This window comes from Planococcus sp. MSAK28401 (assembly GCF_018283455.1).
Taxonomy (GTDB): domain Bacteria; phylum Bacillota; class Bacilli; order Bacillales_A; family Planococcaceae; genus Planococcus; species Planococcus alpniumensis.
On the sequence record NZ_JAAMTH010000001.1, the window covers coordinates 95,001 to 152,363 of the forward strand.

Consider the following 57,363-nt stretch of genomic DNA (forward strand, 5'->3'; position numbering starts at 1 on the left):
TAGAAGCAGCCATCATTTAAAGAGTGCGTAATAGCTCACTGGTCGAGTGACACTGCGCCGAAAATGTACCGGGGCTAAACGGATTACCGAAGCTGTGGATGGACATCGTAGATGTCCGTGGTAGGAGAGCGTTCTAAGGGCGTTGAAGTCAGACCGGAAGGACTGGTGGAGCGCTTAGAAGTGAGAATGCCGGTATGAGTAACGAAAGACGGGTGAGAATCCCGTCCACCGAATGCCTAAGGTTTCCTGAGGAAGGCTCGTCCGCTCAGGGTTAGTCGGGACCTAAGTCGAGGCCGATAGGCGTAGACGATGGACAACAGGTTGATATTCCTGTACCACCTCCCCGCCGTTTGAGTAATGGGGGGACGCAGAAGGATAGGGTGAGCGTGCCGTTGGTTGTGCACGTCCAAGTTGTGAGATGAGAAACGAGGCAAATCCCGTTTCTATGTACATCAAGCAGTGATGGCAAGAGGTTTAACCTCAGAGTCCCTGATTTCACACTGCCAAGAAAAGCCTCTAGCGAGGCGGGAGGTGCCCGTACCGCAAACCGACACAGGTAGGCGAGAAGAGAATTCTAAGGTGAGCGAGTGAACTCTCGTTAAGGAACTCGGCAAAATGACCCCGTAACTTCGGGAGAAGGGGTGCTCTGGTAGGGTGTTACAGCCCGAGAGAGCCGCAGTGAATAGGCCCAGGCGACTGTTTAGCAAAAACACAGGTCTCTGCAAAACCGTAAGGTGACGTATAGGGGCTGACGCCTGCCCGGTGCTGGAAGGTTAAGGGGAGTGCTTAGCGCAAGCGAAGGTGCGAACCGAAGCCCCAGTAAACGGCGGCCGTAACTATAACGGTCCTAAGGTAGCGAAATTCCTTGTCGGGTAAGTTCCGACCCGCACGAAAGGCGTAACGATCTGGGCACTGTCTCAACGAGAGACTCGGTGAAATTATAGTACCTGTGAAGATGCAGGTTACCCGCGACAGGACGGAAAGACCCCGTGGAGCTTTACTGTAGCCTGATATTGAATTTTGGTGCAACTTGTACAGGATAGGTAGGAGCCAGAGAACCCGGAGCGCCAGCTTCGGGGGAGGCGTCGGTGGGATACTACCCTGGTTGTATTGAACTTCTAACCCACAAGCCTTAGCGGCTTGGGAGACAGTGTCAGGCGGGCAGTTTGACTGGGGCGGTCGCCTCCTAAAGAGTAACGGAGGCGCTCAAAGGTTCCCTCAGAATGGTTGGAAATCATTCGCAGAGTGTAAAGGCACAAGGGAGCTTGACTGCGAGACGGACAGGTCGAGCAGGGTCGAAAGACGGACTTAGTGATCCGGTGGTTCCGCATGGAAGGGCCATCGCTCAACGGATAAAAGCTACCCCGGGGATAACAGGCTTATCTCCCCCAAGAGTCCACATCGACGGGGAGGTTTGGCACCTCGATGTCGGCTCATCGCATCCTGGGGCTGTAGTCGGTCCCAAGGGTTGGGCTGTTCGCCCATTAAAGCGGTACGCGAGCTGGGTTCAGAACGTCGTGAGACAGTTCGGTCCCTATCCGTCGCGGGCGCAGGAAATTTGAGAGGAGCTGTCCTTAGTACGAGAGGACCGGGATGGACACACCGCTGGTGTACCAGTTGTTCTGCCAAGAGCATCGCTGGGTAGCTATGTGTGGCCGGGATAAGTGCTGAAAGCATCTAAGCACGAAGCCCCCCTCAAGATGAGATTTCCCATTGCGCAAGCAAGTAAGATCCCTCAAAGACGATGAGGTAGATAGGTTCGGGGTGGAAGCGTGGCGACACGTGCAGCTGACGAATACTAATCGATCGAGGACTTAACCAACAAACTGAAACGCAAGTTTCCCACAATGTCGATTTATCCAGTTTTGAGCGAACAAGCTCAACATAGTCCAGTGATGATGGCAAAGAGGCCACACCCGTTCCCATCCCGAACACGGAAGTTAAGCTCTTTTGCGCTGATGGTAGTTGGGGGTTTCCCCCTGTGAGAGTAGGACGTCGCTGGGCAAGTAGAAAGGCCGTTACCGGTTCATTCCGGTAGCGGATTTTTTGTATTTTAAATTAAAAAAAGGATTGAAAATATATTATAAAGGGAAAAAAGAAATGAGGTGAAGACTTATGAAAGCAGGTTATTATACAGTAAAAATGATTGAGAAAAGAACTGCATTATTGGTTTCATTAAAAGATTCTGCTGAACAGTATACTTATCCAGTTGCAGATTTTACTCATGATGTAAATAAAGGGGATATAGTAGAAGTTTGGCAACAGGGTACACGTTGGAGAACAAAGTATGTTGAAGAAAAAACCCGTTCGGTATCAAGTCATACAAAAGATTTTATGAAACGGATGATGGATCAAGAATGAAGAGTCTCGGGATATTCAACCCGAGACTTTTTCTATCTCAGACTAAGTATTTGATATCCATAAAATGCTTATGTATAATTAAGTCAAATATAGTCAAAGTCAATCATTAGCGCATTTAAACGCTCAAGAGGTGAAAGCGATGCGGAATATTTCAGATATAATTGAAGGTTATTTAAAAGAGATTATCGAAATAAGCGGTAAGGACCTTATTGAAATTAAACGAAGTGAGGTTGCTGAGAAGTTTCAATGTGTTCCCTCTCAAATTAATTATGTGATAAATACTAGATTTACATTAGATCGTGGATATTTAGTTGAAAGTAAGCGTGGTGGGGGCGGATATATTCGTATTAAGAAAATACGCCTTCATAAGAAATCGGATTTGATTGCCCAAATTATCAATAGGCTTGAAACTGGTGCTTCACAAACTATGGCCGAAGATATTGTGTGGAGGCTTTTAAGTGAAGATGTTATATCGAAGCGTGAAGCTAAATTGATTTTGAGTGCCATTGATCGTTCTACTCTCGGGCTGCCTCTACCTATACGAGATGAAGTACGAGCGCGGATTTTAGTGGCGATGCTGTTTACTATTCAATATGAGTCGAACGGGCAAGGAGTGATCAAGTGATTTGTGAACAATGTGGAGAACGGCCAGCTACAGTCATTGTGAAGCAGAACCAGCAAGGCCATTTAACAGAAAAACACCTCTGTCACGTTTGTGCGGCGGAAAATCATAATATCAGTTTTTCTTTTGATCAAGATCCTATGGCAATCCATAACTTATTAGCCAATTGGTTTCCAAAACAGCAAGCCGCTGTAAGTCCTGTACGAAAAGAAGTTCCGATTTGCCCATCTTGTGGATTTACCTTCCAAAAATTCTTGAATCTCGGTAAGTTTGGCTGTGCTGAATGTTATAATACCTTTTCGCCTCAGCTAAATGAGATTTTAAAAAGAGTACAAAATGGGAATACAGAACACACAGGAAAGATTCCTGCTTCTTATGGAACAACGTTGAAAATCAAAAAGGAAATTGAAGAATTGAGAAAGCAAATGCAGGCTGCCATACAAGATGAGAATTTTGAAGAAGCTGCAAGGCTGCGAGATCAAGTTAAGGTCTTGAATGAAAAGCTTGAAGGAGGTGGGGGTGTTGGCAATTGATCGTTTCCTTCAACCCCGTGCAAGCAGTTGGATGGCTAATAACGGAGAACACGTTGATATAGCCATGAGTACAAGGATTCGGCTTGCACGAAATTTAGACGAATTTAAATTTCCCTACGCTTTTTCTGAAGATGAAGCGTTGAAAGTTGATAAAGCTGTTTCTTCGGTCTTGCTGGATAAGGGAAAGGAAGTTGGGTACGGTTTTACTCATATCAATATTGAAGAATTAAACGATCTACAACGTGAAGTGTTAGTAGAAAAACATTTAATTAGCCCTTATTTAGCAAATAGCCAGCATTCCAGTGCTGTATTATTATCGGATGAAGAAGAGCTTAGCGTTATGGTCAATGAAGAAGATCACATGCGGATCCAAAGTTTGCAGTCAGGCTTTCATCTGCAGGAAGCATATGACATAGCGAATAAAATGGATTCGCTTTTAGAAGAACACCTTTCTTATGCTTTCCATGAGAGATTTGGTTATTTGACCAGTTGCCCTACAAACACGGGTACAGGCATGCGCGCTTCTGTCATGCTTCATTTGCCAGCTTTAACGATGTCCCATCAAATCAACCGGATCATCCCGGCTATATCCCGTCTGGGGATGGTTGTGAGAGGGATTTATGGAGAAGGAAGTGAAGCGCTTGGTAATGTATACCAGATTTCTAACCAAGTAACACTGGGGAAATCAGAGTATGAGATTTTGCAGGATTTGCAAAACATGACCGAGCAGATTATTGAACAGGAACGAAGAGCAAGGGAAGCGCTAAATGCGAATTCTCCGCTGCTCCTTGAAGATAGGGTGTACCGGTCATTAGGTGTCCTGACTCACGCCCGTCTGTTGAATACAGAAGAAGCAGCTACTTGTTTATCAGATGTCAGACTTGGCATCGATCTTCATCTAATAACGGGTGTAGACATGTCGATACTGAATGAATTGATGGTCTTTATGCAGCCTGCGTTTTTGCAGCAGTATGCAGGACGTCCATTAGAAGCGAAGGAACGGGACCTGGCCCGGGCGGAATTGTTCCGGGAGAGGTTAGCTGATAACGGGATAAATACAAAAGGAGAGGATTTTGCATGATGTTCAACCGATTTACACAACGCGCACAAAAAGTTCTTCAATTAGCTCAAGAAGAGGCAATCCGCATGAAGCACGAATCGATCGGAACTGAGCATATTTTGCTTGGTTTGATCCGAGAAGGCGGCGGAATCGCTGCGAAAGCACTTGAAGCAATTGAAGTGAATACACAATTGATCGAAGACGGTGTCAAAGAACTAGTCGGGGTCGGCGAAAAAGATGTCGGGCCGATTGTTCATTATACGCCGCGGGCTAAAAAAGTGATCGAGCTATCGGTCGACGAATCCCGCAAGCTTGGGCACTCTTATATCGGAACAGAGCATTTACTGCTTGCTTTAATCCGTGAAGGCGAAGGGGTCGCGGCACGAGTTCTTGGGAATGCCGGTGTCAGCTTGAACAAAGCGCGCCAGCAAGTATTGCAACTACTTGGCAGCAACGAACAAGCATCGACTGGCACGAGCCCGAATGCTTCTGCCAATACACCGACTTTGGATGGCTTGGCACGTGACTTGACGCAAGTTGCGCGTGAAGGTAGCTTGGATCCTGTGATTGGACGCAGTGACGAAATCACGCGTGTGATTGAAGTATTGAGCCGCAGAACGAAAAACAACCCGGTATTGATCGGGGAGCCTGGTGTCGGTAAAACGGCGATTGCAGAAGGGCTTGCCCAGCAAATCGTTAATAATGAAATTCCGGAAACGCTTCGCGACAAACGCGTCATGGTGCTTGATATGGGTACGGTAGTTGCCGGAACGAAATACCGTGGTGAGTTTGAAGACCGCTTGAAAAAAGTGATGGATGAAATACGCCAAGCAGGCAATGTCATTCTCTTCATTGATGAGCTTCATACATTGATCGGGGCTGGCGGTGCTGAAGGCGCGATTGATGCTTCGAATATCTTGAAACCATCGCTTGCACGCGGCGAATTGCAGTGCATCGGTGCCACAACATTGGACGAGTACCGCAAGTACATCGAAAAAGATGCAGCGCTTGAACGTCGTTTCCAACCGATTCAAGTCGATGAGCCAACGGTTGAGGAATCAATCGAAATCATTAAAGGCTTGCGCGACCGCTACGAAGCGCATCACCGCGTGAAAATTACCGATGAAGCGATTGTTGCGGCAGCGAAAATGTCCGACCGTTATATTTCCGACCGCTTCTTACCGGATAAAGCGATCGATTTGATCGATGAGGCCGGTTCAAAAGTGCGTTTGCGTTCGTATACGACTCCACCGGATTTGAAAGAGCTTGAAGCCCGTCTTGAAGCGGCGCGTTCTGAAAAGAATGAAGCGGTGCAGAGCCAGGAATTCGAAAAAGCGGCTTCTCTTCGCGATGCCGAGCAGAAGTTGAAAGATGAGCTCGACCAGACGAAGAAAGAATGGAAAGAAAAGCAAGGCAAAGAAGAGTCTGAAGTGACAGTCGAAGATATTGCAAAAGTCGTCTCTATGTGGACAGGTGTGCCGGTATCGAGATTGGCGCAGACAGAATCCGATAAATTGCTTAATTTGGAACAAATCCTTCATAGTCGTGTAATCGGCCAGGACGAAGCGGTGACTTCGATTTCGAAAGCGATCCGCCGTGCGCGTGCCGGGTTGAAAGATCCGAAACGTCCGATTGGCTCGTTCATTTTCCTAGGGCCTACGGGCGTCGGGAAAACCGAGCTTGCGAAAGCCTTGGCTGAATCGATGTTCGGGGATGAAGATGCGATGATCCGCATCGATATGTCTGAGTACATGGAACGCCATACGACTTCACGCCTTGTTGGGTCACCTCCAGGCTATGTCGGCTATGAAGAAGGCGGCCAGTTGACGGAAAAAGTTCGCAGAAAGCCATATTCAGTCGTCTTGCTTGATGAAATCGAGAAAGCCCACCCTGAAGTTTTCAATATCCTCTTGCAAGTACTTGAAGACGGGCATTTGACGGATTCCAAAGGGCGTCGCGTCGATTTCCGTAATACGGTAATCATCATGACGTCGAACGTCGGTGCACAGGAATTGAAATACAATAAGTATGTTGGCTTTAACTTGGAAGATTCGAAGACGGATTATAAAGACATGAAAGGCAAGATGCTCGCGGAATTGAAGAAAGCGTTCCGTCCTGAATTCTTGAACCGTGTCGATGATATGATTGTCTTCCATTCACTTGAAAAGAACGATTTGCGCAAGATTGTCGAGCTGATGACGCAGCAGTTGACGGGCCGTTTGAAAGAACAGGACATCGATCTGGAGCTGACAGAGGCAGCGCTTGATAAAATTGCCAAAGAGGGGTATGATCCGGAATACGGAGCACGTCCTTTGCGCCGCTCACTTCAAAAACATGTCGAAGACCGTTTGTCTGAAGAGTTGTTGAAAGGTACAGCAATTGCCGGGCAAAAAATTGTCTTCGATGTACAGGGCGATGAATTCATTGTCCGTACGAATGAAGGGGCCGTAGAGAAATCGTAACGATATCCCGCCCGCCGGATATGTCTCCGGCGGGTTTTTTCTATATATAGGAGGTAACTATGGCGAAGAAAAAAATAAAGTTCATCTGCCAGTCCTGCGGTTATGAGTCTGCAAAGTGGATGGGGAAATGCCCAGGTTGTGCGGCATGGAACACAATGACGGAAGAAACAGAAGTTGCAGCACCGAAAGGCACAAGAGGCGCATTCCAGCATAGCGCTCCTCAAGTTGCTCAAAAAGCGACACCAATCAATTCGATTGAAACGAAAGAAGAGCCGCGCACAAAAACTGAAATGGAAGAGTTGAACCGCGTGCTCGGTGGTGGAATTGTTTCCGGCTCGCTTATTTTGATCGGGGGCGACCCTGGGATCGGGAAATCGACGTTACTCTTGCAAGTGTCGGCACTTCTTGCGAAAGCTGGCAAGAAAGTGCTGTATATTTCAGGTGAGGAGTCGATTCGCCAGACGAAAATGCGGGCGGAGCGGCTGGATGCGGTTTCGGGGGACTTATTGATTTTTGCGGAAACCAATTTGGAGCTGATCCATCACACGATTGAAGAAGTAGAGCCGGATTTTGTGATTGTCGATTCAATTCAGACGGTTTATCATCCGGAAGTGACATCTGCGCCCGGTAGTGTGACGCAAGTTCGTGAAAGCACGGCAGAATTGATGCGTGTGGCGAAAACGAAAAACATCGCGATTTTCCTGGTCGGCCACGTGACGAAAGAAGGCCAGATCGCTGGACCTCGTATCTTGGAGCATATGGTCGATACGGTGTTGTATTTTGAAGGGGAACGGCATCATACGTACCGCATTTTGCGCAGTGTCAAAAACCGCTTCGGTTCGACGAATGAAATTGCGATTTTTGAAATGCTGCAAGGTGGGTTAAAGGAAGTGTTGAATCCGTCCGAGCTGTTTTTACAGGAACGTTCAAGTGGCACAGCGGGATCGACGGTTGTCGCTTCCATGGAAGGGACACGGCCGATACTGGTGGAGATTCAGGCATTGGTCACCCCATCGAGTTTTAATTATCCGAAGCGAATGGCGACTGGGATTGACCAAAACCGGGTATCGTTATTGATGGCGGTGCTGGAGAAGCGCGTCGGCTTGATGCTGCAGTCGCAAGATGCGTATATTAAAGTCGCGGGCGGCGTGAAGCTGGATGAACCAGCGATCGATCTCGCCGTGCTCGCAAGCATTGTCTCGAGTTTCCGGGATATTGCACCGAAAGTGGATGATTGCATTATCGGTGAAGTCGGGTTGACCGGAGAGGTGCGCCGTGTGTCGCGCATCGAACAGCGTGTGCAGGAAGCGGCAAAGCTGGGCTTTAAGCGTGCCATCATACCAAAATCGAATATGGGCGGTTGGGATTTTCCGGAAGGAATCCGCGTCGTTGGTGTTGAAACTATAAACGAGGCGTTGAAGGAATTATTCCCGCAACAATAAGGGGCAGCAATGCCTCTTTTTTTCTATTATCGGCAGGGTGGGGTTATACGGAGTGTTTCATAATTAAAACGTGTATAATATCAAGAGAAGGAGGTGGAACAAATGCTTCGGAAAATTATTCAGCTATTGTTTTTATTAATAGGCGCTACGGTTGGAATTTTATTTTTGCCATATGCTTTTGAACTTATTTCTATCTCTAATAATCCATGGATCAACAACCCGTATGTCGCTGCCATTATCGGTGCTGCGATTTTTTATGTACTGTCCTTATTGTTCGTCGATTCGATTATCCATTTCATGAAATGGATGGAGGGCAAATTGCTCCATGCCCCGACAGCAGATTTGCTATTTGGCACACTAGGGATGATTATTGGCTTGGTGGTTGCCTTTTTGTTCGGCTTTGCCTTAAACACTATCGATTTGCCATTAATCGCGACAGTTGCGCCGATTATTCTTTCCGTTGTTCTCGGTTATTTGGGATTCCAGGTCGGTTTCCAAAAGCGCGATGAATTGATGGGGATGCTCGCACCTGCTAAACTAGCGAGCGGAAAAAAGCCGGAAGATGAACCGGTGGAAAAATCAGTTTATAAATTGCTCGATACGAGCGTCATCATCGATGGGCGGATTGCGGATATTTCAGAGACTGGATTTATGGAAGGGATCTTTGTCGTACCGCAATTTGTCATTGCAGAGCTTCAGCACATTGCGGATTCGTCCGACACGTTGAAGCGCACACGCGGCAGACGGGGACTCGATATCTTGAAGCGCCTGCAGACAGAGCGCGTAGGAGCGATTATGATTACGGAAGAGGATTTCGGTGATGCGGCTGAAGTCGATATGAAGCTCATGCGTGCAGCCCAGAAAATGGGCGGGAAAGTTGTGACGAACGATTTTAATTTGAACAAAGTATGCGAGCTTCATAATGTGCCGGTATTGAATATTAACGACCTTGCCAATGCGGTGAAGCCGGTCGTCATACCAGGCGAGGAAATGCATGTGGTCGTCATTAAAGACGGCAAGGAACAGAATCAAGGCGTCGCTTATTTGGACGATGGTACGATGATTGTCATTGAAGAAGGCAAAGGCCATATTGGCGAGGCGATCGACGTCGTGGTCACGAGCGTATTGCAGACTTCTGCAGGACGGATGATTTTTGCCAAGCCTAAGGGACTGGCTTTGAAGAAAAATGGATCAAAAAAATAAAGGATGTCTGTCATGAAATATACAGTCGTATTGCCTGCTGCCGGCAGTGGAAAACGAATGAAAGCCGATCGCAATAAGTTATTGCTGGAGCTCTCCGGCAAGCCAATCTTCATTTATACATTGGAAGTGTTCGACCGGGACCCGGATTGCGAAGGCATGTGGCTTGCGGTCAAAGAAGATGAGCGCGAGCTGATTGAAGAGTATGTCGAACGGTATAGAATCAAGAAAGTCAAAGGCTATGCGACAGGCGGCGCTGAACGCCAGGATAGTGTGCGTGCAGGCCTTGAAATGGCTGGGCAGTCTGAAGTCGTGCTTGTGCATGATGCTGCGCGCCCGTTCATCAGCCCTAGCGTTATTCGCGAATTGGTGGAGCAAGCAAATGAATCGGGTGCCGCGATTGCCGGCGTTCCGGTAAAAGACACGATCAAAAAAGTTCGCGAAAGCGTTATTACCGAAACGGTGAATCGAGCGGAGCTGTGGATGATCCAGACGCCTCAGGCCTTCCGCTATGAACTGTTGATGGAAGCGGCGCAACGGGCTAAGGCCGACGGGTTCCTCGGGACGGACGAGGCGATGCTTGTGGAACGCATGGGACACCCGGTGCAGATTGTTGAAAGCACGTATGAAAACGTCAAAATGACGACACCGGATGATTTGATTTATGGAAAAGCGATTCTGGCGAGTCGATTACAGGAGGAAAAAAGATGATTCGAATTGGACAAGGATACGACGTGCATCAATTGGCAGAAGGGCGTCCGTTTATTTTAGGGGGCGTTGAAATCGAACACGACCGGGGGCTTCTCGGCCATTCGGATGCGGATGTGCTATTGCATACGATCACGGACGCAGCACTCGGCGCGATCGGCGGGGGAGATATCGGCAAGCACTTCCCGGATACCGACCCGGAATTTAAAGACGCCGATTCCAAGAAATTGCTAACGCATATTTGGGAATATGTAAAAGAACAAGGGTATGAACTTGGCAATGTCGATTGTACGGTCATTGCGCAAAAACCGAAGCTTGCCCCTTATATCGAGCAAATGCGCGCATCGATTGCGGAGCTATTGGAAGCGGATATTTCACAAGTGAACGTCAAAGCGACGACGTCCGAACATCTCGGCTTTACCGGCCGAGAAGAAGGAGTCGCGGCGCTCGCGGTTATTCTACTCAATCAGCGCCCGCTTTCGCTGGACGTCCCGGAGTGATAGAATAACTAAAGGATTAAGGCAATTTTAGGAGGAAACCAAATGACACAAGAAACACGCGTACGCTATGCACCGAGCCCGACTGGACATTTACATATCGGCGGAGCCCGCACAGCGCTATTTAATTATTTATATGCCCGCCATATGAATGGCAAATTCATCATCCGCATCGAAGACACGGATACAGCCCGCAATATTGAAACGGGCATCATGTCCCAGATCGACAACTTGAAATGGCTCGGCATCGAGCACGACGAATCGATTGATGTGGGCGGGGAATACGGCCCGTATCGCCAAATGGAGCGTTTGGATATTTACAAAAAATATGCCGATGAGCTCTTGGAAAAAGGCGATATCTATAAATGTTTCTGTACGCCGGATACACTCGAGAAAGAACGTGAAGCCCAGCGCGCCTCTGGTGTTGCCGCTCCTCAATACAGCGGGACTTGCCGCAATTTGACGGCCGAAGAAGTCGCTGAAAAAGAAGCGGCTGGCGAGACGTATTCTCTTCGCATGAAAGTGCCGGCGGATGTCACCTATAAATTCGATGACATGGTGCGCGGCGAGATTTCATTTGAATCAAAAGATGTCGGCGACTGGGTCGTCGTGAAGACGAACGGCATTCCGACGTATAACTTCGCAGTGGTCATCGATGACCATTTGATGAAGATTACCCACGTGTTCCGCGGCGAAGAGCATTTGTCGAACACACCGAAACAGCAGATGGTCTACGATTCGTTCGACTGGGGTCATCCGACTTACGGGCATATGACTTTGATCGTCAACGAAGATCGCAAGAAGCTATCGAAGCGCGACGAGTCGATCATCCAATTCATTTCCCAGTACAAAGACCTCGGTTATATTCCAGAAGCGCTGTTTAACTTCTTTGCGCTGCTCGGCTGGTCTCCAGAAGGCGAAGAAGAGATTTTCTCGAAAGAAGAATTGATCCGCATTTTCGACACAGAGCGTTTGTCGAAATCGCCGTCGATGTTCGATAAGCAAAAATTGACGTGGATGAACAACCAATACATCAAGCAAATGTCACTTGAAGAAGTCGTCGGGCTGGCGTTGCCGCATCTTCAAAAAGCGGGCAAGCTGCCGGAGGAGTTATCTGTTGAGCAAGCCGAGTGGGCAGAGAAATTGATCGCCTTGTACCATGACCAATTGAGTTTCGGCGCAGAAATCGTCGAATTGTCCGACTTGTTCTTTACGGATGATCTTCATTACGGCGAAGCCGAAAAAGAAGTCTTAAGCGGCGAGCAGGTACCGGAAGTCATGGCTGCTTTCAAAGAGCAACTGGCATCTTTAGATGCGTTCGAGCCGGCTGAAATCAAATCCGCGATCAAAGCGGTACAAAAAGCGACCGGCCATAAAGGAAAAAACCTCTTCATGCCGATCCGCGTTGTGACGACAGGGCAGACACATGGCCCCGAATTGCCGGATGCAATTTCGCTTCTTGGCAAGGAAAAAGCGATTGCGCGCGTTGGCCAATACGCAGGGGCATAAAGTTTTGACTTATGCGCATAAGCGTGTACAATGAATTTACCAATTACCAAAACGTTGACGGGAAGAAGTAAGGAAAGCATGCTCCAAAGAGAGGGTCATCACCGGCTGTAAGTGACCTGTGCCGCTGCATTCCTGAAATGCCTCCCCGAGTGCTGAGTCGAAACGAGTAGACCAGACGTTTGCCTGCGTTAAAGGCTTCGAGAGAAAAGGACATGTCCTTTTAATCAGAGTGGAACCGCGCGGGAAAGCGTCTCTGTCAAGCAATTGACAGGGGCGCTTTTTATATTGGAACAGAAAGGAGAATGCCAGATGTGGAAATTATTGAAAGAAGATATTGATGTTATTTTTGAACAAGACCCTGCTGCCCGCAGTTATTTTGAAGTGGTACTGACTTATGCCGGACTGCACGCCATCTGGGCCCACCGTTTAGCGCATTTCTTCTTCAAGAAGAAACTGTTTTTTATCGCGCGGGCGATTTCCCAAATCAGCCGCTTTTTCACAGGAATTGAAATCCATCCAGGCGCCGTCATCGGCCGTCGGTTGTTTATCGACCATGGCATGGGAGTTGTCGTCGGGGAGACGTGTGAAATCGGCAACGATGTGACGCTCTATCAAGGCGTCACTCTTGGCGGAACTGGCAAAGAACGCGGCAAGCGCCATCCGACACTCGCAGATAACGTGCTGGTCGCGACAGGCGCAAAAGTGCTCGGCTCAATTACGGTCGGTGAAAACTCCAAAGTCGGAGCGGGTTCGGTCGTTTTGAAAGACGTGCCCCCGAATTCAACGGTTGTCGGCATTCCAGGAAAAGTCGTCATCCAGGACGGCGTCAAAGTAAAAAACAGAGACTTGAACCACCAGAACATGCCGGATCCAGTCATGGACAAATGCGATGGCATGGAAATGAAGATCGCCGCCTTGCAGCGTGAAGTGGAACAGCTGAAAAGAGAAAACAACCAGCACCAGGAAGAAGGGAAGTTATTATGAGTATCCAGATTTTTAATTCATTGACGCGCCAAAAAGAAGCGTTCGTGCCGCTTGAAGAAGGCAAAGTGAAAATGTATGTGTGCGGGCCAACCGTCTATAATTACATCCATATCGGAAACGCACGCCCGGTCATCGTGTATGACACGGTGCGCCGTTACTTGGAATACCGCGGGTACGACGTGAAATATGTATCAAATTTCACGGATGTCGACGATAAATTGATCAAAGCGGCAAATGAACTTGGCGAGGAAGTGCCGGAAATTGCAGAACGCTTTATCACTGCATATTTCGACAACACGAAAGCGCTCGGCTGCGCAGAAGCGGATGTCCATCCGCGTGTCACCGGCCATATGCCGCAAATCGTTGAGTTTATCGAAGCACTCATCGAAAAAGGCTATGCATATGAATCACAAGGCGATGTTTATTACCATACGCGTAAATTCGATGGATATGGGAAATTATCCCATCAGTCAGTGGATGAATTGAAGATCGGTGCCCGCATCGAAGCGGGAGATAAAAAGCAGGATGCGCTGGATTTCGTTTTATGGAAAGCGGCAAAACCTGGCGAAATTTCCTGGGAAAGCCCATGGGGCAAGGGACGCCCCGGCTGGCATATCGAATGCTCGGTAATGGCAAGAGAACACCTCGGCGATACGATCGACATCCATGCCGGCGGGCAGGATTTGACTTTCCCGCACCACGAAAATGAAATCGCCCAATCGGAAGCTTATACTGGCAAGCCGTTTGCGCGTTATTGGATGCATAACGGGTATATTAATATTGAAAACGAAAAAATGTCCAAGTCGTTGAATAACTTCGTACTGGTCAATGACATTTTAAAAGAACTCGACCCGCAAGTATTGCGCCTGTTCATGCTGTCGGTTCATTATCGCCATCCGATCAATTACTCCAAAGGATTAGTAGAAGACGCAAAAGCGGGGATGGAGCGGATCCGTACGGCTTATGGCAATGTCAAACACCGCTTGGAGAATTCAGCCGGCCTTGGCGACCATAACGATATTTGGCTGTCGAAAATTGAAGCGATCAAGCAGGAATTCATCGAAACGATGGACGATGATTTCAACACGGCGAATGCCATTTCGAAGCTGTTCGACCTGTCGAAACTTGCGAATACGTACCTGCTTGAGAAACAGACGGCTGAACCGGTTCTTCAAACTTTCATTGATGTGTTTGATGAGTTGGCGGGAGTTCTTGGCTTGCCATTCGCGCAATCGGAGCTTTTGGATGCGGAGATTGAAGCATTATTGGAAGAGCGCATCGAAGCACGCAAAAACCGCGATTTTGCAAGATCTGATGAAATCCGCGACCAATTGAAAGAACAGAACATCATTTTGGAAGACACAGCGCAAGGCACGCGCTGGAAGAGGGGCTAATCGGCATGGTATTGAGAAAACAAGACGTTGACCAATTGAATGCCTTGGCACTCGCTTATATGGGAGACGCCGTTTACGAGACAGCAGTGCGTGCACACTTGCTTCACGCAGGCCGTGTCAAGCCGAATATCCTTCACCGGTCATCGACGGCATTTGTTTCGGCTAAGTCCCAGGCGCTCATTTTGAAGCGCTTTGTCGATGAAGGGGTCCTGACCGAAACAGAACTTGCCATCATGCGGAGGGGCCGCAATGCAAAATCCGGTTCGGTGCCGAGAAATACCGATGTCCAGACCTATAATTTCAGCACCGCCTTTGAAGCGGTGCTCGGCTGGTTGTACTTAAAAGAAGAGCAGGAGCGGCTGGATGAATTGATCAATTATGCAATCAGCATCGCCGAAGAGCCGAGAGGAGTGGTCAAATGACAGAGGAAACGCCTGAAATCATCGGAGGAAAAAATCCGGTGTTAGAAGCATTGCGCGCCAAGCGCGACATCAATAAAATCTGGATCGCGGAAGGCGTCCAGAAAAAAGGCATTGCAGAACTTCTGCAATTGGCGAAAGAACAGAAAGTGCTGGTGCAGTTCGTCCCGAAAAAGAAAATTGACGGACTGACCGATACGAATCACCAAGGAATTGCCGCAGCGGTCGCGGCTTACCGCTATGCGGAATTGGAAGAGTTGTTTGCGAAAGCCCAGGACAAGCAAGAAGATCCGTTCTTCCTCATCCTCGATGAACTGGAAGACCCACATAATCTAGGATCGATCATGCGCACGGCAGATGCAGTGGGCGCTCACGGCTTGATCATCCCGCAGCGTCGTGCAGTCGGCTTGACCGGCGTTGTCGCGAAATCATCGACCGGGGCGATTGAACACGTGCCGGTTGTGCGCGTCAATAATCTATCGCAGACTGTCGATGAATTGAAGAAGCGCGGCGTGTGGATCGCGGGAACGGATGCAAAAGAATCGGCAGACTACCGGCGCATGGATGCGACCTTGCCGCTTGCCGTCATCATCGGCAGTGAAGGCAAAGGCATGAGCCGCATCTTGCGCGACAAATGCGACTTCCTTTATCAATTGCCGATGGTCGGCCATGTGACATCCTTGAACGCGTCGGTGGCGGCGAGCTTGTTGATGTATGAAGTCTATCGCAAGCGCCATCCACTAGGGTGATGCCATGAATATTCTGCTGGTGGATGGCTATAACATCATTGGCGATTGGGAAGAACTGAAAGCGCTGAAGAAAGAACGCTTGGCGGATGCACGCGACCGGCTCATCGAACGGATGGCCGAATACCAAGGATTCAAAGGATGGCGGGTCATTGTAGTGTTCGATGCCCACCTGGTGCCGGGCATCGAAGCGAAAAATTTGCACAGTGAAGTGGAAGTCATTTTCACCCGTTCCAGCGAGACAGCCGATGAACGAATTGAAAAACTGGCGATCAGCCTGAATAGCCGGCGCGACCAAATTTACGTCGCCACATCCGATTCCACCGAGCAATGGGTAATTTTTGCTAAAGGGGCTTTGCGCATCTCTGCGCGTGAATTGGAAATCGAGATGGAGGAAATTGACAAGCGCATCGCCAAGAAAGTGCGTGAGATCCAAGAGCAGCGCTCCATCTCCAAGATTCCGCTTGAAGGAGAAGTGGCAGAAATTTTCGAAAAATGGCGAAGAGGCCTTAAATGAACTGTTGACGCTCAATTTTTTCTTCCTGTATACTGGAAATATCGAGGCTCACCCAATCGGAGGGATCACCCGTGGAAAATTTTGAGCAAGTTCGCAACCGTAACTTTAGTGAATTGGCAGATGAAGAACTTGTCGGTCTGGTCCATAGCGGCAACACGGAAGCCTTGGATTTTCTCATCACCAAGTTCCGTCCGTTTGTGCGGATGAAAGCCCGTTCCTATTTTCTCATCGGCGCAGATAAAGAAGACATCATCCAGGAAGGAATGATCGGCTTGTACAAAGCCATCCGTGACTTCAGGAGTGATAAACTTTCTTCATTCCGCGCATTTGCGGAGCTATGCATTGTCCGCCAGATCATCACGGCGATCAAGACAGCCACTCGCCAGAAGCATATCCCGCTGAATTCCTATGTCTCTCTCGACAAGCCGATTTATGACGAAGAGTCGGACCGGACATTGATGGATGTGCTCGCTGGAAGTGGCGCGGACGATCCGGAAGAGCTGATGATCCATAACGAAGAATTCCGTTATATGGAAGGCAAGATGGACGAAGTGCTGAGTGAACTGGAACGGGAAGTGTTGACGCTATATCTCGATGGGCAGTCTTATCAGGAAATCTCTGAAAAGCTGGAACGGCATGTAAAATCGATCGACAATGCTTTGCAGCGGGTCAAGCGGAAACTTGAGCGGCATCTGCAAGCGAGTGAAAGCCGGTCCTCGTAAGTACTATTGACAGCAAGTTTTTATGATGATACTCTTGAAAAAGCTGTAAAATAGAGCAAGGTGAGAATAATGGCTAAAAAAATCGTGTTGAGCTGCTCGAAATGTGCTTCCCGCAATTATGCGGTACCTGCGAAAGCGGATTCAAGCACACGTTTGGAACTCAAAAAATTCTGTGCTCACTGCAACGAGCATACCGTGCATAAACAAACGAAATAGTATTGCTTTGAATGCCGGACGATATAGAGTGACTTTGAAATTCGGAGGTTTTTACGATAATGGGTAACATTGGCGATTTCTTTAAAAATGTCGTTTCGGAAATGAGAAAAGTCAGCTGGCCAAAACGCAAGGAATTGACGCGCTATACAATCGTCGTCCTGTCAACGGTCATTTTCATGGCTCTTTTCTTCGCATTGATCGATACCGGCATATCGGAATTATTCCGTTGGTTCCTGGCACTGTAACACAGTCATAAGAATAACGAAAAATAGCCCGTCATTCCATGGAGCGGGTTTTTTCATTTGTAAAAAAGGAGGGATGGACGCTTAGTCCGCTCGAATATGGAGAAAAATTGGTATGTAGTCCATACGTATTCCGGTTACGAAAACAAGGTGAAAGCGAACCTGGAAAAGCGCGTAGAAACAATGGGGATGGAAGATTTGATCTTCCGCGTCATCATCCCTGAAGAACAGGAAACAGATTTCAAAGACGGCAAAAAACGCACAGTGATGCGCAAAACCTTCCCAGGTTACGTGTTAGTCGAATTGGTCATGACGGATGAGTCCTGGTATGTCGTCCGCAATACGCCGGGTGTGACCGGCTTTATCGGTTCGTCAGGCGGGGGAGCGAAACCGACACCGCTTCTTGAAGAAGAAGTTGATTTCATCCTCAAGCAGATGGGCATGACCGAACGCAAAGTGGATATCGATTTTGCAGTCGCGGATACAGTCGAAGTCATGGAAGGGCCATTCGCCAACTTCCAAGGTAAAGTCGAAGAAATCGACGATACCAAAGGCAAAGTCAAAGTGTCGATCGACATTTTCGGGCGCGAAACGAAAATGGAACTCGATTTCGAGCAGGTCCAAAAAGTATAACAAGGCCCCTTGCTATTTTTTTGCAATGGTGGTATCATTTCATAGGTCAGACTGCCAAAGGGCAGCATCTGTACAAACCAATTAATTCTATCAACGAAAATCAAGTTGACGGACAGATATGAGTGGGAGGGGCAACCCTATTACCACATCACGGACTTAAGGAGGTGTGTTTCGTGGCTAAAAAAGTAGTTAAAGTCGTAAAATTGCAGATCCCTGCAGCAAAAGCTAACCCAGCGCCGCCAGTAGGACCAGCACTAGGTCAAGCAGGCGTCAACATCATGGGCTTCTGTAAAGAATTTAACGCGCGTACTGCTGAACAAGCAGGACTTATTATTCCGGTTGAGATTTCGGTATTTGAAGACCGTTCATTTACTTTCATTACGAAAACTCCGCCAGCTGCAGTTCTATTGAAGAAAGCAGCGGGTATTGAATCAGGTTCAGGCGAACCGAACCGCAATAAAGTAGCGACTGTGAAACGCGACCAAGTTCGCGAAATCGCAGAAACTAAAATGCCAGATCTAAATGCCGCTTCAGTTGAAGCTGCAATGTTGATGGTTGAAGGTACTGCTCGCAGCATGGGCATTACAATCGAAGACTAATTTCAAGAAGTTGTTTTTGGATGGGTTGCGCAGTTCAACGCGAACAGCGCAGCCCTTAATCGTGGGAGGTTCAATCCGTTAGACCACAACAAGGAGGACGTTTAAAATGGCTAAAACAGGCAAAAAGCTGCAAGAAGCAGCAAAACTGATCGACCGTTCTAAGCTCTACGAAGCGAAAGAAGCGATTGAACTTGCGAAAAAAGCAAGCACAGTCAACTTCGACGCTACTGTAGAAGTCGCTTTCCGTCTAGGAATCGACACGCGTAAAAACGACCAGCAAATCCGTGGGGCAGTCGTGCTTCCAAACGGTACTGGTAAAACTCAAAGCGTTTTGGTTTTCGCTAAAGGCGACAAACTAAAAGAAGCTCAAGAAGCAGGAGCTGACTACGTTGGCGATGCTGAGTACATCCAAAAAATCCAACAAGGCTGGTTCGAATTCGACGTTATCGTCGCTACTCCGGACATGATGGGCGAAGTTGGTAAACTTGGACGCGTTCTTGGACCAAAAGGCTTGATGCCGAACCCGAAAACAGGAACTGTTACATTTGATGTAGCGAAAGCTGTTCAGGAAATCAAAGCTGGTAAAGTGGAATACCGTGCAGAAAAATCAGGTATCATTCACGCGCCAATCGGCAAAGTGTCTTTCGAAGACGACAAGCTTACCGAGAACTTACAAGCAATCTATGACGTGATCTTGAAAGCTAAGCCATCTGCTGCTAAAGGCACGTACATGAAATCACTAAACGTAACGACTACTATGGGACCTGCTGTCAAAGTAGACCCTGCAAAAGTAGTAGTTAAATAAAATATTGACATTCTTTCGCAGCTTCGTTATACTGGCGAAGTTGTGAAATAACCATTTGTACCGCAGACAGTAGGGGCGGCTTGCCGCTTAATGAATCCCTGCCGAGGACATGATGAATTCAGATTCCATCTTAATTGATGCTGATTTTATGCCTCTGTGTCTGCACTGGACCAGAGGCTTTTCTTATGGACGGACGGTATGAATGACAAATCTATAGGAGGTGCCCACATGAGCAAAGCAATTGAAACGAAAAAAGTTGTTGTGCAAACAATCGCTGATAAGTTCGACGCTGCTGCATCGGTTGTCGTTGTTGATTACCGCGGTTTGAACGTTGCCCAACTTACAGAACTTCGTAAACAGCTTCGTGAGGAAGGCATCGAGTTTAAAGTTTACAAAAACTCCATGACTCGCCGCGCGACAGAAGTTCACGGCCTAGAAGCGATCAACGAACACTTCACAGGACCGAACGCTATCGCATTCTCGAACGAAGACGTCGTTGCTCCAGCGCGAATCATCAACGATTTCGCAAAAGGCAACGAAGCACTAGAAATCAAAGCCGGTATCATCGAAGGCAATGTTGCATCTGCAGATGAAATGAAAGCTCTTGCTGAACTTCCATCACGCGATGGCCTATTGTCTATGCTACTCAGCGTACTACAAGCTCCAGTCCGCAACTTCGCTGCTACAACAAAAGCAGTTGCAGACCAAAAAGAAGAACAGGGCGCTTAATCTCTTAGCATCCTGAGCACCACAAAAAATTACCTATCATAGGAGGAAATTATAATGACACAAGAACAAATTCTAGACGCAATCAAAGAAATGACAATTCTTCAACTAAACGACCTAGTTAAAGCAATCGAAGACGAGTTCGGCGTAACTGCTGCTGCTCCAGTTGCTGCAGCTGCTGCTGGTGGCGCTGCTGAAGAAGAGCAAACTGAGTTCGACGTAATCCTTAACTCTGCTGGCGACCAAAAAATCAAAGTCATCAAAGTTGTTCGCGAAGTTACAGGTCTTGGCCTGAAAGAAGCGAAAGGTCTTGTTGACGAAGCTCCTAAAGCTCTTAAAGAAGGCGCTACTAAAGAAGAAGCTGAAGAAATCAAAGCTAAACTTGAAGAAGTTGGCGCTTCTGTAGAAGTTAAATAATTCACCTATATTATAAGAAAGAAAGCTCGTCAGTATTCACCGACGGGCTTTTTCTTCTTTTTAAATCCAATCCAAGGGAAACTTGAGATTGTATGATGGAAGGAGGGCTCCGTATGTCCCAGCATTATTATTCCAAAAATCCTCAAACTAAAAGCAAACCCCAAGAGTGGACCTACACATTGCGGGGCGAGACGTTCCGGTTTCAAACGGATTCAGGCGTTTTCAGTAAAAATGATGTCGACTTCGGTTCGCGGCTATTGATTGAGGCGTTTGATGAACCAGTTATAGAAGGGCCTATTCTCGATGTGGGCTGCGGGTATGGACCGATCGGAATGGCTATCGCCAAAGCATTTCCACAAAGACATGTGCACATGGTGGACATCAATGCCAGAGCCATTGAACTCGCACAAAAAAACACCGTATTAAACGGTGTTGAAAATGTTTCAGTCTATGAAAGCGACGGCTTGTCCAATGTTGAAGGGCAAGAATTCAGTGCTATATTAACCAATCCGCCGATTCGTGCGGGAAAAGAGACGATTTTCCGATTTTATGAAGAAGCGTATGAAAAACTCGCGGCTTCTGGATCGTTATGGGTTGTCATACAGAAAAAGCAGGGCGCCCCTTCGACTCAAGAGAAATTGCAGGAGTTATTTGGCGAGGTTCGGGTGGTCGATAAGAAGAAAGGTTACTTTATTTTTGAGGCCAGAAAAGTTTGACTTGACAAAATGCCTGTGATATTATAATAAAATGCAAAAAATATTATTTTGAGGTCGTTTGCCCTTTTTCGGGCAGAGCATGGCGGCCAGTTTTAACATGTGTAAACCGAAAATGAGCTCATATGCGGTCTCGTTTTCTTTTTGTCTTTTCGATATCATACACTATTTTACAGATATCGCAAAGTCCTATAATCGTTTTATTGAGGGGTGAATAAGTTGACAGGTCAACTAGTTCAGTACGGTCAGCATCGTCAACGCAGAAGTTTTTCGAGAATCAGTGAAGTTCTAGATCTCCCGAATCTGATCGAGATCCAATCGTCTTCTTACGAATGGTTCTTAGAAGAGGGACTCCGTGAAATGTTCCGCGATATTTCACCAATCGAAGATTTCACAGGAAACCTTTCCTTGGAATTCGTCGACTACAGCCTAGCGGATCCTAAGTACCCGGTTGATGAATCGAAAGAACGGGACGTTACTTACGCAGCGCCACTTCGCGTAAAAGTGCGTCTTCACAACAAAGAAACGGATGAAGTGAAAGAGCAGGACGTCTTCATGGGTGATTTCCCATTAATGACGGAAACTGGAACTTTTGTCATCAACGGCGCAGAACGCGTCATCGTTTCGCAATTAGTCCGCTCGCCAAGCGTTTATTTCCATGATAAGACAGATAAAAACGGCAAACGTGGTTTTGGCGCTACTGTTATTCCAAACCGTGGTGCATGGCTTGAGTATGAAACCGATGCAAAAGATGTCGTTTACGTACGTATCGACCGCACACGCAAATTGCCCGTAACGGTTCTTCTGCGTGCATTAGGCTTTGGTTCCGATCAGGAAATCATTGAATTGCTCGGCGATAACGAGTATTTGCAAAACACTTTGGAAAAAGATAATACCGAAAACACGGAAAAAGCGCTTCTTGAAATTTACGAGCGCCTTCGCCCTGGAGAGCCACCGACAGTAGAGAGCGCTAAGAGCTTACTTTACTCGCGTTTCTTCGACCCAAAACGCTATGACTTGGCGAACGTCGGCCGTTACAAGATGAACAAAAAGCTTCATATTAAAAACCGCTTGTTTAATCAGACGATTGCAGAAACACTCGTCGATCCTGAAACGGGCGAAATTTTAGTAGAAGCTGGAACTGTTATTGACCGCCGTGTCCTTGACCGCTTGATTCCTAATTTGGAGAATGGCGTTGGTTTCCATACCGTTTCCCAAGCTGGAGGCGTGCTTGAAGACGACGTAACACTTCAATCCATTAGAATCTATGCGCCAAATGACGATGAGCAAAAAGAAATCACTGTCATCAGCAATGCATATATCGAAGACAAGATCAAAAACGTAACGCCTGCAGATATCATCTCGTCTATCAGCTACTTCTTCAACTTGCTGCATGGCGTCGGCAACACAGATGATATTGACCACCTAGGTAACCGTCGTCTGCGTTCAGTTGGCGAACTTCTGCAGAACCAATTCCGTATCGGTTTGTCCCGTATGGAACGCGTGGTGCGCGAGCGTATGTCAATCAACGACACGCAATCGATTGTACCGCAGCAATTGATCAATATCCGCCCAGTTATTGCATCGATTAAAGAGTTCTTTGGCAGCTCCCAATTGTCCCAGTTCATGGACCAAACGAACCCGCTTGCTGAATTGACGCACAAACGCCGTCTATCTGCGCTTGGGCCCGGTGGTTTGACGCGTGAGCGCGCTGGCTTCGAAGTACGTGACGTTCACTACTCCCACTATGGCCGCATGTGTCCGATCGAAACGCCTGAGGGCCCGAACATCGGCTTGATCAACACACTTTCAACATTTGCCAAAGTGAATAAATTCGGATTCATCGAAACACCTTATCGCCGCGTCGATCCGGAGACGAATAAAGTTACCGACCAGATCGATTACTTAACGGCTGATGAAGAAGACAACTATGTCGTCGCTCAGGCGAATTCGCGCTTGAATGAAGACGGATCGTTTGTCGAAGAAGAAGTCGTTGCCCGCTTCCGCGGTGAGAACACTGTTTACAGCCGTTCTAGCATCGATTATATGGATGTTTCTCCAAAACAAGTTGTATCTGTTGCGACTGCTTGTATTCCGTTCCTTGAAAACGATGACTCCAACCGTGCATTGATGGGAGCGAACATGCAGCGCCAAGCTGTGCCTCTATTGAATCCAGAAGCTCCGTTTGTCGGAACTGGCATGGAGCACTTGGCTGCACGTGATTCAGGTGCTGCCGTAATCGCCAAGCATGGCGGAATTGTTGAATTCGTTGAAGCGAAAGAAATCCGCGTTCGCCGCATCGAAAACGTAGAAGGCAATGAAGTCAGAGGCGACGTCGATACGTACCGCCTGCAAAAATTCATCCGTTCAAACCAAGGTACCAGCTATAACCAGCGCCCGATCGTCAAAGTCGGCGATCGTGTAGAAAAACGCGATATCCTGGCTGATGGACCTTCAATGGAACGCGGCGAAATGGCACTTGGCCGTAACGTGCTTGTCGGATTCATGACTTGGGATGGCTTTAACTATGAGGATGCGATCATCATGAGTGAGCGCCTCGTTAAAGATGACGTCTACACGTCAGTCCATATCGAAGAATACGAATCCGATTCCCGTGATACAAAACTCGGGCCTGAAGAAATCACGCGCGATATTCCAAACGTTGGCGAAGATGCTTTGCGCAACTTGGACGACCGCGGAATCATCCGTGTGGGTGCTGAAGTGAAAGATGGCGACATCCTAGTCGGTAAAGTAACGCCTAAAGGGGTTACTGAACTGACAGCGGAAGAACGCCTGCTTCATGCAATCTTCGGTGAAAAAGCGCGTGAAGTACGTGATACTTCCTTGCGTGTGCCTCACGGTGCAGGCGGGATCGTGCTTGATGTGAAAATCTTCAACCGTGAAGATGGCGACGAATTGCCGCCGGGCGTTAACCAATTGGTGCGCGCTTATATCGTCCAAAAACGGAAAATCTCCGTCGGCGATAAAATGGCCGGACGTCACGGGAACAAAGGTGTTATCTCCCGCATCTTGCCTGAAGAAGATATGCCGTTCATGCCGGATGGCACACCGATCGATATCATGTTGAACCCGCTTGGTGTTCCGTCCCGTATGAATATCGGTCAGGTGCTTGAACTTCACCTCGGCATGGCTTCCCGCTCTCTAGGCCTTCATATGGCATCATCAGTATTTGATGGCGCGAATGAAGAAGATGTCTGGGAAACGATGGAAGAAGCCGGAATGCCGCGCGACGGAAAAACCATCCTTTATGATGGCCGTTCCGGTGAGCCATTCGACAACCGCGTATCTGTCGGGATCATGTACATGATCAAACTGGCACACATGGTTGACGATAAACTCCATGCACGTTCAACTGGACCTTACTCACTCGTTACACAACAGCCACTCGGCGGTAAAGCGCAATTTGGCGGTCAGCGTTTCGGTGAGATGGAAGTTTGGGCACTTGAAGCATACGGTGCTGCGCATACACTCCAGGAAATCTTGACAGTTAAATCAGATGACGTAGTCGGCCGTGTGAAAACTTACGAGGCGATTGTCAAAGGTGAAAGTGTTCCAGAACCAAGCGTTCCGGAATCATTCAAAGTATTGATCAAAGAGCTTCAAAGTTTGGGTATGGACGTCAAAATGCTCACAATCGACGATGAAGAAATCGAATTGCGTGATTTGGATGAAGAAGACGATCTTCAACCTGCAGATTCACTTAATATCCTGCCGATCGCCGACGAAGAATCACCAGTAGGCACGATTGAATAACGTATATATAGAAGAAACCGTCCGGCACAGCGCCGGACGGAAACTTATCGATTCAGCCATAAACGAGGAAGAGCCGTACAGAAACTCGAGACAAAAGGGAGGTAGGCTCCTTGATAGATGTAAATAATTTTGAGTATATGAAAATCGGATTAGCATCACCCGATAAAATTCGCTCATGGTCCTATGGGGAAGTCAAGAAACCAGAAACAATCAACTACCGTACGTTAAAGCCTGAAAAAGACGGTTTGTTCTGTGAACGTATTTTCGGTCCTACAAAAGACTGGGAATGCCATTGCGGAAAATACAAACGCGTCCGTTATAAAGGCGTCGTCTGTGACCGCTGTGGCGTCGAAGTAACCCGTTCAAAAGTGCGCCGTGAGCGCATGGGCCATATCGAGCTTGCAGCACCGGTTTCCCATATTTGGTATTTCAAAGGAATCCCAAGCCGCATGGGTCTTATCTTGGATATGTCCCCGCGTTCTTTGGAAGAAGTTATCTATTTTGCTTCTTACGTAGTCATCGATCCGGCGGATACACCGCTCGAGAAAAAACAATTGCTTTCCGAAAAAGAATATCGCGCATACCGCGATAAATTCGGCAAGAAGTTCCAAGCGGCAATGGGTGCTGAAGCGATCAAACGTTTGCTTCAGGAAATTGACTTGGAACGCGAAACAGATGCGTTGAAAGAAGAACTAAAATCTGCGCAAGGCCAGCGCCGCACACGTGCGATCAAACGCCTTGAAGTAGTAGAGTCTTTCCGCAACTCTGGAAACAACCCGGATTGGATGATTTTGGATGTCCTTCCTGTCATCCCACCGGAATTGCGTCCGATGGTTCAGCTAGACGGCGGCCGTTTTGCGACTTCTGACTTGAACGACCTTTACCGCCGTGTCATCAACCGCAATAACCGCCTCAAGCGTTTGCTTGACCTTGGTGCGCCAAGCATCATCGTTCAGAACGAAAAACGCATGCTTCAAGAAGCTGTTGATGCATTGATCGATAATGGCCGTCGCGGCCGTCCGGTTACAGGTCCTGGTAACCGCCCATTGAAATCTCTTTCTCATATGTTGAAAGGGAAGCAAGGGCGTTTCCGCCAGAACTTGCTCGGAAAACGTGTCGATTACTCGGGACGTTCTGTAATCGTCGTAGGACCGAACTTGAAGATGTATCAATGCGGATTGCCTAAAGGCATGGCAATTGAACTCTTTAAGCCGTTCGTCATGAAAGAATTGGTTGAACGCGGACTCGCGCACAACATTAAGAGCGCGAAGCGTAAAATCGAACGTCTCCATTCGGAAGTTTGGGATGTACTTGAAGATGTTATCAAGGAGCACCCGGTTCTATTGAACCGCGCACCGACACTTCACAGACTCGGTATCCAAGCATTTGAACCGACACTTGTCGAAGGTAAGGCCATCCGCCTTCACCCACTCGTTTGTACGGCTTATAACGCCGACTTTGATGGTGACCAAATGGCTGTCCACGTACCGCTTTCATCTGAAGCGCAAGCAGAAGCTCGTCTTCTAATGCTTGCAGCACAGAACATCTTGAACCCGAAAGATGGAAAACCGGTCGTAACGCCTTCACAGGATATGGTTCTTGGAAACTATTACCTGACGCTGGAGCGCAAAGGCGCAACAGGCGAAGGGGCTACGTTCTCCGGATCCGAAGAAGTATTGATTGCTTACCAAACTGGACATGTGCATCTGCACACGCGTATCGCGGTTCAGGCTGGATCTGTAAACAACCCGACGTTTACGGAAGAACAAAACAAAATGCTTCTTTTGACGACAGTCGGAAAAGTGATTTTCAATGAAATTCTTCCGGAATCGTTCCCTTATATCAATGAACCGACCGATTACAACCTGCAAGTGGAAACGCCAGCGAAATACTTCGTCCCAACGACGACGGATGTTCGCAAGCATATCCAGGAGTCAGAACTTGTAACGCCGTTCAAGAAGAAGATTCTTGGGGAAATCATTGCAGAAGTGTTCAAACGTTTCCATATTACGGAAACTTCGCGGATGCTTGACCGCATGAAGAGCCTTGGATTCAAATATTCTACACAAGCCGGCATCACGGTTGGTGTGGCGGATATCGTCGTTTTGCCAGACAAAGGTGAAATTTTAGTTGAAGCCCAAAACAATGTAGATAAAGTGATGAAGCAATTCCGCCGTGGTTTGATTACGGAAGAAGAGCGCTACACACGCGTTATCTCATATTGGAGCAATGCAAAAGATATCATCCAGGAAAAACTGATGGCATCCCTTGATACGCTAAACCCGATCTACATGATGAGTGATTCCGGAGCCCGTGGTAACGCGTCCAACTTCACGCAGCTTGCGGGTATGCGCGGACTCATGGCCAACCCGGCCGGCCGCATCATCGAACTTCCGATCAAATCTTCGTTCCGTGAAGGTCTGACGGTACTCGAATACTTCATCTCGACTCACGGTGCACGTAAAGGTCTTGCCGATACAGCATTGAAAACAGCTGACTCCGGTTACTTGACTCGCCGTCTTGTCGATGTTGCACAAGATGCTATCGTACGCGAAAATGATTGCGGAACTGACCGTGGTTTATTGGTTGGTGCACTCATGGAAGGCACGGAAGTTATCGAAGAGCTTGAAGAACGGATTGTCGGCCGTCATGCTAAGAAAACGGTCCGTCATCCAGAAACAAAAGAAGTGATTGTAGAAAGAGACGCACTTATTACGCAAGACTTGGCGCGCCTCGTAATCGAAGCCGGCATCAAAGAAGTGACGATCCGCTCTGCTTTCACTTGTAATACAAAACACGGCATTTGCAAAAAATGCTACGGTACGAACCTTGCTACAGGCGACGAAGTGGAAGTCGGCGAAGCAGTCGGAATCATCGCTGCCCAGTCAATCGGTGAGCCAGGTACACAGCTTACAATGCGTACGTTCCACACAGGCGGTGTAGCAGGAGACGATATCACACAAGGTTTGCCGCGTATCCAGGAAATCTTCGAATCCAGAAATCCGAAAGGGCAAGCTGTTATTTCTGAAATCACCGGTACGATTACCGAGATTGATGAAATTCGCGAAGGCCAGAAGGAAATCACGATTCAAGGCGATGTGGAAACACGCAAATACTTGGCGCCTTATAATGCACGTTTGAAAGTTCAAGTAGATGATACGATTCAGCGCGGTGAAGTGCTGACAGACGGTTCTATCGATCCGAAGCAATTGCTTCAGGTCAAAGAAGTTCAATCTGTTCAATTGTATCTATTGAAAGAAGTTCAAAAAGTTTACCGCATGCAAGGGGTAGAAATCGGCGATAAGCACGTTGAAGTTATGGTTCGTCAAATGTTCCGTAAAGTCCGCGTCATTGAAGCCGGAGATACTGACTTGCTGCCAGGCTCTCTTCTTGATATTCACCAGTTCACAGAAGCGAATGAAAAAGCAGTGCTTGCCGGCAATATGCCAGCAACTAGCCGACCTGTCATCCTTGGGATCACGAAAGCTTCCCTGGAAACAGAATCATTCTTGTCTGCTGCGTCCTTCCAAGAAACGACTCGTGTCCTTACCGATGCGGCGATTAAAGGAAAACGCGACGAGCTTCTCGGACTGAAAGAGAATGTCATTATCGGGAAACTGGTTCCAGCAGGGACTGGCATGCAACGCTACCGCCAGATCGAAATCGAGCAGAGCGAAAAAGCTCAGCAAGAAGAAATTGTCGGAAGCGAATCATAAGCTAAAAAAACTAATCCGGGAGAGCGATGAGCTCCCCCGGACTTTTTTTGCAATTTTGGTTGACAGTAACGCATAGTGAATGATAGTATATTAAGGGTTGATGATTATCGATCTTTGCATGTCAGGAACATGATCGTCAGGTACTAAGCAAAAACAGTAAAAGCGTTCAGCTTTGCTGGATGTAGCCATGATGGCATTACTGGATACCGGTTTTTGTGTGAAATCACAAAGACTTTGTTTTTTACCCAAAAATGAACCACCTGGATATGTGGTATTAGAACACCTTTTGAGAGGAGGAAAAATCGATGCCTACAATTAACCAATTGGTTAACAAGCCTCGTAAACCAAAAAGCACTAAATCAGACTCACCAGCGTTGAACAAGGGGTATAACAGCTTCAAGAAAGCACAGACTAACTTGAGCGCTCCACAAAAACGCGGCGTCTGCACACGTGTTGGAACGATGACACCGAAAAAACCAAACTCCGCATTGCGTAAATACGCGCGTGTACGTTTGACAAACCAAATTGAGGTCAATGCATATATCGGCGGCGAAGGTCACAACCTTCAAGAGCACAGTGTTGTTCTTATCCGCGGAGGACGCGTAAAAGACCTTCCGGGTGTACGTTACCACGTTGTACGCGGCGCACTTGATACTGCTGGAGTAAACGGCCGTATGCAAGGACGCTCTAAATATGGAACAAAACGCCCTAAAGCAAAAAAATAATAACAATGAATTAACGATAGTTTTCGTTGAAAGGAGGAACATACATGCCTCGTAAAGGTCCTGTAGCTAAACGTGACGTGTTGCCAGATCCGATTTATAGTTCGAAATTGGTAACTCGTTTAATTAACAAATTGATGGTTGACGGAAAAAGAGGTACTTCACAAAAGATCCTCTACGGTGCGTTCGAACTAATTAAAGAACGCAGCGGGAAAGATCCGATCGAAGTATTCGAACAAGCGTTGGAAAACATCATGCCGGTTCTTGAAGTTCGCGCTCGCCGTGTTGGTGGAGCTAACTACCAAGTACCAGTTGAAGTTCGTCCAGAACGCCGTACGACTCTTGGACTTCGCTACCTAGTGAACTACTCACGTCTACGTGGGGAAAAAACTATGGAAGAACGTCTAGCTAACGAAATCCTAGATGCTGCCAACAACACTGGTGCTTCCGTCAAAAAACGTGAAGATATCCACAAAATGGCAGAAGCCAACAAAGCATTTGCTCATTACCGCTGGTAAATTCTTGCGAAACTTAAAATCTTATTTCGAGACGGAAGGAGAAAGACCATATGCCTAGAGAGTTCTCCTTAGACCATACACGTAATATCGGAATCATGGCTCACATCGATGCCGGTAAAACGACTACTACGGAGCGTATTTTGTATTACACAGGCCGTATCCACAAAATCGGCGAAACGCATGAAGGTGCTTCTCAAATGGACTGGATGGAGCAGGAGCAAGAGCGTGGAATCACGATCACATCTGCTGCGACAACAGCTTCATGGGAAGGCCACCGCGTTAACATCATCGATACTCCAGGACACGTAGACTTCACAGTTGAAGTTGAACGTTCACTGCGTGTACTTGATGGTGCTGTAACAGTTCTTGATGCCCAATCAGGCGTTGAGCCACAAACAGAAACTGTATGGCGTCAAGCGACAACATACGGAGTACCGCGTCTTGTATTCATCAACAAAATGGATAAAATCGGCGCAGACTTCCTGTATTCAGTAGGCACTCTTCACGATCGCCTGCAAGCTAACGCACACCCGATTCAATTGCCAATCGGCGCAGAAGACGAGTTCTCAGGGATCATTGACCTTGTAAACATGAACGCGCGCTTCTATGCGAACGATTTGGGAACTGAAATCACTGAAGGCGAAATCCCTGAAGAGTACAAAGAGCTTGCTGACGAGTGGCACACGAAACTACTCGAAGGCGTTGCTGAGCTTGATGAAGACTTGATGGAAAAATACCTTGGTGGCGAAGAAATTACTGTTGATGAACTTAAAGCTGCAATCCGTAAAGGAACGCTTGACGTTGAGTTCTACCCAGTAGTTTGCGGAACTGCTTTCAAAAACAAAGGGGTTCAATTGATGCTTGATGCAGTAATTGATTACCTCCCATCTCCACTAGATGTACCGCCAATGACAGCGTTGCGTCCAGATTCAGACGAAGAAGTATTGCGTAAAGCATCTGAAGACGAGCCTTTCTCTGCTCTGGCATTTAAAGTAATGACAGACCCATATGTAGGGAAATTGACGTTCTTCCGTGTTTACTCTGGTACTTTGAAATCTGGTTCATACGTACAAAACTCTTCAAAAGGCAAGCGTGAGCGCGTAGGACGTATCCTGCAAATGCACGCTAACTCCCGCGAAGAGATCGCTGAAGTATATTGCGGGGACATCGCTGCTGCGATCGGCCTAAAAGATACTTCTACAGGCGATACGCTATGCGACGAAAAAGACCAAGTAATCCTTGAGCGCATGGTCTTCCCGGAACCGGTTATCTCACTTTCAGTAGAGCCGAAATCCAAAGCGGACCAAGACAAGATGGGCCAAGCCCTTGCGAAATTGCAAGAAGAAGACCCAACTTTCCGTGCACATACAGACCAGGAAACTGGTCAAACGATCATCGCAGGTATGGGTGAGCTTCACCTTGATATCCTAGTTGACCGTATGAGACGCGAATTCAACGTTGAAGCAAACGTCGGAGCTCCTCAGGTATCTTACCGTGAGACATTCCGCCAGTCTGCAAAAGTTGAAGGGAAGTTCGTACGTCAATCCGGTGGCCGTGGTCAGTTCGGACACGTTTGGATCGAATTCTCTCCAAACGAAGAAGGCGCTGGCTTTGAGTTCGAAAATGGAATTGTCGGTGGTGTTGTTCCACGTGAATACATCCCAGCAGTTGAAGCGGGTCTTCGCGACTCTCTTGATAACGGTGTTGTTGCCGGTTATCCATTGGTAGACATTAAAGCGCGTTTGTTCGACGGATCTTACCATGATGTTGACTCCAACGAGATGGCGTTTAAAGTTGCTGCTTCTATGGCACTGAAAAACGCTGTATCAAAAGTTAACCCGGTAATCCTTGAGCCGATCATGAAAGTTGAAATTGTAATCCCTGAAGAATACCTTGGCGATATCATGGGTGACGTTACGTCTCGCCGTGGACGCGTAGAAGGTATGGACGCTCGCGGAAACGCACAAGTTGTCCGTTCAATGGTTCCACTTTCTGAAATGTTCGGTTATGCAACAAACTTGCGTTCTAACACGCAAGGACGCGGTGTGTTCTCTATGCACTTCGATCACTATGAAGAAGTGCCGAAATCCATCGCTGAAGAAATTATCAAGAAAAATAAAGGCCAATAATTGAATTTTGACCTTTAATCAAGTATAAATAGTTTGTACGCCCAATCTGCTGTTTATTTCGGCAGCTTGGGTACTCAAACTACTACTATTAACTTACATTCTGAGGAGGATTTTTCTAATGGGTAAAGCTAAATTTGACCGTTCTAAAACACACGCTAACATTGGTACAATCGGACACGTTGACCATGGTAAAACAACTTTGACTGCAGCAATCGCTACAGTTCTTGCTAGAGCATCAGGCGGGGAAGCTCGTTCTTACGACCAAATCGATAACGCACCTGAAGAAAAAGAGCGCGGTATCACAATCAACACTTCTCACGTTGAGTACGAAACTGAAACACGCCACTATGCACACGTTGACTGCCCAGGTCACGCTGACTATGTTAAAAACATGATCACTGGTGCTGCACAAATGGACGGCGGGATCCTAGTAGTATCTGCTGCTGACGGCCCAATGCCACAAACTCGTGAGCACATCTTGCTTTCACGTCAAGTAGGCGTACCTTACCTTGTAGTATTCATGAACAAATGCGACATGGTAGACGACGAAGAGCTTCTTGAACTAGTTGAAATGGAAGTTCGCGACCTATTGTCTGAATATGACTTCCCTGGCGATGACATCCCAGTCATCAAAGGTTCTGCGCTTAAAGCCCTTGAAGGCGAGCCAGAATGGGAAGAAAAAATTCTTGAGTTGATGGCTGCTGTTGATGAGTACATCCCAACTCCAGAACGCGACACTGACAAGCCATTCATGATGCCAGTTGAGGACGTATTCTCAATCACTGGCCGTGGTACAGTTGCAACTGGCCGTGTTGAGCGTGGACAAATCAAAGTTGGCGACAACGTTGACATCATCGGTATCAACGAAGAAGCTAAATCTACAACTGTTACAGGTGTAGAAATGTTCCGCAAATTGCTTGACTATGCTGAAGCTGGCGACAACATTGGCGCACTTCTTCGCGGAGTTTCCCGTGACGATATCCAGCGTGGACAAGTTCTTGCTAAACCAGGCACAATCACTCCACATACAACTTTCAAAGCGGAAGTTTATGTTCTTTCAAAAGAAGAGGGTGGACGTCACACTCCATTCTTCACAAACTACCGTCCGCAGTTCTACTTCCGTACAACTGACGTAACTGGCGTTTGTAACCTTCCTGAAGGAGTAGAAATGGTTATGCCTGGCGACAACATCGAAATGGATGTTGAGCTTATCTCACCAATCGCTCTTGAAGAAGGTACTAAGTTCTCTATCCGTGAGGGTGGACGTACTGTAGGCGCTGGCGTTGTAGCTTCTATCCAGAAGTAATTCGCCTTTGCTTGAATCCCCTAACTCATTATGAGTTAGGGGATTTTTTTGCGTTGTTTTTTAAGTGAAAGGTGAATATTTGGTGACAATGTTCCAATACAGCGGCTTTTAAAAGATTGGAGATCTGTGTTTATCTACACTGGCTTATCAGTAAAATACACAGGAAGAAAAGAAAGTTCGCTAATTTTATACGCAATATATCGCATTCCTATAAAATATTCAAACTTTTTTAAAAACATTTCAAAGCGCGCTATGACAGCAATGTAAACGGATACAAATGATTTCAATATTCGGAATTAGCAAAAAAATCTCATTTTGTTTGTTGACACCCTTTGGAATAGGCGATATGATAGCAACAATTTAACAGAGCAAAGCATTTATAGCACTTATCCTCATAAAAAATTTCGGAGAAAGAAGTGGTCATCATGACTGAACAAGTAATCTATATGAATGGTGAATTTGTAAAAAAAGAAGATGCCAAGGTTTCAGTATATGATCATGGCTTCCTTTATGGCGACGGAGTCTTCGAAGGCATTCGTTCATACAACGGAAATGTCTTTCGTTTAGAAGAACACCTGGAGCGCCTTTACGATTCGGCTAAATCAGTGATGCTTGAAATTCCGCATACTTTCGAAGAAATGACGCAGCTGGTCGTGGAAACGCTCCGGCAGAACAAGTTGAAGGATGCCTATATCCGCTTAGTCGTCTCACGCGGTGTTGGAAATTTAGGGCTTGATCCATTCAGCTGTGCAAAGCCGAATGTCATCGTCATCGCAGAGCCGCTTTCTTTATTCCCGAAAGCCTTGTACGACAGCGGCATTGAAATCGTCTCGGTCGCTTCAAGAAGAAGCCGCTCAGACGTCCTTAGCCCGAAAGTGAAATCACTTAACTATATGAACAACATCCTGGTGAAGATTGAAGCAAGTCTGGCAGGTGTTTCTGAAGCACTCATGCTGAATGATCAAGGCTATGTGGCTGAAGGATCGGCCGATAATATCTTCATTGTCCGCAAAAACAAATTGCTGACGCCTCCCGGTTATGTAGGGGCGCTTGAAGGAATTACGCGCAACGCCATCATGGAGGTCGCAGCTGAAAAAGGTTACCAAATGGAAGAAGGCGTCTTTACTAGACACGATGTCTACGTCGCAGACGAAGTGTTCCTGACAGGGACGGCAGCAGAAGTCATCGCCGTCATCAAAGTGGATGGACGCGTTATCGGCGACGGCAAGCCAGGGCCTGTCACCAATGATCTTCTCGAAGCATTCCGAGAGCTCGTGCAGCAAGACGGCGTTAAAGTGTATAACGAAGAACATCTAAACGTAGTATAAATTCATATGATCAATTCAATGACGAGGTTAAAGCAAATGGAATACAGCATTCACAGAGAGCCGGGGCGGTGGAAGCCGGCAATGCTGCCAGATGCGACATCCCCTCTGAGTGGAATGCTGAACGGCTTCGGCCTTCTAGGTGTTCCCGGTGACTGCAAGCGACGGGTTATCGTTATCAGCGGATAAGCAATTATCCAAGAGGCTGCAAATCGCAGTGAAATAGGGTGGTACCATGAAGCTTTTTCATCCCTATGCAAAGAAGATGTCTTCTTTGTGTAGGGATGGAAAAGCTTTTTCATTTGCTACTTCCGAAGACTTAAGAAGAAGGAGGCGGAAAGATTGGGAGTAAACGTAAAGGTCAGAGAAGAACTCAAACAAGGATTATCCGGCAGCGGGGCAGACGTCTTAATTCAATCATTGAAACAGCAGGGTGTTGAGATCATTTTTGGCTACCCAGGAGGTGCGGTTCTGCCAATCTACGATGCTTTGCATCGAAACCCGATCCGTCACATATTAGCGAGACACGAACAAGGCGCGATCCATGCAGCGGAAGGCTACGCCAGAGTTTCCGGAAAACCAGGAGTGGTCATCGCAACTTCCGGGCCGGGGGCGACGAACCTCGTCACCGGGATTGCGGATGCCATGCTCGATTCATTGCCACTCGTCATCTTCACAGGGCAAGTTGCTACATCGGTTATCGGAACCGATGCTTTCCAGGAAGCGGATATCGTCAGCATCACACAGCCGATCACGAAACATAATTACCAGGTGAAAAAAGCGGAAGACTTGCCGCGGATCATCAAGGAGGCATTCTTCATCGCTTCAACAGGGCGTCCGGGACCAGTCGTCGTCGATATCCCGAAAGACGTATCCACGATGCTGTTCGCCGGAAGTGAAGAACAAGCGGATGCAGATGTGTACTTGCCGGGCTATCAACCGACCATCTCGCCGAATTATCTGCAGATCCAAAAGGCAGTTCAATTGCTGTCCAAAGCGAAAAAGCCGGTGATTCTCGCCGGTGCCGGCGTATTGGCAGCGAGAGCTTCCGAAGAGCTTCAAGCATTTGCGGAACATCATCAAATCCCGATTGTGAACACCTTGCTTGGACTTGGAACAGTCGGCGGCGATCATGAATTGTTCCTCGGCATGGGAGGCATGCACGGAACGTATGCATCGAATACGGCAATTTGCGAATGTGATGTCTTGCTGAATATCGGAGCCCGTTTTGACGACAGGCTCACCGGCAATTTGGCGTCATTTGCGCCGAATGCGGAAGTCATCCATATCGATATCGATCCGGCAGAAATCGGGAAGAACGTCCCGACAGCAATCCCGATCGTGTCAGATGCTAAAGCGGCATTGGTCGAGCTATTGAAAAGCAATTTCGAAAGCCCAGACACAGAAGAATGGCGCGGCAAGCTCCATGCATACAAGGAAGCTTATCCGCTTCAGTATCACCAAAAAGAACGCGTGGGCATCATGCCTCAACAAGCTGTCGAATTGATCCACCGTTTGACAGGCGGCGATGCGATCGTCACCACGGACGTCGGCCAACACCAAATGTGGACGGCTCAGTATTACCGGTTTAATAACCCCCACAACTGGGTGACATCCGGCGGGCTTGGGACGATGGGCTTCGGCTTCCCGGCAGCGATCGGGGCGAAGTTTGCAAGACCGGAAGAAACGGTCGTGGCTGTCGTTGGCGATGCCGGTTTCCAAATGACTTTGCAGGAATTGTCGCTATTGCAGGAATACCGGTTGCCGGTAAAAATCGTCATCCTGAACAACCAGAGCCTTGGGATGGTTCGCCAGTGGCAAGAAACCTTCTACGAGGAACGCTATTCCCAATCGATGATGCCGGTGCAGCCGGATTTCGTGAAACTGGCGGCCGCTTATGACCTTGACGGTTATAAGGTCGAAACGATGGAAGAAGCGGAAGAAGTATTCAAAAAAGCGTTTGAATCAGATGGCCCAGCGCTCATCGATTGCCGGGTAATCCAACTCGAATGTGTGTACCCGATGGTGGCGCCAGGCAAAGGGCTCAACGAAATGATCGGGGTGAAAGGCGAATGAAGCGAGTAATCACAACGACGGTAATCAACCAGAGCGGCGTCTTGAACCGGGTTACAGGGCTGTTGATGAAACGCCAATTCAATATTGAAAGCATTTCGGTCGGACATACCGAGCAAGCAGGAATTTCCAAAATGACTTTCGTCGTCAATGTGGAAGATAAAGGAAAGCTGGAGCAATTGCTCAAACAGCTGCAAAAGCAGATTGACGTCTTGAAAGTCAATGATATTACCGAAAAGGCGATGGTCATGAGAGAGCTCGCACTGATTAAAGTGGTCGCACCGCCCGCAGCGCGCAGCGAGATTTACAGCATCGTGGAACCATTCCGCGCGACAGTGGTCGATATGAGCAAAAACGTCACTACGTTCCAAGTAACAGGCGACCCTGAGAAAATCGAAGCCTTCATCGATTTGATGAAGCCATACGGCATCAAAGAATTAACAAGAACCGGAGTATCCGCTTTTGTCAGAGAAACGCAAAAAGCCCATACACCGCAATTGAACATCCTTTAAACTAAAACCCCAAACCCTGAGGAGGAAATTAAAAATGGCAAAAATGTATTATAACCAAGACGTAAATGACCAGGCTTTAAAAGGACAAACAATCGCGGTGATCGGCTACGGTTCACAAGGGCATGCACATGCACAAAACTTAAATGATTCCGGATTCAAAGTAGTGGTTGGCGTAAGACCCGGCAAATCATTCGACCAGGCAAAAGCAGACGGCCTGGAAGTGGCGACAGTAGCAGAAGCGGCGCAAGCAGGCGACGTCATCATGGTACTGGTGCCGGATGAGCGCCAGACGCAAATCTACGAAGAGTCGATCAAGCCGCATCTAACGGCTGGAAAATCACTCGTCTTCGCACACGGCTTCAATGTTCATTTCAACCAAATCGTGCCGCCGAAAGATGTGGACGTGTTCCTTGTTGCCCCTAAAGGTCCGGGACATCTTGTCCGCAGAACGTTCGAAGCAGGAGCAGGCGTACCGGCGTTATTCGCAGTACATCAAGATGTATCCGGCAATGCAAAAGATACCGCTTTAGCTTACGCAAAAGGCGTCGGCGCTGCCCGTGCCGGAATCTTGGAGACGACGTTCAAGGAAGAAACAGAAACGGATCTATTCGGTGAACAAGCCGTTCTTTGCGGCGGGGTGACTTCACTCGTCAAAGCCGGATTCGAAACTTTGGTGGAAGCAGGCTATCAGCCGGAACTGGCATACTTCGAATGTTTGCACGAACTGAAATTGATTGTTGACCTAATGTATGAAGGCGGCATGTCCGGCATGCGCTACTCGATCTCCGATACAGCACAATGGGGTGATTTTGTATCCGGCCCGCGCATTGTCGATGCCGATACAAAAGCCCGTATGAAAGATGTATTGACGGATATCCAAACCGGCAAATTCGCCAAAGGCTGGTTGCTTGAGAACCAATTGAACCGTCCGGAATTCACGGCGATCGAAAACGCTGAAGCGGAACACCAAATCGAACAAGTCGGACGCGAGTTGCGCGCCATGATGCCATTCGTCAATGAAAACAAAAAACCAAAAGAGGTGGCTGCTAATGTCTCAAATTGATATTTTCGATACGACACTACGGGACGGAGAACAGTCGGCCGGGATCAACTTGAATACAGCTGAGAAAATCGAAATCGCCCGCCAGCTCGAACGTCTAGGCGTGACGATTATCGAATCGGGGTTCCCGGCTTCATCGCCAGGAGACTTCGACGCAGTGCAGCGGATAGCCGGTACGGTGAAGAACTCTATCGTAACGGGACTGTCCCGCTCCATGAAAGCGGATATCGACCGGACATGGGATGCCTTGAAGGGAGCGGAACAACCGCATATTCACATCTTCTTGGCAACGTCTCCTATCCATATGGAACATAAATTGATGAAAACACCGGAACAGGTCGTCGACATTGCTGTCGAATCTGTCCGTTATGCGAAAAAATTCTTCCCGCTCGTCCAGTGGTCAGCGGAAGATGCCTCAAGATCCGATCCGGAATTCTTGGCGCACATCATCAAGAAAGTCATCGAAGCGGGCGCCACGACAGTCAATTTGCCGGATACAGTCGGTTATGCGACACCTGAAGAATACGGGGCGATGTTCCGTTATATGACGGAAAACGTACCGGGCATCGAAAACGTCAAGCTATCGGCGCATTGCCATAACGATCTGGGCATGGCGACAGCGAACACGCTCGCTGCGATTGAAAACGGCGCGACGCAAGTCGAAGGCACGATCAACGGCATCGGTGAACGCGCAGGAAACGTCGCGTTGGAAGAAATTGCGGTGGCGCTCCATATCCGCAAGCAATTCTACGAAATCGAAACCGGCATTAATTTGAACGAGATCAAACGCTCGAGCCAATTGGTCAGCCAATTGACCGGCAGCATCATCCAGCCGAATAAAGCAGTCGTCGGAAAAAACGCCTTTGCGCATGAATCAGGCATCCACCAGGACGGCATGCTGAAAAACCCGCTGACATATGAAATCATCACGCCGGAATTGATCGGCGATGCAGCGACTGAACTGGTGCTTGGCAAACATTCCGGCAGACACGCTTTCCGCGACCGTGCGGTGAAGATGGGCTTCGAGTTGCCTGACGCTAAATTGAATGAAGCGTTTATTGAATTCAAGAAACTTGCGGACCGTAAAAAACAGATCACAGAAGACGATTTGTTTGTGTTGCTAACAGACCAGCAAATCAATGACACGGAAACGCCAATTTATGAGCTTGAAAGCGTGCAGGTGCAATACGGCACAGCGAACATTCCAACGGCTACAGCATCCGCCATCGGCCCGGACGGCACCTCAATTCACGAAGCAGCAACCGGCTCCGGATCGGTTGAAGCGATTTTCAATACGCTTGAACGCATTGTCGAAGGCAAAGTGCATATCCTGGACTACCGTGTGACATCTATCGGCAAAGGCCGCGATGCACTCGGCGAAGCCGTCATCAATATGAGCTATGACGGGGAGACCGTTACAGGCCGCGACGTCGCACAAGATGTTTTGGAAGCGACCGCGAAAGCTTATTTCAATGCAGTGAACCGCCAGCTTGTGAAACAGGGAAATAAAACGAAGATCCAAGCAGTTTAATCAGCAAACCCACAGAGGAGGAATTACTATGGAAAAGACAATCGCAGTATTGCCAGGAGACGGCATCGGACCAGAAGTAACAGAGGCGGCAGTGAAGGTGCTGAAATCCATTGCGATGCGCTATGGGCACACATTCCATTGGAAATTCGCGGCAATCGGGGGAGCGGCGGTCGATGAATCCGGCAGCCCGCTGCCAAAAGAAACCATTGCTGCGTGTGAAGCAAGTGATGCCATCCTCCTCGGTGCGGTAGGCGGCCCGAAATGGGACAACAACCCGGCAGAACAGCGCCCGGAAAAAGGGCTTTTGAATATCCGCAAACACTTCGATTTGTTTGCCAACGTCCGCCCAGTCAAAGCGGTGCCGGCACTTCTCGGATCTTCCCCGTTAAAAGAAGAAATCGCGCGTGAAGTGGACATGGTCATCGTCCGCGAATTGACCGGCGGCTTGTATTTCGGTGAACCGAAACGCCACAATGAAAAATCCGCGGTCGATACACTTGTCTACACCCGGGCGGAAATCGAACGTATCGTCGACCAGGCATTCGAAATGGCCCGTTCGCGCCGCGGCAAATTGGCTTCAGTCGACAAAGCGAACGTCTTGGAATCCAGCAAGCTTTGGAGAAAAGTCGTTGAAGAACGCAAGGCGGGTTATCCGGACGTGGAAGTTGAACATATGCTGGTCGATTCAGCTGCCATGAAATTGATCACCAACCCACGGGCGTTCGATGTCTTGGTGACGGAGAACATGTTCGGCGATATCTTGAGCGACGAAGCATCAGTCATCACCGGTTCGCTCGGCATGCTGCCGTCCGCGAGCATCCGTTCAGACGGCTTCGGTTTGTATGAACCAGTACACGGCTCGGCACCGGACATCGCGGGGCAAAACAAAGCAAACCCATCTGCTGCGATGTTGTCGGCGGCTATGATGCTGCGCCAATCGTTCGGCATGGATTCAGAAGCATCGTCGATTGAAGATGCGGTTATGAGTGTCCTTGAAGATGGCTATTGCACAGGCGATTTGTCGGCTTGCGGCAATAAAGTCATCTCAACGGAACGCTTCGTGGAAAAAGTCATCGAAGAATTGGAACGGGAATTCGTGTCGGAACACATCATGTTTTCCTACGTGTAAATGGAAGGGGCACTCTGCTATGGCAAAAACGATTATTGAAAAAATCTGGGAACAGCATATTGTATTCGAAGAGCCGGGAAAACCCGACCTGTTGTATATCGACCTTCATCTCCTGCATGAAGTTACCTCCCCTCAGGCGTTTGAAGGCTTGCGCCTGAACGGCCGGAAAGTGCGGCGTCCGGATTTGTGCTTTGCGACGATGGACCATAACGTGCCGACGCGCAACCGCTCCGTCATCAAGGACCCGATTTCCCGCAAGCAAATCAAGACGCTTCAGGAAAACTGTGATGAGTTCGGGGTGCCGCTTGCTGGGATCAATCATCCCGACCAAGGCATCGTCCACGTCATCGGGCCGGAACTCGGCCTCACACAACCCGGCAAGACGATTGTCTGCGGCGATAGCCATACGTCCACGCACGGCGCGTTCGGCGCGTTGGCATTCGGCATCGGGACAAGTGAAGTAGAGCATGTGTTGTCAACGCAGACGCTTTGGCAGTCGAAGCCGAAAACGATGGAAATCCGCATCGACGGAGAGCTTGGCTTCGGTGTTTCCGCAAAAGACGTCATTCTTGCGATCATCTCGAAGTACGGCGTCGATATGGGGACAGGGCATATCATTGAATACACCGGGGAAGCGATCCGCAATTTATCGATGGAAGAACGCATGACGATCTGCAATATGTCCATCGAAGCGGGCGCACGCGCCGGGCTGGTCAGTCCAGACGAAACGACGGTCGAATATTTGCGCGGCAGAAGAAATGTCCCGGAAGGCGAAGCGTTTGAACAAGAAGCTGGGCGCTGGCTGGCACTGGCGACAGATGAAGGCGCAAGCTATGACGTGTCGCATACCATCCATGCGAACGACATCTCGCCGTTTGTCACATGGGGCACCAACCCATCGATGGGTTCAGGCATTGCTGAACACGTGCCGACAGCAGCGGATTACGACAAGCAGGAAGACCGGGACGCTTTGCGCCAAGCGCTTGCTTATATGCAATTGGAAGAAGGCGCACCGTTATCATCCATCGCCATCCAGCACGTCTTTATCGGCTCTTGCACGAATGCCCGCCTCAGTGATTTGCGGGCAGCAAGTGAGATCGTCAAAGGCAGAACGGTACATCCGTCGGTCACGGCGATTGTCGTTCCGGGCTCAGAAACCGTCAAGCGCGCAGCTGAAGCAGAAGGACTTGACCAAGTGTTCTTGCAAGCAGGCTTTGAATGGCGCGAGACAGGCTGCAGCATGTGCCTGGCAATGAATGAGGATGCTGTACCGTCAGGCGAGCGCTGTGCTTCTACATCGAACCGCAATTTTGAAGGGCGCCAAGGCGCAGGGTCCATGACGCATTTGGTCTCCCCCGTAATGGCGGCAGCTGCTGCGATTGAAGGGCATTTGACGGATGTCCGCAATTATATGAAAGAACCTGTGCCCTCGGCATAACGGAAGGAGGAACTGAATTTGAAACCCATCAACGAAATTTCGAGCGTCTTGACGCCGCTTGACCGCAAAAACGTCGATACCGACCAAATCATTTCAAAGGAATTCCTCAAGCGCATCGAGCGCACAGGGTTCGGGAAATATTTGTTCTATCATTGGCGTTTTCATTCAGACGGCACACCCAATCAAGAATTTGTCTTGAACGACCCGCGCTTTCAAAACTCCGAGATCCTTGTGGCGCAGGAAAACTTCGGCTGCGGCTCGTCCCGTGAACACGCGCCGTGGGCCATCCTGGACTACGGATTCCGTGTCGTCATTTCGCCGAGTTATGCGGATATCTTCTATAATAACTGTGTGAAGAACGGCATCCTGCCGATCCGCCTTGAAGAAGCGGAAGTGGCCGCCCTGCTGGAAAAAGGCAAACAGGCGCCGTACCGTCTTGATGTCGACTTGAAACACCAAACAGTGACGGCAGAAGATGGTGCCAGCTATTCTTTCGACATCGATCCGTACTGGAAAGAAATGCTGTTGAACGGCTGGGATGAGATCGCCTTGACGATTCAATACGATTCCTATATCCAGGCATACGAAGAAAAAATGCAGCAAGCCCAATAAAGCACCGCCGCTCTTTGCCCTTGGGCAGGGAGCGGTTTTTTGATGCCTTTCAAGAGCGGTTTTGCTGTGTTGACATCATTGTAGAGATTTGTTACTTTAGTAAAGGACTTTAACGCTTTAGCAAACTAAAGGAGAAATGAACAATGAATGCAGTTATTATCGCCGTTTTAGTGATGCTCATATTGAGCTTGCTTCGTGTCAACGTCGTCTTTGCCTTATTGATCGGCGCACTCGCCGGTGGGCTTAGCGGGGGGCTCAGCTTCACTGAAACTTTGACTTCCTATACAGACGGTCTCGGTGCGGGGGCGACCATCGCATTGAGCTACGCCATGCTCGGCGGATTCGCCGTCGCCATTTCGCGCACCGGTATACCGGAATTGCTCGTTGCGGGCGTGTTGAAACTGGTTAATAAAGAAGGGGAGGCGACGCGTGAGAACTTGGCGAAAGCGCTCATTATCTTTGCGCTGTTTGCAATGGCCATTTTCTCGCAAAACCTGATTCCGATCCACATAGCTTTCATTCCGCTACTTGTGCCGCCGATTCTGCACATCTTGAATGAATTGCGCATCGATCGCCGGCTCATCGCCTCGGTGCTGACCTTCGGGCTGACGGCGCCGTATATTTTATTGCCGTACGGCTTCGGATTGATCTTCCATGAGATTCTCGCCACGCAAATGGAACTGGCGGGCATGCCGATCGATATGGCGGATATCCCGAAAGCGATGGCGCTGCCGGTCGCAGGCCTATTCCTCGGCTTAGTAGTCGCAGTTTTCATTTCTTACCGCAAGCCACGTGATTACCGTGAAGTAAGAGCGGCTAGTACTATAGAAGAAACTCCAAAACGAACCGCTTCTGTCAAAGACATCATCGTGACCGTGATCGCTTTAATTGCAGCGCTCTTCGCGCAGATCCAAAGCGACTCAATGATCATCGGGGCGCTCGCCGGGATTCTCATCCTCTACGTCTTTGGGGCAATGAAATGGAAAGAAGCGGACGATGTTCTGACGGCGGGTATGCGCATGATGGCATTCATCGGTTTTGTCATGATCTCAGCTAACGGATTCGCTTCGGTCATCCAAGCGACTGGGGCCATCGACTCGCTCGTTGAAAATGCCGCGAGCATCTTCGGCGACAACAAAGGCCTAGCGGCATTCGCCATGTTGATCGTCGGATTGTTCGTCACGATGGGTATCGGTTCCTCGTTCTCGACGATTCCGATCATTGCCGCGATATTTGTTCCGCTCAGTGTCGAGTTCGGTTTCTCGACGATGGCGATCATCGCATTGATCGGGACAGCCGGCGCACTTGGCGATGCCGGGTCGCCAGCTTCTGACTCAACGCTTGGGCCGACCGCTGGCTTGAACGTCGACGGCCAGCATAATCACATCTGGGATACGGTCGTCCCAACGTTCATCCATTATAATATTCCGCTCGTTTTATTCGGCTGGATTGCCGTCATGTTTTTAGGATGAGTCCGAAAGATTTCGACTATTATCGTATCGGTTGAAACTGAAAAGAATCCTGCTATACTAGTAAAAGCGAATGAAAAAGAATTTCGTGCAAAGTCTTGCGGAATTCTTTTTTATTTTGTATAATGGTGAATGTTGGTCTTTGACTGCGAAGAAGCGAGAGGTTACCGACACACCCGGCCGCTTTGCCATGGCGAGTGTGAGGAAAATTTTCGTGGAGAAGTCTATCCCAAAAATAGGCGAAAAGGGAGGGAAAATAATGGCAAAACAAAAAATTCGTATCCGTTTGAAAGCATATGATCACAGAATCCTGGATCAGTCTGCTGAAAAGATTGTTGAAACTGCTAAACGTTCAGGTGCTAGCGTATCAGGTCCGATACCGTTGCCGACGGAAAAGTCAATCTACACAATCTTGCGAGCTGTCCACAAATATAAAGATGCTCGCGAACAATTCGAAATGCGCACACACAAACGTCTGATCGATATCGTTAACCCGACACCACAGACAGTTGACGCGCTAATGAAACTGGATCTACCATCCGGCGTTGATATTGAAATCAAACTATAATTGGTAAACGACAATAAAAAACATAAAATTTTGCAGGAGGTGTGACGACATGACCAAAGGAATCTTAGGTAGAAAAATCGGTATGACGCAAGTTTTTGCTGAGAACGGTGATTTGATCCCTGTAACTGTAATCGAAGCTGCTCCAAACGTAGTGCTTCAGAAAAAAACAGTTGAAGTGGATGGCTACGAATCGGTACAACTTGGTTTTGATGACAAACGCGAGAAGCTTTCGAACAAACCAGAGAAAGGCCACGTAGCAAAAGCAAACACTGCTCCTAAGCGCTTCATTCGCGAACTTCGCAATGTAAACTTAGCTGATTACGAGATTGGTCAGGAAGTCAAAGTAGATGTATTCGCAGAAGGCGATGTAGTAGATGTAACAGGAACTACGAAAGGTAAAGGTTTCCAAGGTGTTATTAAACGCCACGGACAATCACGCGGACCGATGACTCACGGTTCACGCTACCACCGTCGTCCTGGTTCAATGGGGCCTGTTGCTCCGAACCGCGTATTCAAACAGAAGAAATTGCCTGGTCAAATGGGCGGCAACACGGTCACTATCCAAAACCTTCACATCGTGAAAGTGGATGCTGAGCGCAACTTGCTTCTTATTAAAGGGAATGTTCCTGGCGCACGTAAATCATTAATCCGTGTTAAGTCGGCTATCAAAGCCAACTAATCACATTTAAGGGAAGGAGGAAACAAGAATGCCTAAAGTAGCTTTACTAAACCAAACTGGTTCACAAGTTGGCGATATCGAATTGAACGATCTTGTCTTCGGCATTGAACCAAATGAATCTGTACTTTTTGATGCAGTCGTTGCACAACGTGCTTCATTGCGCCAAGGTAACCATAAAGTTAAAAACCGTTCTGAAGTAGCCGGTGGCGGAAGAAAGCCATGGAAGCAAAAAGGAACTGGACGTGCTCGTCAAGGTTCGATCCGTTCACCACAATGGCGCGGAGGCGGAGTCGTATTCGGCCCGACACCACGCAGCTACAGCTACAAACTTCCGAAAAAAGTCCGTCGCTTGGCTCTTCGTTCTGCATTGTCTTCGGCTCTAGCAAACGAAAACCTGATGGTACTTGAAGGATTGGCTTTCGACGCACCGAAAACAAAGGAATTCACGAAACTCGTGACTGACTTGTCTGTCGGCAAGAAAGCATTATTCGTAACAGCTGACCTTGATGAAAACGTGGCACTATCTGCACGCAACATCAAAGGCATGACAGTTGTACCGGCAAACGGTATCAACGTATTGGACTTGCTTGGCCATGACAAAGTTGTCATGACTAAAGGAGCCGTAGAGAAAATCGAGGAGGTGCTAGGTTAATGGAAGCACGTGACATTCTAAAGCGTCCAGTCATTACCGAGCGTTCTTCTGAGGTAATGGCGGAGAAGAAGTACACTTTTGAAGTGGACGTTCGCGCTAACAAAACTCAAGTTAAACATGCAGTTCAAGAAGTCTTCGGCGTTCAAGTTGAGAAAGTCAACATCATGAACTACAAAGGCAAATTCAAACGCATGGGCAAACACGCAGGCTACACGAACAAACGCCGCAAAGCGATCGTGAAATTGACTGCTGATTCAAAAGACATCGAACTATTCGAAATGTAATTGTATAAGTTCTGAACAAGAACTAATCAAAGAAGGAGGGAAACAACGTGGGGATTAGAAAATACAAACCTACCACTAACGGTCGTCGTAATATGACTAGTTCAGATTTCGCTGAAATCACAACGAACAAGCCAGAAAAGTCGCTTTTGCAACCAACGAAGCGTAAAGGCGGCCGTAATAACCAAGGTAAAATCACTGTACGCCACCACGGGGGCGGACATAAGCGCCAATACCGCGTGATCGATTTCAAACGTAACAAAGATGGCATTCCAGGTCGCGTTGCTACGATCGAATACGATCCGAACCGTTCTGCAAACATCGCACTTATCCATTACGCTGACGGAGAAAAACGTTACATCCTTGCACCTAAAGGTGTTCAGGTTGATACGCAAATCATGTCAGGACCAGAAGCAGACATCAAAGCAGGTAATGCTTTGCCGTTGCTTAACATCCCAATGGGTTCTACTATCCACAACATCGAGTTGAAACCAGGCGGAGGCGGCCAATTGGTACGTTCTGCAGGAGCTTCAGCACAGGTGCTTGGTAAAGAAGGAAAATACGTAACAGTCCGCTTGCAATCAGGCGAAGTTCGCATGATTCTTGCTACTTGCCGCGCGACAATCGGCGCTGTCGGAAACGAACAGCACGAATTGATCAACATCGGTAAAGCTGGACGTAACCGTTGGAAAGGCAACCGCCCAACAGTCCGCGGATCTGTCATGAACCCGAACGATCACCCACACGGTGGTGGTGAAGGACGTTCGCCAATCGGACGTAAATCTCCAATGTCTCCATGGGGCAAACCAACTCTTGGATACAAAACACGTAAGAAAACGAACCAATCCGATAAATTCATCGTACGTCGCCGCAAAAAATAATTTGATTTCGCTGCGGTTCGTCGAAAGAACCGTGGTGCAATCACGAAGGGAGGATCCCAAATGGGTCGCAGCTTGAAAAAAGGACCTTTTGTAGACGATCATCTTATGAAGAAAGTCGAAGCGCAAAAGGAATCTGAGAAAAAACAAGTGATCAAAACTTGGTCTCGCCGTTCTACAATTTTCCCGACATTCATCGGGCTAACAATTGCAGTATACGATGGCCACAAACACATCCCTGTATACGTGACTGAAGATATGGTAGGCCATAAACTTGGTGAATTTGCCCCAACGCGCAAATACGCAAGCCATGGTGCAGACGATAAGAAAACAAGACGTTAATTGAGAGGAGGATTTCCCCATGCAAGCAAAAGCTGTTGCTAGAACAGTACGTATTGCTCCTCGTAAAGTCCGTTTAGTAGTAGATTTAATCCGAGGCAAGCAAATCGGTGAAGCGGTCGCAATTTTGAACCACACTCCTAAAGCAGCATCCATTGTTGTTGAGAAGTTGTTGAAATCTGCAGCTGCTAACGCTGAACACAATTACGAAATGAACATCGAGAACCTTGTCATCAGCGAAGTATTCGTTGACGAAGGGCCGACTTTGAAGCGTTTCCGTCCACGTGCAATGGGACGCGCGAGCGCAATCAACAAACGCACTAGCCACATCACACTAGTGGTATCTGAGAAGAAGGAGGGATAATTCGTGGGACAAAAAATTCATCCAATTGGAATGCGAATCGGAATCATCCGTGACTGGGAGTCTAAATGGTACGCTGAGAAAGACTACGCGACACTCCTTCACGAAGATTTGAAGATCCGTGGATACATCGAAACACGTTTGAAAGAAGCTTCTGTTTCTAAAATCGAAATCGAACGCGCTGCAAACCGTGTGAACGTTACAATCCACACTGCGAAACCAGGTATGGTAATCGGTAAAGGTGGCTCTGAAGTAGAAGTACTTCGTACGCAACTGAACGCGATGACTGGCAAGCGTGTACACATCAACATCGTAGAAATCAAAAGAGCTGACCTTGATGCGAAATTGGTCGCTGAAGGAATCGCGCGCCAGCTAGAAAACCGTGCATCTTTCCGCCGTGCTCAAAAACAAACGATCCAACGTACTATGCGTTCTGGCGCTAAAGGGATCAAAACTCAAGTATCTGGACGTCTAGGCGGAGCTGACATTGCCCGTGCTGAGTCCTATAGCGAAGGAACTGTTCCGCTCCATACATTGCGTGCAGACATCGACTACGCGCACGCTGAAGCAGACACTACTTATGGTAAGCTTGGCGTAAAAGTATGGATCTACCGCGGTGAAGTCCTTCCAACCAAGAAGAATTCTGAGGAAGGAGGCAAATAATATGTTATTGCCAAAACGCGTAAAATATCGTCGTGAACACCGTGGCAAGATGCGCGGAGAAGCGAAAGGCGGCAAAGAAGTCGCATTCGGCGAATATGGCCTGCAGGCTCTTGAGTCTTCATGGATCACTAACCGCCAAATCGAATCTGCCCGTATCGCTATGACACGTTACATGAAACGTGGCGGTAAAGTCTGGATCAAGATTTTCCCTCACAAGCCATACACGAAAAAGCCTCTTGAAGTACGGATGGGTTCCGGTAAAGGTTCACCTGAAGGCTGGGTAGCGGTAGTAAAAACTGGTAAAATTATGTTCGAAATCGCTGGAGTATCTGAAGAAGTTGCACGCGAAGCATTGCGTCTTGCCTCTCACAAACTGCCAGTGAAAACGAAATTCGTAAAACGCGAAGAAATTGGTGGTGAATCGAATGAAAGCTAATGAAATCCGTGACCTAACCACTGCTGAAATCGAACAAAAAGTGAAATCACTGAAAGAAGAGCTTTTCAACCTTCGCTTCCAATTGGCTACTGGTCAATTAGAAAACACTGCTCGCATCCGCGAAGTACGTAAAGCGATTGCCCGTATGAAAACTGTGATTCATGAAAGAGAACTCAGTGGCAACAACTGATAATTCGAGAGGAGGTTGCAAGTATGTCTGAGCGTAACCAACGCAAAGTATACACAGGCCGCGTCGTGTCTGACAAAATGGATAAAACCGTTACAGTAATGGTTGAAACTCAAAAAAAGCACGCGCTTTATGGCAAACGTGTAAAATACTCTAAGAAATTCAAGACTCATGATGAGAACAACGAAGCGAAAATGGGCGACATCGTTCGCATCATGGAAACTCGTCCACTATCAGCTACAAAACGTTTCCGTTTAGTGGAAGTCGTCGAAAAAGCTGTCATCATCTAATTTAAATAAGTTCGGAATCCTAAAAGTTCCGGAGGGAGGTTACCTAAGTGATCCAACAGGAAAGTCGTTTAAAAGTTGCAGACAACTCGGGTGCTCGTGAAGTACTTACGATTAAAGTGCTTGGTGGTTCTGGTCGCAAGACAGCAAACATCGGTGACGTAATCGTTTGTACCGTGAAAAAAGCAACACCAGGTGGCGTTGTTAAGAAAGGTGAAGTCGTTAAGGCTGTCATCGTTCGCACGAAAAGCGGAGCTCGCCGTAAAGACGGTACTTACATCAAATTTGATGAAAATGCATGTGTGATTATCCGCGACGATAAAGGTCCACGCGGAACACGTATCTTCGGACCAGTTGCACGTGAACTTCGTGACAACAACTTCATGAAGATCGTTTCACTTGCTCCTGAAGTTCTATAAAACATCCAACGTGCGATACCAAGGAGGTGCGACAGAATGCATGTAAAAAAAGGCGATACAGTTAAGGTCATCTCTGGGAAAGACAAAGGCAAAACAGGAGTTGTTTTGACTGCTCTACCTAAGAAAGACCGTGTGCTCGTTGAAGGTGTTAACATCGTCAAAAAGCATACAAAACCGAACCAGGCAAGCCCGCAAGGCGGAATTGTCAGCCAAGAAGCTGCGATCCACGTTTCTAACGTGATGGTAGTGGACCCTAAATCCGGCGAGCCGACTCGCGTAGGATACAAAATGGAAGACGGCAAAAAAGTTCGTGTTGCAAAAAAATCCGGTGAAAAATTAGATAAATAAAATTCCTGAATGAGGGGAGGTACAAACATGAACCGCCTACAAGAAAAATATACTAACGAAATCACACCTGCTCTAGTGAGCAAGTTTGAATATTCCTCAGTAATGCAGGCACCGAAAGTTGATAAGATCGTTATCAACATGGGTGTCGGTGAAGCTGTACAAAACACAAAATCACTTGATTCTGCTGTTGAAGAATTACAGACGATCACTGGTCAAAAGCCGGTCATCACAAAAGCTAAGAAATCTATCGCTGGCTTCCGCCTTCGTGAAGGCATGCCAATCGGATGTAAAGTTACACTACGCGGTGAGCGTATGTATGACTTCCTGGATAAATTGATTGCTATCTCACTCCCACGTGTTCGTGACTTCCGTGGCGTATCGAAAAAATCTTTCGACGGACGCGGCAACTACACACTTGGTGTGAAAGAACAATTGATCTTCCCTGAAATCGATTATGATAAAGTTTCTAAAGTACGCGGTATGGATATCGTAATTGTGACAACTGCGAACTCTGATGAAGAAGCTCGTGAGTTATTGACACAATTCGGTATGCCGTTCCAAAAGTAAAGATGAGGGAGGCGTAAACGTGGCTAAAAAATCGATGATTGCTAAACAAAAACGCACGCCAAAGTATAAAGTACAAGAGTACACTCGCTGTGAACGATGCGGACGTCCGCATTCAGTACTGCGCAAATTCAAACTTTGCCGTATTTGTTTCCGTGAACTTGCATATGTGGGACAAATTCCTGGCGTCAAAAAAGCCAGCTGGTAATCCCCTAAATTGGGAAGGAGGTAAATGTAATGACAATGACAGATCCGATTGCAGATATGCTGACACGCATTCGTAATGCAAACATGGTTCGTCACGAGAAATTGGAGCTTCCGGCTTCCAACGTGAAAAAAGACATCGCTGAAATCCTGAAGCGTGAAGGTTTCGTACGTGACGTAGAATATGTTGAAGATGATAAACAAGGCATGATCCGCATTTTCCTTAAATACGGTGCCAACAACGAACGCGTCATCACTGGCTTGAAACGCATTTCAAAACCAGGACTACGTGTATACGCTAAAACTGACGAGGTGCCTCGTGTACTAAACGGTCTTGGAATCGCTCTAGTATCGACATCACAAGGTTTGGTAACTGATAAAGAAGCCCGCGCGAAAAAAGTCGGCGGCGAAATCATAGCTTACGTTTGGTAAGAAGCAACAAACGAATGGAGGTGCAACAGAATGTCACGTGTAGGTAAAAAACCAATCGAGGTTCCTGCTAACGTTACCGTTACTGTCGAAAACGACAATAACGTAACTGTAAAAGGGCCTAAAGGCGAGCTTACTCGCTCGTTTAACTCAGATATCACAATCACGCAGGAAGATAATGTTTTGACATTGTCACGCCCATCAGATTCCAAAGACCACCGCACAATCCACGGTACAACCCGTGCATTGCTCGCGAACATGGTTACTGGAGTATCTGAAGGCTTCTCCCGCTCACTTGAACTAGTCGGTGTAGGTTACCGTGCTCAGCTACAAGGCAAGAAATTGGTCTTGAACGTTGGCTATTCTCACCCGGTGGAATTCACTCCGGAAGAAGGAATCGAAATCGAAGTACAAGGCAACACGAAAGTCGTCGTTAAAGGAATTAACAAGGAGATGGTCGGAGCACTTGCTTCAAACATCCGTGCTACTCGCCCTCCAGAGCCGTATAAAGGCAAAGGGATCCGTTACGAAGACGAAAAAGTTCGCCGCAAAGAAGGTAAAACAGGTAAATAATGCTGCTTAGGCAGGCTGAAAGGAGTGACCTCAGTGATTACGAAACTCGATAAAAATGCATCCCGTAAAAAACGTCACGCTCGCGTACGTTCTAAAATCACGGGAACAGCTGAACGTCCACGCTTGAACGTTTTCCGTTCAAACAAATACATCTACGCTCAATTGATCGACGATGTAAATGGCGTAACGCTTGCTAGCGCATCATCTGCAGATAAAGATTTTTCTCTTGAAACAAAAGGCAACGTCGAAGCGGCTGCTCAAGTCGGCGAAACGATTGCAAAACGCGCAGTAGAAAACGGCTTGAAATCAGTTGTTTTTGACCGCGGTGGTTATCTATATCACGGCCGTGTGAAAGCTTTGGCTGAATCTGCTCGTGAAAACGGCTTAGAATTCTAAAAGAAGGAGGGACCCATATAATGCGTCGTATTGATCCAAACAAACTTGAACTTGAAGAACGCGTAGTTACGATTAACCGCGTAGCGAAAGTTGTAAAAGGTGGACGTCGTTTCCGTTTCTCCGCATTGGTTGTTGTAGGCGACAAAAATGGTAAAGTCGGTTTTGGTACTGGGAAAGCACAAGAAGTTCCAGAAGCAATCCGTAAAGCTATTGAAGATGCGAAGAAGAACTTAATCGAAGTACCTATGGTTAAAGGTACTACTCCACATCTAGTAACTGGGCGCTTCGGTGCCGGCTCGATTCTTATCAAACCTGCTTCACCAGGTACTGGTGTTATTGCTGGTGGTCCTGTTCGTGCGGTATTAGAGCTTGCAGGAGTACAAGACATCTTGTCTAAATCTCTTGGTTCTAACACACCGATCAACATGGTCCGTGCTACTATCAACGGTTTGACTCAACTGAAGAGCGCTGATGAAGTTGCAAAACTTCGCGGCAAAACTACAGAAGAGTTATTCCAATAAGGGAGGGAAATTACATGGCTACTAAACTAGAAATTACCCTCACTAAGTCAGTGATCGGTGCTAAACCGACACAACGTAAAACAGTCCAGTCACTAGGCCTGCGCAAAATGCATCAAACAGTTGAGCACCAAGACAACGCGGCAGTTCGCGGAATGCTTGATAAAGTCGCTCACTTAGTTACTATTAAAGAAGTTTAATCCCTGATTTCTATAGAAGGAGGTGCCAACCACATGAAACTTCACGAATTAAAACCAGCAGAAGGTTCACGCAGCTCACGCAAGCGTATCGGACGCGGAATCGGTTCAGGTACTGGTAAAACAGCCGGTAAAGGCCACAAAGGTCAAAAAGCCCGTTCAGGCGGCGGTGTCCGTCCAGGATTCGAGGGTGGTCAAAACCCATTGTTCCGTCGTTTGCCGAAGCGTGGATTCACGAACATCAACCGTAAAGACTACACTGTTGTAAACCTTGACGTGTTGAACCGTTTTGAAGAAGGCACAGAAATTACACCTGCATTGTTAATCGAAACAGGTGTTGTGAGCAAAGAGCGTTCTGGTATCAAGATCCTTGGTAACGGAAGCTTGGACAAGAAATTGTCTGTACAAGCCCACAAATTCTCTGCATCAGCTAAAGAAGCTATTGAAGCTGCCGGCGGTCAAACCGAGGTGCTTTAATGTTTCAGACAATCTCTAATCTTATGCGCGTAACTGATATTCGAAATAAAATTTTCTTTACTTTAGCAATGCTCATCATCTTCCGTATCGGGACATTCGTTCCGGTGCCGAACGTTGATGCGTCAGTACTCCAAGCTACAGATCAGATGGGTCTGATCGGTTTCTTGAATACTTTCGGTGGAGGTGCCCTGGCCAACTTCTCGATTTTGGCGATGGGAATCATGCCTTATATCACAGCATCGATCATCGTACAGCTCCTGCAAATGGATGTTGTGCCGAAGTTTGCTGAGTGGGCGAAACAAGGCGAAGTCGGAAGACGGAAACTTGCTCAATTCACTCGTTACTTTACAATCGTTCTTGCGTTTATTCAGGCGATCGGTATGTCTTATGGATTTAACCAAATGTACGGAGGTACATTGATTCAAGATGATTCGGTTGCGACTTATGTGGTAATCGCCATCGTACTGACAGCAGGAACAGCATTTCTATTGTGGCTTGGTGAGCAGATCACGGCAAAAGGCGTGGGGAACGGTATTTCGATTATCATCTTCGCAGGGATTGTCGCTGCAGTACCAGGAGCAATTAACCAACTTTATGCGCAGCAGATCCAAGGAGCTGGCGATCAGCTTCCGATCAATATTGCCATCATGGCATTGCTCGCACTCGCAGTTGTTGCAATTACTGTATTAGTCATTTACGTCCAACAAGCGTTGCGTAAAATTCCGATCCAGTATGCCAAACGTGTCGCTGGCCGTGGCCAGAGCTCGAATGGGCAGCAAACGCATTTACCTTTGAAAGTAAACGCGGCCGGAGTTATCCCGGTAATCTTTGCAGTGGCGTTCATCATTACGCCGCAAACTATCGCTTCTTTCTTTGGTGCCAACGCGTTTACGGAGGCAATCCAGAATACGTTTGATTACACGCGTCCGGTCGGCATGATTATTTATGTCGCCTTGATCATTGCATTCACGTATTTCTATGCATTCATTCAGGTTAATCCTGAAAACGTGGCGGACAACTTGAAAAAGCAAGGTGCATACATTCCGGGAATCCGTCCGGGTAAAAATACGCAAGATTATTTAACAAGTGTGCTTTACCGCCTGACTTTTGTGGGAGCGATCTTCCTCTCAGTTATTGCGGTCATGCCAATTTTCTTCATTAACATCGCAAACCTGCCTCAATCTGCACAGATTGGCGGCACCAGTTTGCTGATCGTCGTCGGGGTAGCCCTCGAGACGATGAAGCAATTGGAATCGCAGCTTGTGAAACGTCATTACAAAGGCTTTATGAAATAATCAATGGAGAGGAACGTGCAAACGTTCCTTATCCACTTGTCTGAGGGGGCAAAACGTATGAACATTGTGTTGATGGGTCTACCAGGTGCCGGCAAAGGCACGCAAGCAGACGAAATTGTCAAGAAGTACGACATCCCTCATATTTCGACAGGTGATATGTTCCGTGCAGCTATCAAAGGCGGTACGGCGTTAGGCCTGGAAGCAAAGTCGTTCATGGATCAAGGTGCCTTGGTGCCTGACGAAGTGACGATCGGTATCGTCCGAGAGCGACTCAGCCAAGCGGATTGTGAGAAAGGCTTCCTATTGGATGGCTTTCCACGCACAGTTCCTCAGGCTGAGGCGCTGGAATCTCTTCTGGCTGATCTTGGCAAACGAATCGAGCATGTCGTAAACATCCAAGTTGAACAAGACGAATTGATTGCACGTTTAACAGGCCGTTGGATTTGCAAAGTTTGTGGAACTGCTTACCATACTGTCTTCAATCCACCTGCAACAGCAGGCGTGTGCGATAAAGATGGTGGAGAGCTCTACCAACGCGAAGACGACAAGCCTGAAACCGTCACGAAGCGTTTAGAAGTTAACATGCAACAAACTCAGCCGCTTCTCGACTTCTATGAAGACAAGAACGTGCTGACCAATATAGATGGACAGCAGGACATTGATAAAGTATTTGCTGACATTGATGCTCTTCTAAAGGGCGACCGAGGTTAAGTCCCGGCGCCGGGCGCAGTTAGTTGCCTCCATGTGGCTTTAAGGAGCACCGGAGATATGAATTTTCGAGAGCTGCAAAAGCAAACAAGGCTTGATTATATGAAACCGGTGAGGCTCGTTGCTCCGTGCAATTCCGCACCGGAGGTAGTATAATGAGTTTCGTGGAAGCATCTGTGTAACGGGTTTGGAACTCATCCAAGGCAGTCCGGGCAGTCGAGGATACGTGGGTCAGACTGGCTCAACCGGAACCCCCGAACTCTGCTGTCATAAGTGGAGAGAGGAACCCGGAGAAGGTCTTTCAAATGTCACTCATGAATTCCTGGTGAATGGATAAGAATTATTCAATCAGCAAATACTGTTTGAAGATGAGTACCTGATTTGTATACAGAAGGGAGACTGGGTCGATGGCGAAAGACGATGTAATTGAAATCGAGGGAACAGTCATTGAGACTTTGCCCAACGCGATGTTTAAAGTGGAACTTGAAAATGGCCATACGATTCTTGCGCACGTATCAGGCAAGATTCGCATGCATTTCATCCGCATTCTGCCAGGAGATAAAGTAACAGTAGAACTTTCTCCTTACGATTTAACACGCGGTCGCATCACATACCGTTTTAAATAATCTTTTGCACTCCGGACTACTAAGGAGGTTGGGTTAGATGAAAGTGAGACCATCTGTGAAGCCGATCTGCGAAAAATGTAAAGTTATTCGCAGAAACGGTAAAGTAATGGTAATCTGTGAAAATCCGAAACACAAACAAAGACAAGGTTAATAAAGAAGGAGGTGCATCGCACACATGGCACGTATTTCTGGTGTTGACATTCCGCGCGACAAACGCGTTGTAATTTCATTGACTTATATCTACGGTGTTGGGAAAACAACTGCTCAGAAAGTTCTTTCTGGTGCTGGTGTTTCTGAAGAGACTCGCGTTCGCGATCTTACAGAAGACGAGTTGAACAATATCCGTGAACAATTGGATCAGTACAAAATCGAAGGTGACCTTCGCCGTGAAGTTTCCATGAACATCAAACGTTTGATGGAAATCGCTAGCTTCCGTG

65 protein-coding genes, 2 rRNA genes and 2 other annotated features (2 of these 69 running past the window's edge) are annotated in these 57,363 nt (G+C 47.7%); all 67 genes read left to right on the forward strand.

Annotated elements, in window-relative coordinates; translation table 11 throughout:
* Positions 1-1,822: ribosomal RNA gene (locus G3255_RS00470) — 23S ribosomal RNA — on the forward strand; it begins 1,111 nt to the left of the window's first position.
* A gap of 66 nt (positions 1,823-1,888) precedes the next feature.
* Positions 1,889-2,004 (forward strand): 5S ribosomal RNA (gene rrf, locus G3255_RS00475).
* A gap of 111 nt (positions 2,005-2,115) precedes the next feature.
* Complete coding sequence (locus tag G3255_RS00480) at positions 2,116-2,361, forward strand: hypothetical protein (protein ID WP_211652832.1); 246 nt, start codon at positions 2,116-2,118, stop codon at positions 2,359-2,361.
* A 139-nt stretch (positions 2,362-2,500) separates the two neighbouring features.
* Complete coding sequence (locus G3255_RS00485) at positions 2,501-2,986, forward strand: CtsR family transcriptional regulator (protein WP_211652833.1); 486 nt, start codon at positions 2,501-2,503, stop codon at positions 2,984-2,986.
* A complete protein-coding gene (locus tag G3255_RS20200) occupies positions 2,983-3,516 on the forward strand; it encodes a UvrB/UvrC motif-containing protein (RefSeq protein WP_211652834.1) in 534 nt (177 codons plus the stop codon). Before G3255_RS00485 ends, G3255_RS20200 begins: the two co-directional genes overlap by 4 nt.
* Positions 3,506-4,597 carry a protein-arginine kinase McsB gene (gene mcsB, locus G3255_RS00495; RefSeq protein ID WP_211652835.1) on the forward strand — a complete coding sequence of 364 codons (1,092 nt, stop codon included), beginning with the start codon at positions 3,506-3,508 and terminating at the stop codon, positions 4,595-4,597. The genes G3255_RS20200 and mcsB overlap by 11 nt, the downstream gene beginning before the upstream one ends.
* On the forward strand, positions 4,594-7,038 hold the full coding sequence (locus tag G3255_RS00500; RefSeq protein WP_058382199.1) for an ATP-dependent Clp protease ATP-binding subunit: 2,445 nt from the start codon (positions 4,594-4,596) through the stop codon (positions 7,036-7,038). Before mcsB ends, G3255_RS00500 begins: the two co-directional genes overlap by 4 nt.
* Positions 7,039-7,097: 59 nt before the next feature.
* Positions 7,098-8,480 carry a DNA repair protein RadA gene (radA, locus tag G3255_RS00505; RefSeq protein WP_211652836.1) on the forward strand — a complete coding sequence of 461 codons (1,383 nt, stop codon included), beginning with the start codon at positions 7,098-7,100 and terminating at the stop codon, positions 8,478-8,480.
* Between the two features lie 102 nt (positions 8,481-8,582).
* Complete coding sequence (locus G3255_RS00510) at positions 8,583-9,683, forward strand: PIN/TRAM domain-containing protein (RefSeq protein WP_211652837.1); 1,101 nt, start codon at positions 8,583-8,585, stop codon at positions 9,681-9,683.
* Positions 9,684-9,695: 12 nt separating this feature from the next.
* Positions 9,696-10,391, forward strand: coding sequence for a 2-C-methyl-D-erythritol 4-phosphate cytidylyltransferase (gene ispD / locus G3255_RS00515; protein ID WP_211652838.1), 696 nt, complete (start codon positions 9,696-9,698; stop codon positions 10,389-10,391).
* Positions 10,388-10,888 (forward strand): 2-C-methyl-D-erythritol 2,4-cyclodiphosphate synthase, encoded by a 501-nt coding sequence (gene ispF / locus G3255_RS00520; protein WP_211652839.1) that lies wholly within the window; start codon positions 10,388-10,390, stop codon positions 10,886-10,888. Before ispD ends, ispF begins: the two co-directional genes overlap by 4 nt.
* Positions 10,889-10,930: 42 nt before the next feature.
* On the forward strand, positions 10,931-12,394 hold the full coding sequence (gene gltX, locus G3255_RS00525) for a glutamate--tRNA ligase (protein WP_211652840.1): 1,464 nt from the start codon (positions 10,931-10,933) through the stop codon (positions 12,392-12,394).
* Positions 12,395-12,439: 45 nt separating this feature from the next.
* Positions 12,440-12,652: a binding site (T-box leader), on the forward strand.
* Between the two features lie 51 nt (positions 12,653-12,703).
* A complete protein-coding gene (gene cysE / locus G3255_RS00530; protein WP_211652841.1) occupies positions 12,704-13,378 on the forward strand; it encodes a serine O-acetyltransferase in 675 nt (224 codons plus the stop codon).
* Positions 13,375-14,772 carry a cysteine--tRNA ligase gene (gene cysS / locus G3255_RS00535; protein ID WP_211652842.1) on the forward strand — a complete coding sequence of 466 codons (1,398 nt, stop codon included), beginning with the start codon at positions 13,375-13,377 and terminating at the stop codon, positions 14,770-14,772. Before cysE ends, cysS begins: the two co-directional genes overlap by 4 nt.
* A gap of 5 nt (positions 14,773-14,777) precedes the next feature.
* Positions 14,778-15,194, forward strand: a complete 417-nt coding sequence (locus G3255_RS00540) for a Mini-ribonuclease 3 (RefSeq protein ID WP_101189183.1) — start codon at positions 14,778-14,780, stop codon at positions 15,192-15,194.
* A complete protein-coding gene (rlmB, locus tag G3255_RS00545; protein ID WP_211652843.1) occupies positions 15,191-15,940 on the forward strand; it encodes a 23S rRNA (guanosine(2251)-2'-O)-methyltransferase RlmB in 750 nt (249 codons plus the stop codon). Before G3255_RS00540 ends, rlmB begins: the two co-directional genes overlap by 4 nt.
* 4 nt (positions 15,941-15,944) lie before the next feature.
* Positions 15,945-16,454 (forward strand): NYN domain-containing protein, encoded by a 510-nt coding sequence (locus G3255_RS00550; RefSeq protein ID WP_211652844.1) that lies wholly within the window; start codon positions 15,945-15,947, stop codon positions 16,452-16,454.
* A 71-nt stretch (positions 16,455-16,525) separates the two neighbouring features.
* Positions 16,526-17,176 carry an RNA polymerase sporulation sigma factor SigH gene (gene sigH, locus G3255_RS00555; RefSeq protein WP_211652845.1) on the forward strand — a complete coding sequence of 217 codons (651 nt, stop codon included), beginning with the start codon at positions 16,526-16,528 and terminating at the stop codon, positions 17,174-17,176.
* A gap of 69 nt (positions 17,177-17,245) precedes the next feature.
* Positions 17,246-17,392 (forward strand): 50S ribosomal protein L33, encoded by a 147-nt coding sequence (gene rpmG, locus G3255_RS00560; RefSeq protein WP_058382187.1) that lies wholly within the window; start codon positions 17,246-17,248, stop codon positions 17,390-17,392.
* 59 nt (positions 17,393-17,451) lie between these two features.
* Positions 17,452-17,637: a preprotein translocase subunit SecE gene (secE, locus tag G3255_RS00565; RefSeq protein WP_058382186.1), complete on the forward strand. Its 186-nt coding sequence runs from the start codon at positions 17,452-17,454 to the stop codon at positions 17,635-17,637.
* 96 nt (positions 17,638-17,733) lie between these two features.
* Positions 17,734-18,267: a transcription termination/antitermination protein NusG gene (gene nusG / locus G3255_RS00570; RefSeq protein ID WP_058382185.1), complete on the forward strand. Its 534-nt coding sequence runs from the start codon at positions 17,734-17,736 to the stop codon at positions 18,265-18,267.
* Between the two features lie 173 nt (positions 18,268-18,440).
* Positions 18,441-18,866: a 50S ribosomal protein L11 gene (gene rplK / locus G3255_RS00575; RefSeq protein ID WP_058382184.1), complete on the forward strand. Its 426-nt coding sequence runs from the start codon at positions 18,441-18,443 to the stop codon at positions 18,864-18,866.
* 106 nt (positions 18,867-18,972) lie between these two features.
* On the forward strand, positions 18,973-19,671 hold the full coding sequence (gene rplA, locus G3255_RS00580) for a 50S ribosomal protein L1 (RefSeq protein ID WP_211652846.1): 699 nt from the start codon (positions 18,973-18,975) through the stop codon (positions 19,669-19,671).
* A 42-nt stretch (positions 19,672-19,713) separates the two neighbouring features.
* Positions 19,714-19,864 (forward strand) — a sequence feature (ribosomal protein L10 leader region).
* A 35-nt stretch (positions 19,865-19,899) separates the two neighbouring features.
* Entirely contained in the window at positions 19,900-20,400 is a 501-nt protein-coding gene (gene rplJ, locus G3255_RS00585; RefSeq protein WP_058382182.1) for a 50S ribosomal protein L10, read from the forward strand.
* A gap of 54 nt (positions 20,401-20,454) precedes the next feature.
* A complete protein-coding gene (rplL, locus tag G3255_RS00590; protein WP_121301283.1) occupies positions 20,455-20,814 on the forward strand; it encodes a 50S ribosomal protein L7/L12 in 360 nt (119 codons plus the stop codon).
* Between the two features lie 113 nt (positions 20,815-20,927).
* Positions 20,928-21,530 (forward strand): class I SAM-dependent methyltransferase, encoded by a 603-nt coding sequence (locus tag G3255_RS00595; protein ID WP_211652847.1) that lies wholly within the window; start codon positions 20,928-20,930, stop codon positions 21,528-21,530.
* Between the two features lie 216 nt (positions 21,531-21,746).
* The gene (gene rpoB / locus G3255_RS00600) at positions 21,747-25,301 is read left to right on the forward strand and encodes a DNA-directed RNA polymerase subunit beta (protein WP_211652848.1); all 3,555 of its coding nucleotides are present in this window, start codon (positions 21,747-21,749) and stop codon (positions 25,299-25,301) included.
* 110 nt (positions 25,302-25,411) lie between these two features.
* On the forward strand, positions 25,412-29,017 hold the full coding sequence (rpoC, locus tag G3255_RS00605; protein WP_211652849.1) for a DNA-directed RNA polymerase subunit beta': 3,606 nt from the start codon (positions 25,412-25,414) through the stop codon (positions 29,015-29,017).
* A 305-nt stretch (positions 29,018-29,322) separates the two neighbouring features.
* Positions 29,323-29,742 carry a 30S ribosomal protein S12 gene (gene rpsL / locus G3255_RS00610; protein ID WP_068459672.1) on the forward strand — a complete coding sequence of 140 codons (420 nt, stop codon included), beginning with the start codon at positions 29,323-29,325 and terminating at the stop codon, positions 29,740-29,742.
* A 44-nt stretch (positions 29,743-29,786) separates the two neighbouring features.
* A complete protein-coding gene (gene rpsG / locus G3255_RS00615; RefSeq protein ID WP_058382176.1) occupies positions 29,787-30,257 on the forward strand; it encodes a 30S ribosomal protein S7 in 471 nt (156 codons plus the stop codon).
* A 50-nt stretch (positions 30,258-30,307) separates the two neighbouring features.
* The gene (gene fusA / locus G3255_RS00620; protein WP_058382175.1) at positions 30,308-32,386 is read left to right on the forward strand and encodes an elongation factor G; all 2,079 of its coding nucleotides are present in this window, start codon (positions 30,308-30,310) and stop codon (positions 32,384-32,386) included.
* A 118-nt stretch (positions 32,387-32,504) separates the two neighbouring features.
* Positions 32,505-33,692: an elongation factor Tu gene (tuf, locus tag G3255_RS00625; protein WP_121301287.1), complete on the forward strand. Its 1,188-nt coding sequence runs from the start codon at positions 32,505-32,507 to the stop codon at positions 33,690-33,692.
* 425 nt (positions 33,693-34,117) lie between these two features.
* Positions 34,118-35,020, forward strand: coding sequence for a branched-chain-amino-acid transaminase (gene ilvE / locus G3255_RS00630; RefSeq protein WP_058382173.1), 903 nt, complete (start codon positions 34,118-34,120; stop codon positions 35,018-35,020).
* Positions 35,021-35,359: 339 nt separating this feature from the next.
* On the forward strand, positions 35,360-37,093 hold the full coding sequence (ilvB, locus tag G3255_RS00635) for a biosynthetic-type acetolactate synthase large subunit (RefSeq protein WP_211652850.1): 1,734 nt from the start codon (positions 35,360-35,362) through the stop codon (positions 37,091-37,093).
* Positions 37,090-37,602, forward strand: a complete 513-nt coding sequence (gene ilvN, locus G3255_RS00640) for an acetolactate synthase small subunit (RefSeq protein ID WP_211652851.1) — start codon at positions 37,090-37,092, stop codon at positions 37,600-37,602. Before ilvB ends, ilvN begins: the two co-directional genes overlap by 4 nt.
* A 34-nt stretch (positions 37,603-37,636) precedes the next feature.
* Entirely contained in the window at positions 37,637-38,665 is a 1,029-nt protein-coding gene (gene ilvC / locus G3255_RS00645) for a ketol-acid reductoisomerase (RefSeq protein WP_058382170.1), read from the forward strand.
* Entirely contained in the window at positions 38,652-40,193 is a 1,542-nt protein-coding gene (locus G3255_RS00650; protein ID WP_211652852.1) for a 2-isopropylmalate synthase, read from the forward strand. The genes ilvC and G3255_RS00650 overlap by 14 nt, the downstream gene beginning before the upstream one ends.
* Before the next feature lie 28 nt (positions 40,194-40,221).
* A complete protein-coding gene (leuB, locus tag G3255_RS00655; protein ID WP_211652853.1) occupies positions 40,222-41,322 on the forward strand; it encodes a 3-isopropylmalate dehydrogenase in 1,101 nt (366 codons plus the stop codon).
* Positions 41,323-41,341: 19 nt separating this feature from the next.
* On the forward strand, positions 41,342-42,760 hold the full coding sequence (gene leuC / locus G3255_RS00660; protein ID WP_211652854.1) for a 3-isopropylmalate dehydratase large subunit: 1,419 nt from the start codon (positions 41,342-41,344) through the stop codon (positions 42,758-42,760).
* Positions 42,761-42,778: 18 nt separating this feature from the next.
* On the forward strand, positions 42,779-43,372 hold the full coding sequence (gene leuD / locus G3255_RS00665; RefSeq protein WP_211652855.1) for a 3-isopropylmalate dehydratase small subunit: 594 nt from the start codon (positions 42,779-42,781) through the stop codon (positions 43,370-43,372).
* A gap of 143 nt (positions 43,373-43,515) precedes the next feature.
* Complete coding sequence (locus G3255_RS00670; protein WP_211652856.1) at positions 43,516-44,844, forward strand: Na+/H+ antiporter family protein; 1,329 nt, start codon at positions 43,516-43,518, stop codon at positions 44,842-44,844.
* Positions 44,845-45,100: 256 nt separating this feature from the next.
* The gene (rpsJ, locus tag G3255_RS00675; RefSeq protein ID WP_058383733.1) at positions 45,101-45,409 is read left to right on the forward strand and encodes a 30S ribosomal protein S10; all 309 of its coding nucleotides are present in this window, start codon (positions 45,101-45,103) and stop codon (positions 45,407-45,409) included.
* Positions 45,410-45,458: 49 nt separating this feature from the next.
* Positions 45,459-46,088 carry a 50S ribosomal protein L3 gene (gene rplC, locus G3255_RS00680; RefSeq protein WP_058382164.1) on the forward strand — a complete coding sequence of 210 codons (630 nt, stop codon included), beginning with the start codon at positions 45,459-45,461 and terminating at the stop codon, positions 46,086-46,088.
* Between the two features lie 28 nt (positions 46,089-46,116).
* Positions 46,117-46,740 carry a 50S ribosomal protein L4 gene (gene rplD / locus G3255_RS00685; protein ID WP_068459697.1) on the forward strand — a complete coding sequence of 208 codons (624 nt, stop codon included), beginning with the start codon at positions 46,117-46,119 and terminating at the stop codon, positions 46,738-46,740.
* Positions 46,740-47,024: a 50S ribosomal protein L23 gene (gene rplW / locus G3255_RS00690; RefSeq protein ID WP_058382162.1), complete on the forward strand. Its 285-nt coding sequence runs from the start codon at positions 46,740-46,742 to the stop codon at positions 47,022-47,024. Before rplD ends, rplW begins: the two co-directional genes overlap by 1 nt.
* 47 nt (positions 47,025-47,071) lie before the next feature.
* Entirely contained in the window at positions 47,072-47,902 is an 831-nt protein-coding gene (rplB, locus tag G3255_RS00695; RefSeq protein WP_211652857.1) for a 50S ribosomal protein L2, read from the forward strand.
* A 60-nt stretch (positions 47,903-47,962) separates the two neighbouring features.
* Positions 47,963-48,241 carry a 30S ribosomal protein S19 gene (rpsS, locus tag G3255_RS00700; protein WP_058382160.1) on the forward strand — a complete coding sequence of 93 codons (279 nt, stop codon included), beginning with the start codon at positions 47,963-47,965 and terminating at the stop codon, positions 48,239-48,241.
* Between the two features lie 19 nt (positions 48,242-48,260).
* Entirely contained in the window at positions 48,261-48,602 is a 342-nt protein-coding gene (gene rplV, locus G3255_RS00705; RefSeq protein ID WP_058382159.1) for a 50S ribosomal protein L22, read from the forward strand.
* 3 nt (positions 48,603-48,605) lie between these two features.
* A complete protein-coding gene (gene rpsC / locus G3255_RS00710) occupies positions 48,606-49,262 on the forward strand; it encodes a 30S ribosomal protein S3 (RefSeq protein WP_211652858.1) in 657 nt (218 codons plus the stop codon).
* 1 nt (position 49,263) lies between these two features.
* Complete coding sequence (rplP, locus tag G3255_RS00715) at positions 49,264-49,698, forward strand: 50S ribosomal protein L16 (RefSeq protein WP_058382157.1); 435 nt, start codon at positions 49,264-49,266, stop codon at positions 49,696-49,698.
* Complete coding sequence (gene rpmC / locus G3255_RS00720) at positions 49,688-49,888, forward strand: 50S ribosomal protein L29 (protein WP_058382156.1); 201 nt, start codon at positions 49,688-49,690, stop codon at positions 49,886-49,888. The genes rplP and rpmC overlap by 11 nt, the downstream gene beginning before the upstream one ends.
* Before the next feature lie 23 nt (positions 49,889-49,911).
* Entirely contained in the window at positions 49,912-50,175 is a 264-nt protein-coding gene (gene rpsQ / locus G3255_RS00725; protein WP_068459705.1) for a 30S ribosomal protein S17, read from the forward strand.
* Between the two features lie 47 nt (positions 50,176-50,222).
* A complete protein-coding gene (rplN, locus tag G3255_RS00730) occupies positions 50,223-50,591 on the forward strand; it encodes a 50S ribosomal protein L14 (RefSeq protein WP_033542790.1) in 369 nt (122 codons plus the stop codon).
* Between the two features lie 36 nt (positions 50,592-50,627).
* Positions 50,628-50,939 carry a 50S ribosomal protein L24 gene (rplX, locus tag G3255_RS00735; RefSeq protein WP_058382154.1) on the forward strand — a complete coding sequence of 104 codons (312 nt, stop codon included), beginning with the start codon at positions 50,628-50,630 and terminating at the stop codon, positions 50,937-50,939.
* A 27-nt stretch (positions 50,940-50,966) separates the two neighbouring features.
* On the forward strand, positions 50,967-51,506 hold the full coding sequence (gene rplE, locus G3255_RS00740) for a 50S ribosomal protein L5 (protein ID WP_068459707.1): 540 nt from the start codon (positions 50,967-50,969) through the stop codon (positions 51,504-51,506).
* 19 nt (positions 51,507-51,525) lie between these two features.
* Positions 51,526-51,711, forward strand: coding sequence for a type Z 30S ribosomal protein S14 (locus G3255_RS00745; protein WP_068489164.1), 186 nt, complete (start codon positions 51,526-51,528; stop codon positions 51,709-51,711).
* 29 nt (positions 51,712-51,740) lie between these two features.
* Entirely contained in the window at positions 51,741-52,139 is a 399-nt protein-coding gene (rpsH, locus tag G3255_RS00750; RefSeq protein WP_058382152.1) for a 30S ribosomal protein S8, read from the forward strand.
* Positions 52,140-52,169: 30 nt separating this feature from the next.
* Complete coding sequence (gene rplF, locus G3255_RS00755; protein ID WP_121301296.1) at positions 52,170-52,709, forward strand: 50S ribosomal protein L6; 540 nt, start codon at positions 52,170-52,172, stop codon at positions 52,707-52,709.
* Between the two features lie 33 nt (positions 52,710-52,742).
* The gene (gene rplR, locus G3255_RS00760; RefSeq protein WP_058382150.1) at positions 52,743-53,105 is read left to right on the forward strand and encodes a 50S ribosomal protein L18; all 363 of its coding nucleotides are present in this window, start codon (positions 52,743-52,745) and stop codon (positions 53,103-53,105) included.
* A gap of 20 nt (positions 53,106-53,125) precedes the next feature.
* On the forward strand, positions 53,126-53,626 hold the full coding sequence (gene rpsE / locus G3255_RS00765) for a 30S ribosomal protein S5 (protein WP_058382149.1): 501 nt from the start codon (positions 53,126-53,128) through the stop codon (positions 53,624-53,626).
* A gap of 14 nt (positions 53,627-53,640) precedes the next feature.
* A complete protein-coding gene (rpmD, locus tag G3255_RS00770; protein WP_068459713.1) occupies positions 53,641-53,823 on the forward strand; it encodes a 50S ribosomal protein L30 in 183 nt (60 codons plus the stop codon).
* A 33-nt stretch (positions 53,824-53,856) separates the two neighbouring features.
* Positions 53,857-54,297: a 50S ribosomal protein L15 gene (gene rplO, locus G3255_RS00775; protein ID WP_058382147.1), complete on the forward strand. Its 441-nt coding sequence runs from the start codon at positions 53,857-53,859 to the stop codon at positions 54,295-54,297.
* A complete protein-coding gene (gene secY / locus G3255_RS00780) occupies positions 54,297-55,592 on the forward strand; it encodes a preprotein translocase subunit SecY (protein WP_211652859.1) in 1,296 nt (431 codons plus the stop codon). The genes rplO and secY overlap by 1 nt, the downstream gene beginning before the upstream one ends.
* A gap of 57 nt (positions 55,593-55,649) precedes the next feature.
* Positions 55,650-56,303 carry an adenylate kinase gene (locus G3255_RS00785; RefSeq protein WP_058382145.1) on the forward strand — a complete coding sequence of 218 codons (654 nt, stop codon included), beginning with the start codon at positions 55,650-55,652 and terminating at the stop codon, positions 56,301-56,303.
* 404 nt (positions 56,304-56,707) lie between these two features.
* A complete protein-coding gene (infA, locus tag G3255_RS00790) occupies positions 56,708-56,926 on the forward strand; it encodes a translation initiation factor IF-1 (RefSeq protein ID WP_050613653.1) in 219 nt (72 codons plus the stop codon).
* A gap of 37 nt (positions 56,927-56,963) precedes the next feature.
* Positions 56,964-57,077, forward strand: coding sequence for a 50S ribosomal protein L36 (rpmJ, locus tag G3255_RS00795; RefSeq protein WP_006828951.1), 114 nt, complete (start codon positions 56,964-56,966; stop codon positions 57,075-57,077).
* 24 nt (positions 57,078-57,101) lie between these two features.
* Positions 57,102-57,363 carry the 5' portion of a 30S ribosomal protein S13 gene (rpsM, locus tag G3255_RS00800; protein WP_058382144.1) on the forward strand. The gene runs 104 nt beyond the window's last position, so 262 of the gene's 366 nt are visible here — the first part of the coding sequence; it begins with the start codon at positions 57,102-57,104; the stop codon falls past the right edge of the window.

Excerpts from the sequence above, each read along its gene's own strand:
- infA (WP_050613653.1), top strand. The coding sequence starts at position 56,708 with ATGGCGAAAGACGATGTAATTGAAATCGAGGGAACAGTCATTGAGACT.
- ispF (WP_211652839.1), top strand. The coding sequence starts at position 10,388 with ATGATTCGAATTGGACAAGGATACGACGTGCATCAATTGGCAGAAGGG.
- rplD (WP_068459697.1), top strand. The coding sequence starts at position 46,117 with ATGCCTAAAGTAGCTTTACTAAACCAAACTGGTTCACAAGTTGGCGAT.
- G3255_RS00485 (WP_211652833.1), top strand. The coding sequence starts at position 2,501 with ATGCGGAATATTTCAGATATAATTGAAGGTTATTTAAAAGAGATTATC.
- G3255_RS00500 (WP_058382199.1), top strand. The coding sequence starts at position 4,594 with ATGATGTTCAACCGATTTACACAACGCGCACAAAAAGTTCTTCAATTA.
- rplP (WP_058382157.1), top strand. The coding sequence starts at position 49,264 with ATGTTATTGCCAAAACGCGTAAAATATCGTCGTGAACACCGTGGCAAG.
- ilvE (WP_058382173.1), top strand. The coding sequence starts at position 34,118 with ATGACTGAACAAGTAATCTATATGAATGGTGAATTTGTAAAAAAAGAA.
- tuf (WP_121301287.1), top strand. The coding sequence starts at position 32,505 with ATGGGTAAAGCTAAATTTGACCGTTCTAAAACACACGCTAACATTGGT.
- rpsE (WP_058382149.1), top strand. The coding sequence starts at position 53,126 with ATGCGTCGTATTGATCCAAACAAACTTGAACTTGAAGAACGCGTAGTT.
- radA (WP_211652836.1), top strand. The coding sequence starts at position 7,098 with ATGGCGAAGAAAAAAATAAAGTTCATCTGCCAGTCCTGCGGTTATGAG.
- secE (WP_058382186.1), top strand. The coding sequence starts at position 17,452 with ATGGGTAACATTGGCGATTTCTTTAAAAATGTCGTTTCGGAAATGAGA.
- rpsG (WP_058382176.1), top strand. The coding sequence starts at position 29,787 with ATGCCTCGTAAAGGTCCTGTAGCTAAACGTGACGTGTTGCCAGATCCG.
- rpmJ (WP_006828951.1), top strand. The coding sequence starts at position 56,964 with ATGAAAGTGAGACCATCTGTGAAGCCGATCTGCGAAAAATGTAAAGTT.
- rpsH (WP_058382152.1), top strand. The coding sequence starts at position 51,741 with ATGACAATGACAGATCCGATTGCAGATATGCTGACACGCATTCGTAAT.
- rpmD (WP_068459713.1), top strand. The coding sequence starts at position 53,641 with ATGGCTACTAAACTAGAAATTACCCTCACTAAGTCAGTGATCGGTGCT.
- rplA (WP_211652846.1), top strand. The coding sequence starts at position 18,973 with ATGGCTAAAACAGGCAAAAAGCTGCAAGAAGCAGCAAAACTGATCGAC.
- leuB (WP_211652853.1), top strand. The coding sequence starts at position 40,222 with ATGGAAAAGACAATCGCAGTATTGCCAGGAGACGGCATCGGACCAGAA.
- cysE (WP_211652841.1), top strand. The coding sequence starts at position 12,704 with ATGTGGAAATTATTGAAAGAAGATATTGATGTTATTTTTGAACAAGAC.
- ilvC (WP_058382170.1), top strand. The coding sequence starts at position 37,637 with ATGGCAAAAATGTATTATAACCAAGACGTAAATGACCAGGCTTTAAAA.
- ilvN (WP_211652851.1), top strand. The coding sequence starts at position 37,090 with ATGAAGCGAGTAATCACAACGACGGTAATCAACCAGAGCGGCGTCTTG.
- rplW (WP_058382162.1), top strand. The coding sequence starts at position 46,740 with ATGGAAGCACGTGACATTCTAAAGCGTCCAGTCATTACCGAGCGTTCT.
- rlmB (WP_211652843.1), top strand. The coding sequence starts at position 15,191 with ATGACAGAGGAAACGCCTGAAATCATCGGAGGAAAAAATCCGGTGTTA.
- rpsQ (WP_068459705.1), top strand. The coding sequence starts at position 49,912 with ATGTCTGAGCGTAACCAACGCAAAGTATACACAGGCCGCGTCGTGTCT.
- secY (WP_211652859.1), top strand. The coding sequence starts at position 54,297 with ATGTTTCAGACAATCTCTAATCTTATGCGCGTAACTGATATTCGAAAT.
- G3255_RS00510 (WP_211652837.1), top strand. The coding sequence starts at position 8,583 with ATGCTTCGGAAAATTATTCAGCTATTGTTTTTATTAATAGGCGCTACG.
- rplO (WP_058382147.1), top strand. The coding sequence starts at position 53,857 with ATGAAACTTCACGAATTAAAACCAGCAGAAGGTTCACGCAGCTCACGC.
- rpsL (WP_068459672.1), top strand. The coding sequence starts at position 29,323 with ATGCCTACAATTAACCAATTGGTTAACAAGCCTCGTAAACCAAAAAGC.
- G3255_RS00550 (WP_211652844.1), top strand. The coding sequence starts at position 15,945 with ATGAATATTCTGCTGGTGGATGGCTATAACATCATTGGCGATTGGGAA.
- rplF (WP_121301296.1), top strand. The coding sequence starts at position 52,170 with ATGTCACGTGTAGGTAAAAAACCAATCGAGGTTCCTGCTAACGTTACC.
- rpsS (WP_058382160.1), top strand. The coding sequence starts at position 47,963 with ATGGGTCGCAGCTTGAAAAAAGGACCTTTTGTAGACGATCATCTTATG.
- fusA (WP_058382175.1), top strand. The coding sequence starts at position 30,308 with ATGCCTAGAGAGTTCTCCTTAGACCATACACGTAATATCGGAATCATG.
- gltX (WP_211652840.1), top strand. The coding sequence starts at position 10,931 with ATGACACAAGAAACACGCGTACGCTATGCACCGAGCCCGACTGGACAT.
- rplJ (WP_058382182.1), top strand. The coding sequence starts at position 19,900 with ATGAGCAAAGCAATTGAAACGAAAAAAGTTGTTGTGCAAACAATCGCT.
- rplE (WP_068459707.1), top strand. The coding sequence starts at position 50,967 with ATGAACCGCCTACAAGAAAAATATACTAACGAAATCACACCTGCTCTA.
- G3255_RS00650 (WP_211652852.1), top strand. The coding sequence starts at position 38,652 with ATGTCTCAAATTGATATTTTCGATACGACACTACGGGACGGAGAACAG.
- cysS (WP_211652842.1), top strand. The coding sequence starts at position 13,375 with ATGAGTATCCAGATTTTTAATTCATTGACGCGCCAAAAAGAAGCGTTC.
- G3255_RS00595 (WP_211652847.1), top strand. The coding sequence starts at position 20,928 with ATGTCCCAGCATTATTATTCCAAAAATCCTCAAACTAAAAGCAAACCC.
- G3255_RS00480 (WP_211652832.1), top strand. The coding sequence starts at position 2,116 with ATGAAAGCAGGTTATTATACAGTAAAAATGATTGAGAAAAGAACTGCA.
- G3255_RS00540 (WP_101189183.1), top strand. The coding sequence starts at position 14,778 with ATGGTATTGAGAAAACAAGACGTTGACCAATTGAATGCCTTGGCACTC.
- rplV (WP_058382159.1), top strand. The coding sequence starts at position 48,261 with ATGCAAGCAAAAGCTGTTGCTAGAACAGTACGTATTGCTCCTCGTAAA.
- ispD (WP_211652838.1), top strand. The coding sequence starts at position 9,696 with ATGAAATATACAGTCGTATTGCCTGCTGCCGGCAGTGGAAAACGAATG.
- G3255_RS00785 (WP_058382145.1), top strand. The coding sequence starts at position 55,650 with ATGAACATTGTGTTGATGGGTCTACCAGGTGCCGGCAAAGGCACGCAA.
- rpmG (WP_058382187.1), top strand. The coding sequence starts at position 17,246 with ATGGCTAAAAAAATCGTGTTGAGCTGCTCGAAATGTGCTTCCCGCAAT.
- nusG (WP_058382185.1), top strand. The coding sequence starts at position 17,734 with ATGGAGAAAAATTGGTATGTAGTCCATACGTATTCCGGTTACGAAAAC.
- rpsJ (WP_058383733.1), top strand. The coding sequence starts at position 45,101 with ATGGCAAAACAAAAAATTCGTATCCGTTTGAAAGCATATGATCACAGA.
- rpmC (WP_058382156.1), top strand. The coding sequence starts at position 49,688 with ATGAAAGCTAATGAAATCCGTGACCTAACCACTGCTGAAATCGAACAA.
- leuC (WP_211652854.1), top strand. The coding sequence starts at position 41,342 with ATGGCAAAAACGATTATTGAAAAAATCTGGGAACAGCATATTGTATTC.
- rplC (WP_058382164.1), top strand. The coding sequence starts at position 45,459 with ATGACCAAAGGAATCTTAGGTAGAAAAATCGGTATGACGCAAGTTTTT.
- rplL (WP_121301283.1), top strand. The coding sequence starts at position 20,455 with ATGACACAAGAACAAATTCTAGACGCAATCAAAGAAATGACAATTCTT.
- G3255_RS00670 (WP_211652856.1), top strand. The coding sequence starts at position 43,516 with ATGAATGCAGTTATTATCGCCGTTTTAGTGATGCTCATATTGAGCTTG.
- rplX (WP_058382154.1), top strand. The coding sequence starts at position 50,628 with ATGCATGTAAAAAAAGGCGATACAGTTAAGGTCATCTCTGGGAAAGAC.